The 56,759-nt window shown below is 70.2% G+C and carries 51 protein-coding genes (2 of these 51 only partly in view); 23 read left to right on the top strand and 28 right to left on the bottom strand.

The features are described from left to right. A protein-coding gene (locus IDM40_RS10270) for an ROK family glucokinase (protein WP_193121713.1) crosses the window boundary here: on the bottom strand, positions 1–575 show its 5' portion. It extends 373 nt beyond the left edge of the window; only the first 575 of its 948 coding nucleotides appear in the window; its start codon is at positions 573–575; its stop codon lies off the left edge, out of view. A 139-nt stretch (positions 576–714) separates the two neighbouring features. Beyond that, positions 715–1,173: a hypothetical protein gene (locus IDM40_RS10265; protein WP_193121712.1), complete on the bottom strand. Its 459-nt coding sequence runs from the start codon at positions 1,171–1,173 to the stop codon at positions 715–717. Between the two features lie 475 nt (positions 1,174–1,648). On the opposite strand from IDM40_RS10265, the gene IDM40_RS10260 reads away from it, so the two are divergent. Continuing rightward, positions 1,649–3,451 carry an AMP-dependent synthetase/ligase gene (locus IDM40_RS10260; RefSeq protein WP_193121711.1) on the top strand — a complete coding sequence of 601 codons (1,803 nt, stop codon included), beginning with the start codon at positions 1,649–1,651 and terminating at the stop codon, positions 3,449–3,451. A 507-nt stretch (positions 3,452–3,958) separates the two neighbouring features. Here IDM40_RS10260 and qcrB read toward each other — a convergent pair. Genes qcrB through ctaE form a run of 4 tightly spaced genes read right to left on the bottom strand, consistent with a single transcriptional unit; the run spans position 3,959 to position 8,334 of the window. Then, on the bottom strand, positions 3,959–5,626 hold the full coding sequence (qcrB, locus tag IDM40_RS10255) for a cytochrome bc1 complex cytochrome b subunit (protein WP_193121710.1): 1,668 nt from the start codon (positions 5,624–5,626) through the stop codon (positions 3,959–3,961). Next, positions 5,626–6,780: a cytochrome bc1 complex Rieske iron-sulfur subunit gene (qcrA, locus tag IDM40_RS10250; RefSeq protein WP_193121709.1), complete on the bottom strand. Its 1,155-nt coding sequence runs from the start codon at positions 6,778–6,780 to the stop codon at positions 5,626–5,628. Before qcrA ends, qcrB begins: the two co-directional genes overlap by 1 nt. After that, positions 6,773–7,690 (bottom strand): cytochrome bc1 complex diheme cytochrome c subunit, encoded by a 918-nt coding sequence (qcrC, locus tag IDM40_RS10245; protein WP_456320158.1) that lies wholly within the window; start codon positions 7,688–7,690, stop codon positions 6,773–6,775. The genes qcrA and qcrC overlap by 8 nt, the downstream gene beginning before the upstream one ends. 17 nt (positions 7,691–7,707) lie before the next feature. Continuing rightward, the gene (gene ctaE / locus IDM40_RS10240) at positions 7,708–8,334 is read right to left on the bottom strand and encodes an aa3-type cytochrome oxidase subunit III (RefSeq protein ID WP_193121708.1); all 627 of its coding nucleotides are present in this window, start codon (positions 8,332–8,334) and stop codon (positions 7,708–7,710) included. A 480-nt stretch (positions 8,335–8,814) separates the two neighbouring features. Between ctaE and IDM40_RS10235 the strand changes: the two genes are divergently transcribed. Further along, on the top strand, positions 8,815–9,255 hold the full coding sequence (locus IDM40_RS10235) for a hypothetical protein (RefSeq protein ID WP_193121707.1): 441 nt from the start codon (positions 8,815–8,817) through the stop codon (positions 9,253–9,255). 226 nt (positions 9,256–9,481) lie between these two features. Then, positions 9,482–10,573, top strand: a complete 1,092-nt coding sequence (gene trpD / locus IDM40_RS10230) for an anthranilate phosphoribosyltransferase (protein WP_193121706.1) — start codon at positions 9,482–9,484, stop codon at positions 10,571–10,573. Between the two features lie 76 nt (positions 10,574–10,649). Here the strand turns inward: trpD and IDM40_RS10225 are convergent, their stop codons facing one another. From IDM40_RS10225 to IDM40_RS10215, 3 genes are read right to left on the bottom strand one after another with little or no spacing between them, the layout of a single operon-like run. After that, entirely contained in the window at positions 10,650–10,925 is a 276-nt protein-coding gene (locus IDM40_RS10225; RefSeq protein WP_193121705.1) for an Lrp/AsnC family transcriptional regulator, read from the bottom strand. 59 nt (positions 10,926–10,984) lie between these two features. Further along, the gene (locus tag IDM40_RS10220; RefSeq protein WP_193121704.1) at positions 10,985–11,749 is read right to left on the bottom strand and encodes a rhomboid family intramembrane serine protease; all 765 of its coding nucleotides are present in this window, start codon (positions 11,747–11,749) and stop codon (positions 10,985–10,987) included. Next, complete coding sequence (locus tag IDM40_RS10215; protein ID WP_193121703.1) at positions 11,727–13,451, bottom strand: DEDD exonuclease domain-containing protein; 1,725 nt, start codon at positions 13,449–13,451, stop codon at positions 11,727–11,729. Before IDM40_RS10215 ends, IDM40_RS10220 begins: the two co-directional genes overlap by 23 nt. Before the next feature lie 105 nt (positions 13,452–13,556). Between IDM40_RS10215 and IDM40_RS10210 the strand changes: the two genes are divergently transcribed. From IDM40_RS10210 to IDM40_RS10200, 3 genes are all read left to right on the top strand, one after another. Further along, the gene (locus tag IDM40_RS10210; RefSeq protein ID WP_193121702.1) at positions 13,557–13,721 is read left to right on the top strand and encodes a hypothetical protein; all 165 of its coding nucleotides are present in this window, start codon (positions 13,557–13,559) and stop codon (positions 13,719–13,721) included. Further along, positions 13,718–15,082: an NYN domain-containing protein gene (locus tag IDM40_RS10205; protein ID WP_193121701.1), complete on the top strand. Its 1,365-nt coding sequence runs from the start codon at positions 13,718–13,720 to the stop codon at positions 15,080–15,082. The genes IDM40_RS10210 and IDM40_RS10205 overlap by 4 nt, the downstream gene beginning before the upstream one ends. Before the next feature lie 402 nt (positions 15,083–15,484). Next, entirely contained in the window at positions 15,485–16,423 is a 939-nt protein-coding gene (locus tag IDM40_RS10200) for a C40 family peptidase (RefSeq protein WP_193121700.1), read from the top strand. 126 nt (positions 16,424–16,549) lie between these two features. Here the strand turns inward: IDM40_RS10200 and IDM40_RS10195 are convergent, their stop codons facing one another. Together IDM40_RS10195 and IDM40_RS10190 are read right to left on the bottom strand one after the other, a co-directional pair. Next, a complete protein-coding gene (locus IDM40_RS10195; RefSeq protein ID WP_193121699.1) occupies positions 16,550–17,782 on the bottom strand; it encodes a DUF418 domain-containing protein in 1,233 nt (410 codons plus the stop codon). Next, positions 17,779–18,417 (bottom strand): TetR/AcrR family transcriptional regulator, encoded by a 639-nt coding sequence (locus IDM40_RS10190; protein ID WP_193121698.1) that lies wholly within the window; start codon positions 18,415–18,417, stop codon positions 17,779–17,781. Before IDM40_RS10190 ends, IDM40_RS10195 begins: the two co-directional genes overlap by 4 nt. Positions 18,418–18,790: 373 nt before the next feature. Between IDM40_RS10190 and IDM40_RS10185 the strand changes: the two genes are divergently transcribed. Beyond that, on the top strand, positions 18,791–19,819 hold the full coding sequence (locus tag IDM40_RS10185; protein ID WP_407939954.1) for an NlpC/P60 family protein: 1,029 nt from the start codon (positions 18,791–18,793) through the stop codon (positions 19,817–19,819). Positions 19,820–19,911: 92 nt separating this feature from the next. Further along, the gene (locus IDM40_RS10180; RefSeq protein WP_193121697.1) at positions 19,912–21,036 is read left to right on the top strand and encodes a glycosyltransferase family 4 protein; all 1,125 of its coding nucleotides are present in this window, start codon (positions 19,912–19,914) and stop codon (positions 21,034–21,036) included. A gap of 72 nt (positions 21,037–21,108) precedes the next feature. Here the strand turns inward: IDM40_RS10180 and IDM40_RS10175 are convergent, their stop codons facing one another. The 4 genes from IDM40_RS10175 to ctaC all read right to left on the bottom strand — a co-directional run bounded on the left by IDM40_RS10175 (position 21,109) and on the right by ctaC (position 25,476). Then, positions 21,109–22,395, bottom strand: coding sequence for a L,D-transpeptidase (locus IDM40_RS10175; RefSeq protein WP_193121696.1), 1,287 nt, complete (start codon positions 22,393–22,395; stop codon positions 21,109–21,111). A gap of 153 nt (positions 22,396–22,548) precedes the next feature. After that, the gene (locus IDM40_RS10170) at positions 22,549–22,974 is read right to left on the bottom strand and encodes a cytochrome c oxidase subunit 4 (protein ID WP_193121695.1); all 426 of its coding nucleotides are present in this window, start codon (positions 22,972–22,974) and stop codon (positions 22,549–22,551) included. 9 nt (positions 22,975–22,983) lie between these two features. After that, complete coding sequence (gene ctaD / locus IDM40_RS10165; protein WP_193121694.1) at positions 22,984–24,663, bottom strand: aa3-type cytochrome oxidase subunit I; 1,680 nt, start codon at positions 24,661–24,663, stop codon at positions 22,984–22,986. Then, the gene (ctaC, locus tag IDM40_RS10160; RefSeq protein WP_456320159.1) at positions 24,664–25,476 is read right to left on the bottom strand and encodes an aa3-type cytochrome oxidase subunit II; all 813 of its coding nucleotides are present in this window, start codon (positions 25,474–25,476) and stop codon (positions 24,664–24,666) included. Between the two features lie 481 nt (positions 25,477–25,957). Between ctaC and IDM40_RS10155 the strand changes: the two genes are divergently transcribed. Next, a complete protein-coding gene (locus IDM40_RS10155; RefSeq protein WP_193121692.1) occupies positions 25,958–26,206 on the top strand; it encodes a sulfurtransferase TusA family protein in 249 nt (82 codons plus the stop codon). 208 nt (positions 26,207–26,414) lie between these two features. On the opposite strand, the gene rpsD is transcribed toward IDM40_RS10155, so the two are convergent. The 7 genes from rpsD to IDM40_RS10120 form a co-directional block, all read right to left on the bottom strand. Beyond that, a complete protein-coding gene (rpsD, locus tag IDM40_RS10150; protein WP_193121691.1) occupies positions 26,415–27,026 on the bottom strand; it encodes a 30S ribosomal protein S4 in 612 nt (203 codons plus the stop codon). Between the two features lie 395 nt (positions 27,027–27,421). Next, complete coding sequence (locus tag IDM40_RS10145; protein WP_193121690.1) at positions 27,422–28,393, bottom strand: carbohydrate kinase family protein; 972 nt, start codon at positions 28,391–28,393, stop codon at positions 27,422–27,424. Between the two features lie 215 nt (positions 28,394–28,608). Further along, positions 28,609–28,956: a HesB/IscA family protein gene (locus IDM40_RS10140; protein WP_017614329.1), complete on the bottom strand. Its 348-nt coding sequence runs from the start codon at positions 28,954–28,956 to the stop codon at positions 28,609–28,611. Positions 28,957–29,255: 299 nt separating this feature from the next. Further along, a complete protein-coding gene (gene pspAB / locus IDM40_RS10135; protein WP_193121689.1) occupies positions 29,256–29,849 on the bottom strand; it encodes a PspA-associated protein PspAB in 594 nt (197 codons plus the stop codon). Between the two features lie 33 nt (positions 29,850–29,882). After that, positions 29,883–30,809 carry a zinc metalloprotease HtpX gene (gene htpX, locus IDM40_RS10130; RefSeq protein ID WP_193121688.1) on the bottom strand — a complete coding sequence of 309 codons (927 nt, stop codon included), beginning with the start codon at positions 30,807–30,809 and terminating at the stop codon, positions 29,883–29,885. Positions 30,810–31,051: 242 nt separating this feature from the next. After that, positions 31,052–31,330 (bottom strand): PspA-associated protein PspAA, encoded by a 279-nt coding sequence (pspAA, locus tag IDM40_RS10125; RefSeq protein ID WP_193121687.1) that lies wholly within the window; start codon positions 31,328–31,330, stop codon positions 31,052–31,054. After that, on the bottom strand, positions 31,327–32,088 hold the full coding sequence (locus tag IDM40_RS10120; protein WP_193121686.1) for a PspA/IM30 family protein: 762 nt from the start codon (positions 32,086–32,088) through the stop codon (positions 31,327–31,329). The genes pspAA and IDM40_RS10120 overlap by 4 nt, the downstream gene beginning before the upstream one ends. A 117-nt stretch (positions 32,089–32,205) precedes the next feature. Here IDM40_RS10120 and IDM40_RS10115 point away from each other — a divergent pair, with 117 nt between their 5' ends. From IDM40_RS10115 to IDM40_RS10105, 3 genes are all read left to right on the top strand, one after another. Further along, positions 32,206–32,850, top strand: a complete 645-nt coding sequence (locus tag IDM40_RS10115; RefSeq protein ID WP_193121685.1) for a DUF3043 domain-containing protein — start codon at positions 32,206–32,208, stop codon at positions 32,848–32,850. A 152-nt stretch (positions 32,851–33,002) separates the two neighbouring features. Next, positions 33,003–34,007: an aldo/keto reductase family protein gene (locus IDM40_RS10110; protein ID WP_193121684.1), complete on the top strand. Its 1,005-nt coding sequence runs from the start codon at positions 33,003–33,005 to the stop codon at positions 34,005–34,007. A 366-nt stretch (positions 34,008–34,373) separates the two neighbouring features. Further along, positions 34,374–34,571 (top strand): hypothetical protein, encoded by a 198-nt coding sequence (locus IDM40_RS10105; RefSeq protein ID WP_193121683.1) that lies wholly within the window; start codon positions 34,374–34,376, stop codon positions 34,569–34,571. 54 nt (positions 34,572–34,625) lie between these two features. On the opposite strand, the gene IDM40_RS10100 is transcribed toward IDM40_RS10105, so the two are convergent. After that, a complete protein-coding gene (locus IDM40_RS10100; RefSeq protein WP_193121682.1) occupies positions 34,626–34,829 on the bottom strand; it encodes a hypothetical protein in 204 nt (67 codons plus the stop codon). Positions 34,830–35,034: 205 nt separating this feature from the next. On the opposite strand from IDM40_RS10100, the gene IDM40_RS10095 reads away from it, so the two are divergent. The 9 genes from IDM40_RS10095 (at position 35,035) to IDM40_RS10055 (ending at position 45,821) form a co-directional block, all read left to right on the top strand. Continuing rightward, the gene (locus tag IDM40_RS10095; protein ID WP_193121765.1) at positions 35,035–36,024 is read left to right on the top strand and encodes a bifunctional adenosylcobinamide kinase/adenosylcobinamide-phosphate guanylyltransferase; all 990 of its coding nucleotides are present in this window, start codon (positions 35,035–35,037) and stop codon (positions 36,022–36,024) included. Continuing rightward, a complete protein-coding gene (locus IDM40_RS10090; RefSeq protein WP_193121681.1) occupies positions 36,021–36,827 on the top strand; it encodes an adenosylcobinamide-GDP ribazoletransferase in 807 nt (268 codons plus the stop codon). Before IDM40_RS10095 ends, IDM40_RS10090 begins: the two co-directional genes overlap by 4 nt. Positions 36,828–37,136: 309 nt before the next feature. Beyond that, positions 37,137–38,651, top strand: coding sequence for a leucyl aminopeptidase (locus IDM40_RS10085; RefSeq protein ID WP_193121680.1), 1,515 nt, complete (start codon positions 37,137–37,139; stop codon positions 38,649–38,651). Positions 38,652–38,783: 132 nt separating this feature from the next. Then, on the top strand, positions 38,784–40,160 hold the full coding sequence (gene lpdA, locus IDM40_RS10080) for a dihydrolipoyl dehydrogenase (RefSeq protein ID WP_193121679.1): 1,377 nt from the start codon (positions 38,784–38,786) through the stop codon (positions 40,158–40,160). A 103-nt stretch (positions 40,161–40,263) separates the two neighbouring features. Continuing rightward, on the top strand, positions 40,264–41,967 hold the full coding sequence (gene sucB / locus IDM40_RS10075) for a 2-oxoglutarate dehydrogenase, E2 component, dihydrolipoamide succinyltransferase (protein ID WP_193121678.1): 1,704 nt from the start codon (positions 40,264–40,266) through the stop codon (positions 41,965–41,967). Positions 41,968–42,145: 178 nt separating this feature from the next. Continuing rightward, on the top strand, positions 42,146–42,706 hold the full coding sequence (locus IDM40_RS10070) for an NADPH-dependent FMN reductase (RefSeq protein ID WP_193121677.1): 561 nt from the start codon (positions 42,146–42,148) through the stop codon (positions 42,704–42,706). Positions 42,707–43,144: 438 nt separating this feature from the next. Beyond that, complete coding sequence (gene lipB / locus IDM40_RS10065; RefSeq protein ID WP_193121676.1) at positions 43,145–43,849, top strand: lipoyl(octanoyl) transferase LipB; 705 nt, start codon at positions 43,145–43,147, stop codon at positions 43,847–43,849. Positions 43,850–43,941: 92 nt separating this feature from the next. Next, positions 43,942–44,889, top strand: a complete 948-nt coding sequence (gene lipA / locus IDM40_RS10060) for a lipoyl synthase (RefSeq protein ID WP_193121675.1) — start codon at positions 43,942–43,944, stop codon at positions 44,887–44,889. Between the two features lie 206 nt (positions 44,890–45,095). After that, positions 45,096–45,821, top strand: a complete 726-nt coding sequence (locus IDM40_RS10055) for a DUF4191 domain-containing protein (protein ID WP_193121674.1) — start codon at positions 45,096–45,098, stop codon at positions 45,819–45,821. Between the two features lie 274 nt (positions 45,822–46,095). On the opposite strand, the gene IDM40_RS10050 is transcribed toward IDM40_RS10055, so the two are convergent. The 3 genes from IDM40_RS10050 to IDM40_RS10040 all read right to left on the bottom strand — a co-directional run bounded on the left by IDM40_RS10050 (position 46,096) and on the right by IDM40_RS10040 (position 49,837). Continuing rightward, entirely contained in the window at positions 46,096–47,502 is a 1,407-nt protein-coding gene (locus IDM40_RS10050) for an LCP family protein (protein ID WP_193121673.1), read from the bottom strand. Positions 47,503–47,688: 186 nt separating this feature from the next. Beyond that, a complete protein-coding gene (locus tag IDM40_RS10045) occupies positions 47,689–49,125 on the bottom strand; it encodes an LCP family protein (protein WP_193121672.1) in 1,437 nt (478 codons plus the stop codon). A gap of 202 nt (positions 49,126–49,327) precedes the next feature. Continuing rightward, positions 49,328–49,837, bottom strand: coding sequence for an RDD family protein (locus tag IDM40_RS10040; RefSeq protein WP_193121671.1), 510 nt, complete (start codon positions 49,835–49,837; stop codon positions 49,328–49,330). A 330-nt stretch (positions 49,838–50,167) separates the two neighbouring features. On the opposite strand from IDM40_RS10040, the gene glnA reads away from it, so the two are divergent. Further along, on the top strand, positions 50,168–51,592 hold the full coding sequence (gene glnA, locus IDM40_RS10035) for a type I glutamate--ammonia ligase (RefSeq protein WP_193121670.1): 1,425 nt from the start codon (positions 50,168–50,170) through the stop codon (positions 51,590–51,592). Positions 51,593–51,680: 88 nt separating this feature from the next. On the opposite strand, the gene IDM40_RS10030 is transcribed toward glnA, so the two are convergent. After that, positions 51,681–52,169 (bottom strand): glutathione peroxidase, encoded by a 489-nt coding sequence (locus tag IDM40_RS10030; protein ID WP_193121669.1) that lies wholly within the window; start codon positions 52,167–52,169, stop codon positions 51,681–51,683. A gap of 151 nt (positions 52,170–52,320) precedes the next feature. Here IDM40_RS10030 and IDM40_RS10025 point away from each other — a divergent pair, with 151 nt between their 5' ends. Next, a complete protein-coding gene (locus IDM40_RS10025) occupies positions 52,321–55,419 on the top strand; it encodes a bifunctional [glutamine synthetase] adenylyltransferase/[glutamine synthetase]-adenylyl-L-tyrosine phosphorylase (protein WP_193121668.1) in 3,099 nt (1,032 codons plus the stop codon). A gap of 49 nt (positions 55,420–55,468) precedes the next feature. On the opposite strand, the gene IDM40_RS10020 is transcribed toward IDM40_RS10025, so the two are convergent. After that, positions 55,469–56,759, bottom strand: the 3' portion of a protein-coding gene (locus IDM40_RS10020; protein ID WP_193121667.1) for an alpha-amylase. Its footprint extends 212 nt past the window's final position; 1,291 of the gene's 1,503 nt are visible here — the last part of the coding sequence; its start codon lies off the right edge, out of view; the stop codon is at positions 55,469–55,471.

Here is a 56,759-nt window from a genome sequence, read left to right as displayed (position 1 = left end):
CGGCCCTCGGCGACCAGGGCGCGGCCGCTGGCGTACTGCTCCCAACAGCCGTGGCTTCCGCAGGCGCAACGGCGGCCGTGCGGGACCATCCGGTAGTGCCCGATCTCGGCGGCGACACCGAAGCGGCCGCGGTGGAGCCGGCCGCCCAGGACCAGGCCGCCGCCGATGCCGGTCCCGAGGGTCACGCACACGATGTGGTCGCTGTCCCTCCCGGCACCGAAGCGGGCCTCGGCCCAGGCGGCGGCGTTGGCGTCGTTCTCGATGACCACGGGGAGGCCGACACGTTCCTGCACCCGGTCGCGCAGGGGGTGATCACGCAGTCCGATGTTGACCGCGACCTGGACGGTGGCCCGGTCCTCGTCGACGAACCCGGCCACGCCCACACCGACGGCGCCGATCTCGTCCTCCTCACGCCGCTCGCGCAGTTCGCCGACGGCGCGGGCCACGACGTCGGCGAGGGCGCGGGGGTCGTCGGAGGGGGTCGGGTGCTTGACCCGGTCGAGGATCTGCCCTTGGGGGTCGACGACACCGGCGGCAACCTTGGTTCCGCCGATGTCTACGCCGATGGTCAGCATGGGGGCAGCTCCTTCGCACTTACGCCTGATCTCTGACATAAGTGGGCATCTTGACGTCAGAGGCCTTGCAAATGGTGTAAACCATTCGATTAAACCAGGCCGAGCCGCCCCCGGCATCCCCTGTTGGCGTCGCTCCGGTTCAGGGCCGGGCGCCGTCGCCCTTCCCGCCGGCCGTGCCGTCGCCACCGCGGGCCGCCCGCTCCTCCGCCTCGCGGGCGGCACGGCCCTCCTCGCGGGCCTGCTCGAGGGAGCGCTCGAGCACACCCCACGTCCGGCCGACGGCGTCGGCGAGGCTGAGTCCGGCGCGGCCCAGGTGGCCGGCGACCTCCGGCGCGGCCTTGCGCACGATCTCGAAGACCTCCTCGGAGGCCGGCCTGGGCTGGGGCGCCTCGAGGCGGATCGCCTCGCCCCACACGTCCTCCTGCTCCTTGGGCCGCGAGACCACCGAGTCCACGCTCCGCTTGACCCCGGCGGAGAAGATCCTGCGCTGGACGTCGTCGACGAGGCCCAGCACGCTGCCGATGGGGTCGGGCTCGGAAGGCCGGTCCCCCTCGCGGTCGCGTCGCTGCCCGGTGTCGCGGTCGTCGTTGTCCGTCATGTCCCTCTCCTGTCGTGACACGTCCTCGGACTCACGTTAGCCGCGGTCCGCCGCCGCGGACAGGCACCCGGGGGCGGCCTCCGGGAGGAATCAGGGATGAGCCGGAGGACGCCGGGCGTTGTACTCCACACGAGGAGCAACCGGAGGCGAGAACCCGGCGAACAGGCGGAAAACACCTGCTCAGAACGGGAAGCACCGAATGTGCGCAGGGGGCACACCAGGCGATATTCTCACGTGCGTGCGAGGCGTAACCCGGATCACGACGGGCGGCCGCGCGCCGAACGAACGGCGGCGCCGGCGTCTGCCGCGAACGGGCACCCGATCTCGGAGACAGGGTCCCGACCGCGCGTCACCCCAGGGTGTCCGGGTCACTGTTGGATACCGAACGGCTACCTGTTCTACTCACGAGTAGCATTCATTGTTACGGTCGTCACGTCCCCACTATCCAGAATCCGTTCACGTCCAGGAGCACCACGTGCGCGAATACAGCTCTCCAGCGGTCGTCGAGATCCCCGACGACGCGCGGCTGACCGACACGCTCTACGCCCGCGCGGCCGCCGAGCCCAAGGCCACGGCGGCCCGCAAGCAGGAGTCCGGCGGCCAGTGGCGTGACATCAGCGTCGAGGAGATGCAGGGCGACATCGTCGCCCACGCCAAGGCTCTGATCAACGCCGGTGTGGACAAGGGCGACCGCGTCGCCCTGCTGTCCCGCACCCGCTACGAGTGGACGGTCGTCGACTACGCGATCTGGTCGGTCGGTGGCGTCACCGTACCGATCTACGAGACCTCCTCCCCCGAACAGATCGAGTGGATCCTCTCCAACTCGGGCGCCAAGGCCGTCTTCGTCGAGAACGACGAGCACGCCAAGCGCATCGAGTCGGTCCGCTCCAAGGCCCCCGAACTGCAGCAGATCTGGCGTATTGACGACGCCGAGTTCGACGAGCTGCGCGAGAGCGGCTCCGAGGTCTCCGACGAGACCCTCGAGGAGCGCCGCTCCGCCGTCACGGCCGACGACCTGGCCACCCTCATCTACACGTCCGGGACCACCGGCCGCCCCAAGGGCTGCCAGCTCACCCACCGGAACTTCCTCTTTATCGCCCGCGCCGCGCTGGACGGCCCGGCCAAGCAGGTGCTCAAGGGCCGCGAGGACCCCTCCACCCTGCTGTTCCTGCCCCTGGCGCACGTCTTCGCCCGCTTCGTGCAGGTCATGACGATCGAGGCCAAGGCCACCCTGGGCCACTTCCCCTCGACCGGGCCGGACCTCATCGACCAGTTCTCGGTCTTCAAGCCGACCTTCCTGCTGGCCGTCCCCCGCGTCTTCGAGAAGGTCTTCACCAAGGCCGAGCAGAAGGCGACCGCCGAGGGCAAGGGCAAGATCTTCAACGCGGCCGCCGAGACCGCGATCGCCTACAGCCAGGCGCTCGACGCCGGTCAGGTCCCGCTCTCCCTGCGTCTGAAGCACAAGCTCTTCAGCAAGCTGGTCTACGGCAAGATCACCGACCGCCTCGGCGGCGAGGCCGAGTACGCGGTCTCCGGCGGTTCCGCCCTCGGTGCGCGCCTGGGCCACTTCTTCCGCGGCATCGGCTTCACCATCATCGAGGGGTACGGCCTCACCGAGACCACCGCCCCGACCTCGGTCAACAGCCCCGAGTTCAACAAGATCGGGACCGTGGGCCAGCCCCTGCCGGGCACCTCGATCAAGATCGCCGAGGACGGGGAGATCCTCCTCAAGGGCGACCACATCATGACCGGCTACTGGGAGAACGAGAAGGCCACCAAGGAGGCCTTCACCGAGGACGGGTACTACCACACCGGTGACCTCGGCGCCCTGGACGACGACGGTTTCCTCTCGGTCACCGGCCGCAAGAAGGAGATCATCGTGACCGCCGGCGGCAAGAACGTCGCCCCGGCCGTCCTCGAGGACCGCATCCGCGCCAGCGCGCTGGTCTCCCAGTGCATGGTCGTCGGCGACAACCGCAAGTTCATCGCCGCCCTCGTCACGATCGACCCCGAGTCCTTCGAGCAGTGGAAGGAGCAGAAGGGCAAGACGGGCGAGATCGCCGAGATGACCGAGGACCCGGACCTCACCGCCGCGATCCAGGAGGCCGTGGACAACGCCAACCAGGCCGTGTCCAAGGCCGAGAGCATCCGCAAGTTCCGGATCCTGCCCTCCGACTTCACCGAGGAGAGCGGCGAGATGACCGCGTCCCTCAAGGTCAAGCGCCACGTGGTGAGCAAGGAGTGGAGCAAGGAGATCGAGGAGATCTACAACGGCTGATCCCGCTCCGCGCCGGCCCGCGGTCGGCGTGCGCTGCACGGTGTGAAGGAGCCGTCCGCCCCTCGGGGCGGGCGGCTCCTTCGTCGTGTACGGCGGTGCCCTGTGCGCGCCCCGCGGCATGCGCCTCACAGGGCGGCAGGCATGGTTCGCAGAACGTGTGCAGCTCACCCGGGCGGTTGTGCGCCCGGACCGCCGGACGTCCCCCGCGGGAAACAGTGGCTTCCGGCCCTGAGAGCCCGACAGAAGCGTCGGCCCGCCCCGGCCGCACACGCCGGCCGCCCCGCGTCCCCCACACGCTGCACGGGTCCCTCAGGCCACGGCCCGGCCGGTCGGCGGCCCGGATGTACCCCGTCCGTGACGGACGGCCCGTGCACCCCGCCCGCCCCTCGCCGGCGTTCCGCCCCGAGCCCCGAAGGCCCCCGGACACACGACGGACCCGGCCGTGACACGGCCGGGTCCGTCGTCGGTGGGGCGATCCGTCCCGTGGGAGGACCGCCGCCTCACGCGTCAGCGTTCGACGTCTCCACCCTCCTCGGAGGCGTGCTCCTGGGAGTGGTGCAGGTGGTGGCCGCTGTGCGGCTCCAGGCCCTGCACGGACACGTTGTCCTTCGTGTACCAGTGCGCGAGCTTCCTGCGGAGCTTGCCCATGCCCTTGCGGGCGTCGGGGTTCTCCACGCCGGTGGCGTCCACGTCCTCGTCCGTCAGCGCGGTCGAGGAAGGATCGCGCTTGCTGCTGAGAACCTCGACCGTCTCGTCGGAGCTCTCCTTGTGCACCTCGATGAACTCACCGCTGGGCAGCTGCTGGATGGTGCCGCTCTCGTAACCGTGCTCCAGGGTCTCCCGGTCACGGTGCTGGAGGCCCAGGCAGATGCGCTTGGTGATGATGAACCCGAGGATCGGACCCGCGATCGCCAGGACCCTGAAGATGTAGGTCGTCAGGTACAGGTCGATCGAGAAGGTCTCCGACAGCACGTCGTTGGAGCCTGCCATCCACAGCACGCCGTAGAAGACGATGCCGGCGACGCCCAGACCGGTGCGGACCGGGGCGTTGCGGGGACGGTCGGCGACGTTGTGGGCCTTCTTGTCACCGGTGATCCACTGCTCGATGAACGGCCACAGAGCCAGAGCACCGAAGATCAGACCCGGGATGACCAGACCGGGCACGAGGACCGCGGTCATGATCGGGTACCCGGCACCGATCGGGATCGTGAAGTCGAGCCAGTTCGGGAAGATTCGCAGCGAACCCTCCATGAAGCCCATGTACCAGTCCGGCTGGAGGCCGGAGGTGATGGACGTCGGCGCGAACGGCCCGAACAGGTGGATCGGGTTGATCTGCACGAAGGCGCTCAGACCGGCGATCACGGCGAAGGTGAAGAAGAAGAACCCACCCGCCTTGACCGCGAAGGCCGGGAACATCGGTGTCCCGACCACGGTTTTATCGGTTCTGCCCACCCCTGGATATTGGGTGTGCTTCTGGTGCCACAGGATCATGAAGTGCGCGACGATCAGACCCAGCAACAGGGCCGGGATGAGCAACACGTGCAGCACGTACAACCTGGTGATGATGTCTTCGCCGGGGAACTCCCCGCCGAAGAGGAACATCGAGATGTAGGTACCGACGAGCGGGATCGCCAGCATCACACCTTGCAAGATCCTCACGCCCATGCCCGAGGGCAGGTCGTCCGGCAGGGAGTAACCGAAGAGGCCCTCCACCATCGCGAGGGCGAAGATCGCCACACCGATGAGCCAGTTGATCTCGCGCGGCTTGCGGAACGCACCGGTGAAGAACACGCGGAGCATGTGGATCACCAGGGCGGCCACGAAGATGAGCGCGGCCCAGTGGTGGATCTGGCGCATCAGGAAGCCGCCGCGCACATCGAAGTCGATGTGCAGTGTCGAGGCGAACGCCTCCGACATCGGAACGCCCTGCAGACGCTCGTAGGAGCCGTCGTAGACGATCTCCACCATGCTGGGCTTGAACCACAGTGTCAGGAAGACACCGCTGACCAGCAGGATGATGAACGAGTAGAGCGCGATCTCACCCAGCATGAACGACCAGTGGTTCGGGAAGACCTTGCGAAGGTTCTTCTCACCGGTCTTGGCCAGGTGGAAGCGGTCGTCGATGTAGTTACCGACGCCGCGCAGTGCCTTGGGTGCCTGAGTCGTCTTGCTCATCAGTTACCGCCACCCCTCTGGTACTCCCAGAACGTCGGACCGGGCGGCTCAGCGAAGTCACCGGTCGAGATGAGGTAGCCCTCATCGTCCACACTGATCGGCAGCTGCGGCAGACCGCGGTGCGCAGGGCCGAAGACGACCTTGGCCGCGTCCGTGGCGTCGAAGGTCGACTGGTGGCACGGGCACAGGATGCGGTGCGTCGTGCGCTCGTACAGCGCCGCCGGGCAGCCGACGTGGGTGCAGATCTTCGAGTAGGCGACGATCCCGTTGTACGTCCAGTTCATGTGGGTCTCGTCGGAGCCCTCCGAGACCGGCTCGTTCATGCCTTCCTTCCAGTCGCCGTCCGGGACCTTGATCAGAAGGATGACGGACTTCGCCTGGTCGTCGAGGCTGATGCCGTGCGGGTAGCGGTCGTCGTCGATCGCGGGCAGGGCGGAGATCATCCCGTTCGGGTCGTTCTCCAGGTCCTCGGCCCGCAGGGCACGGTGGGTGCCCTCGACGTACATGCGACGGCCGTTCTCCCACGGGGTGTGGTGGAGCGTGTCCCGGGGCAGCGGACCCAGGTCGCGCAGGAGCACGACGGGGGCGATGCCCAGCGGGATCATCGACGCGATGAGCGTACGGCGCATGAGCGGGCGCTTGGTGAACCCGCTCTCGTCGGCGCTCTTCATGAAGAACTCGCTGAAGGAGCCCTTCTCCTCGTCACTGGAGGGCAGCTCGTCGTAGGGCGAGTGCACCTCGTAGTGCGGCATCACGTTGCGGGCCCACACGGTCATACCCGCGCCGATACCGAACATGGCCAGGGTGAGCGTGCCACCCAGCAGCATGTTCGAGTACTGCGAGATCTGCGGGTCCGCGATCGCCGGCTCGTCCGCCGCGTTCGGCGGGAAGACGAAGTACGCGGCGAGGAACGCGATGCCGGCCAGAGTGGCGAGGATGAACCACGCCGACGCCATCTTCTCCCCGCGGCGCTGCTGCTCCTCGGGGCGGATGTGCGTCTCGAAGGGCTCGTAGGGCCCTGCGTGTTCGCTCTCGTTCTCTGCGGAGGCCTCGGAGACGACGCGCTCATCGGCGGAGGCCGACGGGGTGCCGACCACGCGCTCGGGCTTTTCGTCCCCGGCTCCGTTGTTGTCGTTGTTGTTGTTCTCAGTCATGGGCACGCTGCTTCGCGGTGATCCAGATCGCGCAGGCGACGATCAGGGAGAGACCCACGGTCCACCCGATGAAACCCTCCGCGACCTGGCCGACGCGGTCGAGGGCGAAGATGCCTCCCGCGTCCGGTTCGGCCTGGAGGGTCTTCACATACGAGATCAGCTCCTGCTTCTCGTCCGGGTCGATGACGCCGTCGCTGAACATCGGCATGGCGCCGGGACCGCTGACCATGGCCTCGTAGATCTCGCGCGGGGACGCGTCGTGGATCTCGGGGGCCCAGCGGCCGTCGGTCAGGGCGCCGCCCCCACCGGACCAGCTGTGGCAGTGCGCGCAGTTGGTCAGGTAGAGCTTCATGCCCATGTCGGTGTCGTCGGCGCCCTCGATGTAGGCGTCGTACTCGGTCTCCCAGGTCTCGAGGGCGGCTTCGTACTCGCCCTCGTCCTCGAAGTCGTCGCGCTCCGGCTCGCTCGCGGGCACCTCGTAGGGCACGTCCGCACCGGCCTCGTTGTCCCTGATCTCCGCGTCGTAGTACGCGATCAGGTTGGCGAGCTCCTCCTCGGACATGACCATCGGCTTGCGCGGCATCTGGTTGTCCGGGTCCATGGACGGCATGCGTCCGGTGCTGACCTGGAAGTTGACCGCAGCGGACCCGACCTCACGCAGGTCGGGTCCGGTCGGGCTGCCGGAGCCGTCCAGACCGTGGCAGCTCGCACACGTCTGGTCGAAGATGGCCCGGCCCTCGGCGATGTCGACGTCGTCCGGGGCCGGGGCCTCAGCGCTGAGGGTCTGCGCCCTGGCCTCTTCGGCAGTGGGGGCCAGTGCGGCGTACCCCACTCCGAACAGGGCTAGCGCGAGGATGACGACGACATACCCCGCCAGGGGATGCCGCCGCCGCGCGGTAATCCATTTCACGGTTTCCCCGTTTCGGGTTACTGGATGAAGTAGATGGTGAAGAACAAAGCGACCCAGACGACGTCGACGAAGTGCCAGTAGTAGGACACGACGATCGCACTGGTCGCCTGCTGGTGAGTGAAGCGCTTCGCGGCGTACGTGCGTCCCAGCATGATGAGGAACGCGATCAACCCACCGATGACGTGGAGTCCGTGGAAGCCCGTGGTCAGGAAGAACATCGAACCGTAGGGACTCGACTGAAGAGTCAGCCCCTCGTGAGCGATGAGCTCGTAGTACTCATAGGCCTGTCCGAGGATGAAGAACAGGCCCATGAAGAACGTGATGTAGAACCACATACGCAGCTTCCGGACGTCTCCGCGCTCCGCGGCCCAGACGCCGAACTGCGCGGTGAAGCTGGAAGCCACCAGGACCACGGTGATGGTCGTCGCCCACGGAATGTTGAGGTGGGCGTCCGGCCAGGCCCCGAGGCTGGGGTCCCCGGTGATCACCGATCGGATGGTGAAGTACATCGCGAACAGCGCAGCGAAGAACATGAGCTCGTTGGCAAGCCACACGATGGTGCCAACGCTCACCAGGTCAGGACGCTTTGCCGCACCATGCGCTGGTGTCGGTGCTGTTTTTGGGTTCGCGGTTGCTGTCGCCACGGGAGCATTATTACGGCATCTCGCGCAGGGCCGTACTCGACCCCCCGTAAGGCGACGGATCAGCACCGGTATCGATCGCCCAGAAGCCCCGAGTCGCCCGCGCGTCCGTGACTCCGGCGTTACTGTAGCGGCCGGACCGGCCGGGACGCTTCTACGACACGCTGTAGGCGTCACACCGGCCCGATCCTGGGCCTCCCGGGCTTTCCGGTACCCCCGAACACGAGCGGCGAACCGCCCTCGGCCAACGCGCGGGCAACAAAAAGATCACTGTTGCGCAACGTGCCTCCCGGGCGTGGTGAGACGGGCCACTCCGATGCCCCAGGTGGGCCGGTGTCGAAGGTCTCAGCGTTCCGAGCGCCCCCGGGCCTGCTCTGTGCACCACCGGCACGAGGCAATACAGTCGGAGGGGACAGCCAATGAACCCCTCGGCCGCGACCCCCTGGCGGCGGCCGTGGACCGACGTGATGGGACGGTTGCGCGATGGTGGGCAGTGGTACCGACTCCGGCACCAGGATGCGCGTGCTGATCTACAGCGACAACGCCGAGACCCGCGAGCAGGTGCGCCTGGCCGTGGGCCGCCGACCCGCCGCCGACGTTCCCAAGGTGGAGTTCGTCGAGTGCGCGACCGCCCCCGCGGTGATCGGCAAGCTGGACTCCAAGGACCCACTCGACCGCATCGACGTGGCCGTCTTCGACGGTGAGGCCGCCTCCCCCGTCGGCGGCATGGGACTGTGCCGCCAGGTCAAGGACGAGATCTTCCGCTGCCCGCCGGTCCTGCTGCTGGTGGGCCGCCGCGACGACGGCTGGCTGGGCACCTGGTCGCGTGCCGAGGCCGTCGTCAGCCACCCCATCGACCCCGTCGCCCTGGCGGAGTCGCTGGCCGAGCTCATGCGCTCGCGCACTGAGCTCGTCGACGGGTGAGGCACATGGATCACCAGCACGGTTCGACCGCACGGGACGACGGCCAGGGACAGCTGCGCCGCCGTCTCGTCCTGGGCGGGGCACTCAACCACGGTGCCGACATCGGGCGATGGCGCGGCCCGGCGCCTCTCCGAACCTGAAAGCGCGGGACCGGCCCGCCCCTCGAGGCCTGCCCGGACCCGCCGACGAGCCCAGTCATCCGTGCCACAGCCCGTGGAGTCACACCATGAACGTCCCCGCCTCAGCGACCCCTGCCGACGAACCCTCCGCCGTCACCGAGCGGACCTGGTCCAACCTGATCACCGCCCTGCTCGGCGGTACCGACCTGGCCGCGGCCGACACCGAGTGGGCCATGAACGAGATCATGTCGGGGTCGGCGACCGACGCCCAGATCGCCGGGTTCGCGATCGCCCTGCGTTCCAAGGGTGAGAGCGTCTCGGAGGTCACCGGCCTGGCCGAGGGCATGCTCGACCACGCGGTGGGGCTCCGGGTTCCCGGGCCGACCCTGGACATCGTCGGGACCGGCGGCGACCGGGCGCACACGGTGAACGTGTCGACCATGGCCGCGATCGTCTCCGCGGCCGCGGGGGCGCGTGTGGTCAAGCACGGCAACCGGGCGGCCTCGTCCTCGTGCGGGACCGCCGACGTGCTCGAGCGCCTGGGTGTGGTGCTGGACCTGCCCCCGGAGCTGACGGCGCGTGTGGCCGAGCAGGCCGGCATCACGTTCGCCTTCGCGCCGATGTTCCACCCGTCCCTGCGGTTCGCCGCCAAGCCGCGGCGCGAGCTCGCCGTGCCGACGGTCTTCAACTTCCTGGGCCCGCTGACCAACCCGGCCCGGCCCACGGCGTCGGCGATCGGCGTCTTCGACGAGCGCATGTGCGAGACCATCGCCGGTGTGTTCGCCCGGCGCGGGTCGGACGCGCTGGTCTTCCGCGGCGACGACGGCATCGACGAGCTGACGATCTCCACGACGTCCACGGTGTGGGTGGTGCGCGACGGGCAGGCACGGCGCGAGGTCCTGGACCCGGCGGACCTGGGGATCCCCCGCTCCCCGCAGGAGGCCCTGCGCGGCGGTGACGTGGAGTTCAACGCGCGTGCGGTGCGCGAGACGGTCGAGGGCCGCACGGGCCCGGTGCGCGACGCGGTGCTGCTCAACGCGGGCGCGGCGCTGGCCGCCGTCGAGGGCGTGGACGGGTCGCTGACCGAGGCTGTGCGCGCCGGTCACGAGCGGGCCGCGCAGGCCGTCGACAGCGGCGCTGCCCTGCGCACGCTGGAGACCTGGGTGGAGACCAGCCAGGCGCACGCCAAGGAGGCCTGAGGGCGCCTGCACCCCGAACGCAGGAGGGGCGGACCGCGGCGATGCCGGGTCCGCCCCTCTCACGTGTGCCGGGCGTTCACCACCCCAGCGCGAAGGCCGACTCCAGGTCGTGCTTGGAGTAGGTCTGGAACGAGATGTGGGTGTCGGAGGAGATCACCCCGGGGACCTTGTTGACGTGGCCGGGGATGACCTCGGCGAGGCCCTCGTGGGCGCGCACGCGCACCATGGCGATGAGGTCGACGCCGCCGGTGACGGAGTAGACCTCGCTGACCCCCTCGATCTCCGCGATCGCCTCGGCGACCTCGGGGATGCGGTGGACGTCGGCCTTGATCATGACGATCGCGGTGATCACTGTGCCTCCAGGGGCTGCTCGGGGCGCGGGTCGTGTCCCCGGCCGCCGCGTGGCGCTGTTCAGTAGACGTCGGAGAGCCGAGTCCCGGAGCGCCAGCGCAGCCGGTAGACCACCAGTCCGAGCACGACCCCGGCGATGAATCCGTACACGTGTGCCGCGTAGGCCACGCCGGAGTCCTCGCCGGGCGCGTCGGAACCGGTGACGTAGAGAAGATACTGAAGGACGAAGTAACTGCCCACCAGGGCCCATCCGGGCAGGCGCATGGGGATGACCACGAACACCAGGGTGGTGACCCGGCTGCGGAACTGCACGACGAGGTAGGCGCCGAGCACGCCGGAGATCGCCCCGGAGGCGCCGACCATGGGCACCTGCCCGCCCAGGTCGCTCAGGGTCTGGCCCAGGGCCGCGGCCAGGCCGGTGGCCAGGTACAGCGCCAGGAAGCGCAGGCGCCCGATCCGGTCCTCCACGACGGGCCCGAAGACGAACAGGTAGACCATGTTGCCGAGCAGGTGGGCCGCTCCCCCGTGCACGAACATGGAGCTGAACAGGGAGAACCAGACCGTCTTGCCCTCGATCGGCGGGCAGTGCTCCGAGACGGGTTCGGCCAGGGCGACGCTGCCGGTGAGTTCGGCGGGGACGGCACCCCAGCGCATGAAGTAGTCCTGGATCTCGCAGACCCGCTCGAACTGGTCGGCCGAGTACCAGACGGCGGTGGCGGCCTGGGGCGAGGCGAGGTAGACGAGGACGTTGGCCGCGATCAGTGCGTAGGCGACCACGGGGGCGCGGCGGACCGGGTAGTCGTCATTGAGCGGAAGCGCGGCCATGCGCCCAGTGTGTCATCTCGGCATGGGCCTCCGCGCTCCGCAACGGGCATGTCCATTCGCCCTCCAGACGCACCAGGCGCGTGGCGGGGTCGGTGAGCCAGGCCAGGACGAGTTCGCCCTCGGCGGCGGTGGCGCGGGGCACCGGCCCTGGGCCCGGGTCGACGTGTTCGGCGGTGGCCTCGAGGGAGGCCAGGAAGGCGTCGGGGTCGGCCCCCGGTCGTAGGACGGCGCTGGCGGCCAGGCGGCCGTGGCGCACGACGCTGGTCTCCCACCCCAGGGCGCCGGGGCGTGTGGCGACCACGTGGGGCAGGGAGGCGAGGGCGGTGAGGCGTTGGGAGCGTCCGGCCCCGCGCAGGAACGCGGTGAGGCGGTCGCGCATCTCGGCGGCCTCCTCGTAGCGCAACTGGTCGGAGAGTTCGCGGATCCGGGTGGTGTGGGTGTCCACGACCGCGGCCGGGTCGCCGGTCATGGCCTCGCGTGCGGCCTCGGAGTGCGCGGTGTAGTCGGCGCGGCTCTCGGTGCCGTCGCAGGGGGCTCCGCAGCGGCCGAGCTGGGCGAGCACGCAGGGGTCCACGGTGCGCCGGGGCGGGTCGAAGGTGTGCGTGCACTGGCGCAGCGGGAAGGCGGACAGCAGCGCCTCGCGGGCCCGGTGGGCCTCCTTCAGGGAGGTGTAGGGGCCCAGGTAGGGGGCGCCGTCGTCCTTGATGGCGCGCACCACGGACAGGCGCGGGAAGGCCTCGCTGGTGAGCTTGATCCAGTGGGCGCGTTCGGGGTGGCGCGAACGCCGGTTGTAGGGCGGCTTGCGTTCGGCGATCAGGCGCAGTTCGCGGACCGAGGCCTCGAGCTCGGTGGCGCACACGATGGGGGTCACACCCTCGACGACGCCGGCCATCTCGCGGATGCGTTGCCGGTTCTCGGCGGCGGTGAAGTAGGTGCGCACGCGGTGGCGCAGGTTCTTGCTCTTGCCGACGTAGAGGCTGGCCCCGTTGGCGTCGGTGAACACGTACACCCCGGGCGCCTCGGGCACCCCCTCGGCGAGGTGGCGTTTGGCCATCTGCTGCTTGGTGGGCGGTTTGGAGACCGCGCGGAGTTCCTCGAGGCTGTGCACGCCCATGGGCCCGACGCGTTCGATGAGCCCGTGCAGGACGTCGACGGTGGCGCGCGCGTCGTCGAGGGCGCGGTGGTTGGGGGTGACGGGCGTCCCGAAGAACGTGGCGAGGGTGCCCAGCTTGTGGTTGCGGGTCTCGCCCTTGCCCAGGACCGCACGGGCCAGGCGCAGGGTGTCCACGACGGGCGGGGCCGGCCAGGGGTGCCCGTGGCGTTCGCAGGCGGCTTTGAGGAACCCGGTGTCGAACGGGGCGTTGTGGGCGACCACGGCGGTGTTCGGGTCGCGGTCCAGGTACTCCAGGAGGCCGGGCAGGACCTCCTCCATGGGCGGGGCGGTGGCCACCATGGACTGGGTGATGCCGGTGAGCAGCGTGATCGTGGCGGGGATGACCACCCCGGGGTTCACGAGGGTGGTGAACTCGTCGAGCACCTCGCCGCCGCGCACCCGGACGGCGCCGACCTCCGTGATGCGCGCGTTCGCGGCGCTGGTCCCGGTCGTCTCGAGGTCGAGCACGACGAACGTGGTCTCGGCCAGCGGGGTGCCGAGGTCGTCGATGCTGGTCTGGACGCCCGCGGGCGGCTGCGGCTGTGACACGCGGCCAGGGTAGTCGGGACCGGTGACCGAACCCTTCCGGGATGGAACGCCCCGCGCCCGACATGGAAGGATGTGGGGACGACCCCGCACGAGAAGGAGACGAACGTGGCGATCGCCAATCCCGGCGGCGACGAGCGGCGGCCCCGCACCGGATCCGGCAGTCCGACGCGGTCCGGGGCGACCCGGACGGTGCGTCCGGAGGACCGTTCGGAGGGCTCCGTGCACCAGGCGCTGTCCGGGACGGCCGAGCGCGATGCGGGTCGGGCATGAGCACCGGCCCGGACGACGGCACAGGGACAGGCGGCGAAGGGTTGCCCTCCCCGGACGGGGGCGGAGAGCAGTTGGAGCGTCCCCTGCCCGAACAGGTGCGTTCCCGGGTCGTGGAGTACGGGTCGGACGTGCTGGGCGGAATGCGCGCCTCCGAGCTCCCTCCGGTGCTGCGCCGGGTCGCCCGGTTCGAGCCGCGCCGCCGTGCGCGCCTGGCGGGCCCGCAGATCGCAGCGCAGCTCGAGACCGACACCGGCTTCCGGTCCCGGGTGGCCTCCCGTGTGGAACAGGTCTGGCCGGAACTCGTCGAGGGCCTGCGCTCGGGTGTCGTTCCGCCGGCGGCCGACCCGGTCGCGGTGGCGGCCTGTGCGTACCTGGTGCGTCCCAAGGGGTGGGCGGCCATCGTGGATGAGATCCACGGCGAGCTCGAACGCCGGGCGGGTGCGCACGAGGCCGATGCGGCCGCCGAGGCGGCGGAGTCCGCGCGCACCCAGTTGGAGCAGGCCAAGCGCGATCACCGGAACGAGGCCGAACGCCTGCGTTCGCGGTTGAAGGAGCAGCGGTCGGAGATCGCCGACCTGCGGCGCCGCATCCACCATGAGCGCGGGCGCGCCAAGGAGGCCACCCAGCGGGCGGAGCGTGCGCTGGAGGAGACCGCGGACCGGGAGAGCGAGTCGGCCTCGCGCGTGAGCTCCCTCGAGGCCGAGAACCGGCGCCTGCGCACCCGCGTGGCGGCGGCGGAGACGCAGGTGGAGAACGCCCGGCGTGCAGCGCGCACCGGACGCAACGCCGACGAGGCGCGCCTGCGGGTGCTGTTGGACGTCCTGGTGGAGGCCTCGCACGGCCTGCGGCGGGAGCTGGCCCTGCCCGCCTCGGTGGACAGCCCGGCCGACCTGGTCTCCGAGGGCGGCAGCGGGCGCACGTCGCTGGCAGGGCTGCCCGACGACGACCCGGGGTTGCTGGAGCACCTGTTGACGGTGCCGCGCGTGCACCTGCTCGTGGACGGCTACAACGTCACCAAGACCGGTTACGGCACACTCCCCCTGGCCGACCAGCGCACCCGGCTGCTGTCTTCGCTGGAAGGGCTGGCGAGCCGGACCAAGGCCGAGATCACGTGTGTGTTCGACGGCGCGGACGTGGACACGCCTCCGGTGGTGTCGGGCCCGCGGCGGGTGCGGCTGCTGTTCAGCGCCGCGGGTGAGACCGCCGACGAGCTCATCGTGCGCCTGGTGGGGGCCGAACCCCCGGGCCGCCCGATCGCGGTGGTCACCTCCGACCAGGAGATCGTGTCGGCGGTGCGGCGGGCCGGGGCTCGTGCGGTGCCCTCGGCGGTGTTCCTGCGCGGACTCGACACCACGAGCTGAACCGTGGCGCTCCCGTGTCCGCGGTGTAACACGCGCCACCGTTGCGGACACGGGATCGGCCGCCACCGGGGCTGGCCTGGAAGGATCGTCCACCCGAACCGGGCGATAACCGGCGCCCTCCGGGATCGGATCGTCTCCCGTGGTTGAGCCCTGACGGACGGTCCGCTAGGTTCTTCCCGAACGTGAGTGCTCTACCGGGTAGTGGATCACACCTGTGTCCGCCCCGAGCCCGGTGGAGGCCCCGCTGCGCTCACGCGTCCTTGCCCGGTTTCCGGTGAGGGACCCCTCTGTCTCGCCCCCCGTACAAGCATGCGGACTTTTCAACCTCAAGGAGCGTGGACCGCCATGAAGAACCCCGGTGGTCGGCGTCAAGCTCGCCGAATCGCATCGACAGGCATCGGAATGGTGGCCGCTGGTGCCATCCTCGTCCCCGGTACCGCCTACGCGGACCCCAGCCAGGACGAGGTCGAGGACCGTATCGAAGAGCTCAACGAGGAGGCCTCCACCCTCGTCGAGGAGTACAACCAGGCCAAGGAGGACCACGAGACCGCCGAGGCCCAGTACGAGGAGATCGAGAGCCAGGTCGGCGACGAGCAGGAGCGCTACGACGAGCTGCAGGAGAAGGTCCAGCAGTTCGCGAACGCGACCTACCAGACCGGTGACCTGGACTCCACGGCCAACGTGCTGACCTCCGAGGGCCCCGAGGCCCTGCTGGACCAGAACGCGGACCTCAACTACCTGTCCGAGGCCCAGATCCAGCAGCTGGACGACTTCAGCGACTCGTCGGAGCGGCTGTTCTCCCTCAAGGAGGAGTCCGAGCAGGCTCTCGAGGACGCCGAGGAGAAGCTGGACGAGGCCGAAGAGGCCAAGGACGAGGTCGAGGACAAGATCGAGGAGCAGGAGGAACTGCTCGCCCAGTTCCCAGACTCCGACCCCTCGTCCGAGGGCGCCGACGACTCCGGCGGTTCCTACACCGGCGGCGCGAGCGGCGACGCGGGCGCGGCCCTGGACTTCGCCTACGGGCAGGTCGGCCTGCCCTACATCTACGGCGGCACCGGCCCCGACGGTTACGACTGCTCCGGCCTGGTGCAGGCCGCCTGGCGTTCGGCCGGCGTGGACCTGCCCCGCACCACCTACGCACAGGCCGAGGTGGGCCAGCGCATCACCGACATGAGCGCGCTGCAGCCCGGCGACATCATGTTCTTCTCCGGCATGGGCCACAACGGCCTCTACGCCGGCGACGACCAGATGGTGCACGCGCCCCGCACGGGCCGCAACATCGAGGTCGTCGGCCTGGCCGCCTACTGGGGCAGCCAGTTCGAGTTCGCGGTGCGCCTGTAACCACCGCGCAGGGCGGTGAAGGCCGCCCCCACGGACACCGCACGGGCGGTGGTCACCGGGTTTCTCCGGGGGCCACCGCCCGTGGTGTGTACGGTCTCCGGCGGCGGGCGCGGGCCGCGGCCGGGATCAGCGGGCGCGCGCCAGGACCTTCTTCTGCAGGGCCTCGAGCGGGCCGTGCCGGAACCGGCGCAGCCAGAGCACCGACCCGGCCGCCAGCAGCACCGAGACCGCGGCCCACAGCGCGAGGGACCACCAGGGGCCGGCCCAGGCCATGCGTTCGGTGAGCCCGAGGCCGAACCCGTAGGAGACCAGCATGAGCAGGACGTTCTGTGCGACGTAGCCGGTCATGGCCATCCGCCCCAGTGCCGAGAGCCCGGTCGCGGTGGGGCCGGCGCCGCCGAACCGGTCGAGCAGGGCACCGACCAGCCCGATGACACCGAGCGCGACCAGGGGCGCGGCCATGTAGCGGTCGGCCAGGGCCCACTCCTCCCCGCCGAGCGCGGCGGCCAGGCTCAGGGGCACACCGGCGCCCAGGCCCCAGCGCAGGAGGCGGCTGCGCAACCGCCGTCCGGTGGTGTCGTCGCCGAAGGCGCCCGCGCGGAAGAGGCGCACGCCGAGCAGGAACATGAAGACCATGAGGGCGAAGGTTCCGATGGGCTCTGCGCGCAGGATCAGCGCGTGCTCGAGGCGGAACACGACCTGTTCGAGGTAGGTTCCGCTCGCGTAGAGCTCGGCCACATCGGCCGGCACCCCGTGCTCTGCGTCGTGTGAGGGCAGCATGACCGTCACCGCGGTGGCCAGGGACATCAGCGCCATGTGCACGGCGAGCGAGGCCCACATGACCCAGGCCTGCACCCGTTCGGAGCGGACGAGCAGCCAGGCCACGAGCAGGGCCACCACCGCGTAACCCATGAGCACGTCGAAGGCGAAGACGAGGGTGAAGTGGACCGTGCCCTCGACGAACAGGAACAGGGCGCGCCACTTGTAGGTCCCGGGCCACCGCCGCCCGTGGTCGCGGGCCGAGCGGTACTGCAGGGCCAGACCCACACCGAACATGAGCGTGAGCAGGGACAGGAAGGTGCCGTTGGCCGCGGTGCGGAAGAGCCCTTCGAACAGCGAGGAGGCGGACGGGTCCTCGAGGAAGCGCCCCATCGGCACGGATCCGGAACCCCCGAAGAGCGCCGCGGTCTCTCCCCCGGGTGCGGTGAACAGCCACACGTTGGTGGCGAGGGTCCCGACGATCGCGACGCCCCGCAGCAGGTCGAGCAGGGGCATCCGGGTGCGCCGGTTCTCCCGGGCAGGTCCGCTCGCGTCGCGGCCCTGAACGGGTGCGGCACCGTCGTGGTGTTGCGCGGTCATTGTTCTCCCCCGGGTCGGGTGTCGGTGGGTCCGGTGCCGCCGGCCGGGCCCAGGAGCCGGTCGATGTGGGTGCTCAGGGCAGCGCGGATGCGGTCGGCGCCGAAGTGGTCGGAGCCGACGAGGTGGTGCATGGTCAGGCCGTCGACGAGGGCCACGAGGGCGACGGCCTCCTCGGTGGGGTCGTACGCGGCCGGGAACGTGCCGGCCTCACGCGCCCGGGTGAAGGCCTGCGCGAACCCGTCGACGAGGTGGTGCGTGGTCTCGCGGTGCAGGCCGGCCAGGTCGGGGTCGGTGATGGTGGCGGGCAGGAACTCCAGCCACACGGTGAGCTCGGTGCGGCGTTCCTCGTCCAGGGGCAGGAGTGTCTCGGTCAGACGCAGGATCAGGTCGTCGAAGGGCGGGCGGAGCTCCACCTCGTCGAGGCGTTCGGCGCCGCGGCCGTAGAGGTACTCCACGCCGAAACGCAGGAGCTCCTTCTTGCTGCGGAAGTACCGCTGGACCATGCCGACCGAGGCGCCGGCCTCGTCGGCCACGTCGGCCATCGTGGTGCGGGCCAGGCCCTTGCGGGCGACGGCGCGCAGGAGGGCGCGGGCGATGCGGTCGCGGCGTTCGTCGTGGTCTGCTGTTCGTGGCACATAAAAATATTACGAGCATATTTTTATGGCGGCAACCCGGTGGCCGGACCCGGCCCCGCGCACCGCAGTGGCACGCCGGGAGCACTTTCCGGCTCTGCGGGCGGGTTTCGGACACCCGTGCGAACGAGGGGGAACGTCACGAAACGGTTGAGCGGCGGTAGAAGGATGCACTAGTCTTCGACGCCGAGCGTGGTCGTTCCTCTTCGCCGCCGCCCCGGCGGCGACGGTCACGCCCGGGCGGGACCCCCACCCCCGGCACCCGAGCGCCCGGAGGCGCCCCACGCCCCGGCCCGGTGCGGTCCTCCCCGACTCGCCCGGTGCAGTCCCTCGCGTTCGCGGTCCCTGCTGCGCGGGGGGAGAAAGGTATCCCGACGTGTCTGCTTCCCACAGCGGCCGAAACCGCCGCACCGCGGTGATCGCCTCCCTCACCGCCGGAGCGTTCCTGCTCCCCCACGGCGTCGCCCACGCCGACCCGACCGCCGACGACGTGCGCGAGGAGATCGAGCAGCTCCAGGAGGAGTTCTCCTCCCTCAACGCCGACTTCAACGACGCGCAGGAGACGCACGACGCCGCCGAGGAGCGCCTGGAGGAGATCCGGGACGACATGGAGGCGGCCGAGGAGCAGATCGAGGAGCTCGCCTCGGGCGTGCGCGAACTGGCCAACCTGACCTACTCCGGCGTGGACTACACCTCGCCCACGCAGCTCATCGGGGCCGAGGGGCCCGAGAGCGCCATGAACCACCAGGCCGACCTGACGTACCTGGCCTCGCAGAACGACGAGAGCCTCGAGCGCTACACCGAGGAGCTCGAGCACCTGGAGGCCCTGGAGTCGGAGGCCTCCGAGACCGAGGAGCGGGCGGCTTCCGCGCTCGAGGAGGCCGAGGAGGCCACGGAGTCCGCCGAGGAGGCCATCGAGGAGCAGGAAGCGCTCCTGGAGGAGCTCACCGAGGAGGAGCGGGCCGAGGCCACCGAGTCGGTCGGTGACAACAGCGGCGGCGGGAACGGCGGCGGAGGCGGCGGAGGCAGCTACGACGGCTCTGCCTCCGGCAACGCCCGTACAGCGCTGGACTTCGCCTACGCCCAGATCGGCAAGCCCTACGTGTGGGGCGGCACCGGCCCCGACGGCTTCGACTGCTCCGGCCTGACCCAGGCGGCCTGGAACGCCGCCGGTGTGTCGCTGCCCCGCACCACCTACGACCAGGTCAACGCCGGCACCCAGGTCTCCTGGGAGAACAAGCAGCCGGGCGACCTGCTGTTCTTCTACGGCGCCGAGCCCAGCCACGTGGGCCTGTACGCGGGCGACGGCGAGATGGTGCACGCCTCGACCTCCGGTACGCCCGTCGGCACCGTGACGCTCAACGACTACTACCGGGACAGCTTCACCGCGGCCGTGCGCCCCTGACCTCTACGGAACGCCCGCCGGGCCCCGCGTCCACACGGGCGCGGGGCCCGGCGCTTCCTGCCGGCGGACCGCGTGGCCGTAGACTCGCCGGCGTGCCGCGAACGCTGATCATCACCAACGACTTCCCGCCCCGGCCCGGGGGCATCGAAGCCTTCGTCCACGAACTGGCACTGCGCCGGCCCCCGGGTTCGGTACTCGTCTACACCTCCTCCCCTGCCCCGGCGGACGCGGCGCGGGACCCCGAGTTCGACCTGCGCCAACCGTTCCCGATCGTGCGCGACGCCGCCCGCACCCTGCTGCCCACGCCGCGGGTGGCGAAGCGGGCCCGCGCCATCGCCCGCATGGAGGAGTGCGACTCGGTGCTCTACGGGGCGGCCACCCCGTTGGGGCTCCTGGCCCCGGGCATGCCGGTCCGGCGCCAGGTGGCCCTGACCCACGGACACGAGGCGTGGTGGGCCTCGGTACCCGGTGCGCGGGAGAGCCTGCGGCGGATCGGCGACACCGTCGACACCGTCACCTACCTGGGCGACCACACGCGCGGGCGGCTCGCACGCGCCCTCTCGGCGCCCGCGGCGCACCGCATGCGCCACCTGCCCCCGGGTGTGGACACCGAGCGCTTCCGCCCGGGTTCGGGGGGCGGGGCGGTCCGCGAGCGGTACGGGCTCGGCGACCGCCCGGTGGTGGTGTGCGTGTCCCGCCTGGTGCGCCGCAAGGGACAGGACACCCTGATCCGCGCGTGGCCCCGGGTCCTGGCCGACGTTCCGGACGCGGCCCTGCTCGTGGTCGGCGACGGACCGGAGGCCGGACGGCTCCGCGAGGCCGCACGGGGACTGGACTCTGTGCACTTCACCGGGCCGGTCGCGGCCGAGGACCTGCCCGCGCACTACGACGCCGGGACCGTCTTCGCGATGCCCTGCCGTTCGCGCCGCGCCGGCCTGGAGGTCGAGGGCCTGGGCATCGTCTACCTGGAGGCCTCGGCCACGGGACTGCCCGTCGTGGCCGGCGACTCCGGGGGCGCCCCCGACGCGGTACTGGAGGGAGAGACCGGGACCGTCGTGGACGGAACTCTGCCCGGACCCACCGCGCGCGCCCTCGTCCGTCTGCTCCGCGACCCCGCTGCCGCCGCACGCATGGGCGAGCGGGGCCGCGCGTGGGTCAGCCGGGAGTGGACCTGGGAGCGCTCGTCCGAGCGCCTCACGGAGCTCCTGGAGGCCTGACCGCCACACGGGCCCCTCCTGGGCCCGCGGACCCCGGCACGCAGGCGGACCACCCGGACCCCGCCGGGCCGGTCAGGTCTCGTCGGCGTGCACGTCCCCGGGTGTGCCCGAGCCGTCGGTGGTCTGCGGCTCCCCGGTGACACTGTTGTCCAGCCACTCCTCCCAGGAGCGCTGGTAGAAGCCCCAACCGTTGTCCCACTCGAGTTCCCGGCCGGTGCCGGTGGTCTCGAGGACGTCGCCCATCAGGGACTCGTCGTGGAACCAGCGTGCGTCGGCCTCGGACATGTTGGTGCACCCGTTGGAGGTGTTCGCGCTGCCGATCTGGCCGTTCCACGGGGCGGCGTGGGTGAACTCCCCGCTGTTCGAGGTGCGCACGGCGTGGTCGACGTCCATGCGGTAATGGCCCGGGGAGCCTTCGGGGATCCCCACGGTCGCCGAGTCCATGACCAGCGAGGTGTACTTCTCCATCGTCAGGTGGATCCCCGACGTGGTGGTGTCGAACTCCTTCTCCCCCGCGCCGTTGCTGACGGGGATCGTGCGCTCGTGGTCCCCGTCGACCTCGACGACCATCTCGTGGTCGGGCACGTGCATCGTGGAGATCTGCTCCCGGCCGACCTCGAACTCGATGCTGTGGTCGCGCACCGCGTGGACGCCCTCCTCGGAGGCCACTCCGGCCAGCCGCAGGTCGACCTCCACGTCCTGGTAGGGCTCCCAGTACTCCTTCGGGCGGAAGACGGCGGTGTCGTCACCGACCCAGTTCCAGGCGCCCTCGACCGGCTCCTCGGAGGTGACCTCCATGGAGTTCTCGACCTGCTCCTTGCGCTCCACGTCCCGATCGAAGTTGATCACGACCGGCATGCCCACGCCCACGACGTCGCCGCTGACGGGGAAGTTGCTGACCAGCTCGAGCCGGTCCTCCTCGGCCACCGCGGCGGTGGCGAACTCGGAGACGACCTCGGTCTCGGTCCCCGCGTCGTTCTCGGCAGTGGCGTGCACGGTCACCGAGGCACCGGGGACCAGGTTCCGGTCGCTGATCCAGGTCGCGCCGTCCTCACCCAGCTGACCCGAGGCCGTGCCCGCGTCACCCGCGGCCTCCTCGCCGAGGTCGTCGGTCGGGGTCTGTTCGATGCGCACGTCGGTGATGGTGCCGTCCTCGGCCTCGACCATGACCGGGGTGTCGGGGGCCACGTCTGCGCTGTCCGGAGCGGGGGTGACGGTCACGCGCGCCGATCCGGGCCCTCCGTCCTCGACCTCACTGCCCCCGAGAGAGCAGGAGGACAGCACGAGGACCGCGCCCGCCGCCACCGCTGCCGTCCGCTGCGTCCCGGCCCCGTAGATCTGCCCCTTCACGGCCACCACCCCCGTCGTTCCAGCACGGTGTCACCGAAAGAAACGCCCCGGCGCCCGGCAGGCCGCTGAGTGCGGACCTGGCCGGCCACCGGGGCGGTGACGTGCACACCATACCGCTCGTGACCACTTGACTCCAAGGCGTGGTCAGACGGTGGGCGGGCTCTAGTGCTGGAACTCCTTGCGGTAGTACTCGAACACCCAGCCGATCGCGGTGAGGATGATGGCGAAGCCGCCGATGATGACCATCCACCAGCCGATCGCCACACCCACGGCCGTGAAGGCCACGGAGAGGGCGACCCACAGCGGCCACACGCTGTGCGGGCTGAAGAAGCCGTACTCGCCGGAGTTCTCCGCGATCTCGCCGTCGAGGCGTTCCTCCGCGGGCAACCCGTGGAAGTGCTCGCTGCGTCGGGCCGCCTGGAGCAGCCAGTACCCGATCATCCAGCCGAAGCCGATGGAGATGACCAGGGCAGTGGTACCGGTCCATTCGATGGCGCCGGTGTCCTGGTAGGACCAGTAGACGTACAGGGCAGCCGCAAGACCGAAGAAGGTCGAGATGCCCATGAACAGATAGGCCTGTGTCTTCACTTGACCGCCCTACTTCTTCTCTGCGCCCGCGGCGACGGCGCCGGGTGCGGCGGCGTGCGGGTGGTTGAGGTCGAAGGCCGGACGCTCGGAGCGGATCCGCGGCAGCGACGTGAAGTTGTGTCGCGGCGGCGGGCACGAGGTCGCCCACTCCAGGGAGCAGCCGTAACCCCACGGGTCGTCCACAGTGACCATGGGCGCCTTCTTGGCCGTGACGTACACGTTCCAGAAGAAGATGAGCGTCGAGGCGGCCAGGACGAAGGAGGAGATCGACGAGATCTGGTTCAGCGTGGTGAACCCGTCGTTGGGCAGGTAGTCGGCGTAACGGCGCGGGAAGCCGGCCGCACCCAGCCAGTGCTGGACCAGGAAAGTGCCGTGGAAGCCCAGGAAGAGCAGCCAGAAGTGGAACTTGCCCAGCTTCTCGTCGAGCATCTTTCCGGTGAACTTGGGCCACCAGTAGTAGAACCCGGCGAACATCGCGAAGACGACCGTGCCGAACACGACGTAGTGGAAGTGCGCCACCACGAAGTAGGAGTCGGTGACGTGGAAGTCGATCGGCGGGGAGGCCAGGAGAACACCGGTCAGACCACCGAAGAGGAAGGTCACCATGAACCCGAGCGTGAACAGCATCGGTGTCTCGAAGGACAACTGTCCGCGCCACATGGTGCCGATCCAGTTGAAGAACTTCACGCCCGTCGGAACCGCGATGAGGAACGTCATGAACGAGAAGAACGGCAACAGTACGGCGCCTGTCGGGAACATGTGGTGCGCCCACACGGTGACCGAGAGGCCGGCGATCGCGATCGTGGCGGCCACCAGCGACTTGTAACCGAAGATCGGCTTGCGGCTGAAGACCGGCAGGATCTCCGTCGCGATACCGAAGAACGGCAGCGCGATGATGTAGACCTCCGGGTGGCCGAAGAACCAGAACAGGTGCTGCCACAGAATGGCACCGCCGTGTTCGGGGTTGAAGACCTGCGTTCCGATCATGCGGTCTGCGCCCAGAGCGATCAGGGCGGCGGTCAGCACCGGGAACGCGATGAGGACCAGAACACTGGTCAGCAGGGTGTTCCAGGTGAAGATCGACATGCGGAACATCGTCATACCGGGCGCGCGCATGCACAGGCCGGTGGTGATGAAGTTGACCGCACCGAGAATGGTGCCCAGACCCGAGACGATGAGGCCCAGGATCCACAGGTCACCGCCGAGCCCCGGCGAACGCACCGCGTCCGACAGCGGGGTGTAGGCGAACCACCCGAAGCTGGCAGCACCGCCGGGGGTCAGGAACCCGCCGATGGCGATCAGGCTGCCGAACAGGAACAGGTAGTAGCTGAACAGGTTCATGCGCGGGAACGCCACGTCGGGCGCGCCGATGTGCAGCGGCATGATGACGTTCGAGAACCCGATGAACAGCGGGGTCGCGAACATCAGCAGCATGATCGTGCCGTGCATGGTGAACAGCTGGTTGAACTGCTCGTTGGACATGAACTGCATGCCCGGTGAGAACAGCTCGAGGCGCATCAGGAGCGCGAGGACACCGCCGAACAGGAAGAACGCGAACGACGTGATCAGGTACATGTACCCGATCGTCTTGTGGTCGGTCGACGTCATCCAGTTGACGATGATCGACCCCTTGCGCGTCGGCGTCTGCGCGGCGCCGCTGTGGGGTTGAGTTTCCGTCGTCGTGGTCATTTAGCTGTCAGTCTCCTCGGCGTCCGCGGCGTCGACCACGGGGAGGTCCTCGGTGTCCTCGTCCGCGGCCTCCTGCTCGCGCTGCTGGGCCCACTGGGCGTATTCGTCCTCGGAGAGCACCTCGACGTTGAAGAGCATGCGGGTGTGGTCCACACCGCAGAGCTCGGCGCACCGGCCGACGTATTCGCCTTCGGTGCCGTCGTTGAGGTTCGCCTGGAAGGCGTTTTCGCGCCCGGGGACGACGTCCAGCTTGAACCCGAACGCCGGGATCCAGAACGAGTGGATGACGTCGGGCGAGTGGAGGTCGAAGTGGACTGTCGAGTTCTCGGGAAGAACGAGCGTCGTCTGGGTCTCGGGGTCTGCGGTGCCGTCCGGGTTCGGGATACCGACCTCGGAGTGCAGCACCTCGCCGCCGTTCTCCCGGGTGTCGTCCAGGTAGTTGAACTGCCAGGCCCATTGGAAGGCCACGACCTCGACGTGGACGTCAGCAGGTTCCTCGGTGTCCATCAGGTACGCCTGATCGCGTGCCGTGAAGAAGAACAGGACCGAGATGATGACGATCGGCAGGACTGTGTAGAGCGCCTCGATGGGCATGTTGTACCGCACCTGCGGCGGCAACTGCTCCGAGCGCTTGCGGTGGAAGATGACCGACCAGATGATCAGTCCCCACACGAGGATGCCGACCGCGAAAGCCGCCACCCATGAGCCCTGCCAGAGCGCGAGAACACGCTCGGCCTGCTCGGTGATCGGCTCCGGCATGCCCAAACGAGTGAGATCGTTCGACGCGCAGCCGGTCGCGGCCAGCCCCAGCACGGCGAGCGCGGCGCCGCGTGGTGCCCATCGGCGCAGTGTTGAGCGCCGATTTTTCTGGCGGGTCGGACTCACGGATTGCCTTCCCAGCGGTGAAGCCTGCGGATGTCTCCGCAGGCGGCCTAAGTATCCAAAGCTTTTCAGGGGCAAACATTATCGCGAACCGCCCAGCGTGCCGTTCAGGGGCTGACCTGGTCAGCGTGTTGCCGAACGGCCCCTGCACGGCAGGCGGGACAGCTCGCGGAGCCGGACCCGTTCGCCCGCGGAGACGAGGCTCCCGGCTGGCTACGAGCGCGGCCCGGCGTTGCCCCGGGCCCCGCCTCCACCGGCCCGCTGACCACCGTGTGAGGGTGGCCCGCACGCCCGCGGAGCGAGACTCAAGAGGAGCGTATCGCTGGGTTTACGACACCCTTAACCGGGTGTGCCTTACCGACCGGAGCGGGTCAAGATTGGGACACAGGACGACTACAGCCGGAGGTTTCCCGTGTCTGAGAACCCGCCCCCGACGGCGCTCGTGACGGTCGAGGCGAGGGGCCACAAATGCCCGATCCCCATCATCTGGCTCGCCCAGCGGCTGCACGAAGTGCCCATCGGTGCGGTCATCGCGGTCACTGCGGACGATCCCGCCGCGAGCCCGGACATCCCGGCCTGGTGCCGGATGAAGATGCACGAGTTCATCGCGGAAGTGCCCGCGTATCCGGGTAGCGCGTTTCACATCCGCAGGATGTACTGACCGCGTCCGTGCCGTTCAGGGGGTGGAACGGATATGCCGGTTCCGTTGCGATAACGATTCGCGGGTGCCCGGCCTGCACGCCCTGGGAGGGCGGCGTGCCCCTACCGGGTACCCAAAGGTCGAGCCGCGCGGACACCGGGTGTCCGCGCGGCTCTGTTCCGCCCGGGACCGGCCCCGGGGTGGGGCCGGCTCCGGGGAGGAACGGGGTCTATCGAGCGTAGTACTCGACGACGAGCTGCTCGTCGAAGGGCACCGGGATCTGCTCGCGCTTGGGGCGGTCGGTGACCGCGACGCGCAGGTCCTGGTGGCTCACGGCGAGGAAGCCGGCGATCTTGTCGTCGGCGTGGACGCCCTCGGCGGCCTCGACGAAGGGCACCATGTTGCGGGACTTCTCCCGAACACCGATGATCTGGCCCGGCTTGACCTGGTACGACGGGATGTCGACCTTCTTGCCGTCCACGGTGATGTGGCCGTGGTTGACGAACTGGCGCGCCGCGTAGACGGAAGCGGCCAGGCCCGAACGCAGGACGACGGTCGCCAGACGCATCTCCAGGTCGGCGAGCATCTCCTCACCGGTGCGGCCGGAGCGCTTCTTGGCGTTGTCGTAGACCCGGGCGAGCTGCTTCTCGGTCAGGTCGTAGTACCAGCGCACCTTCTGCTTCTCGGCCTGACGGACGGCGTAGTCGCTGCTGTTGCGACGGACGCGGCGGCCGTGCTCACCCGGCGGGTAAGGGCGCTTCTCGAAGTAGCTGACCGCCTTACGGGTCAGCGGGGTACCGGCGCGCCGGGACAACCGCACCTTCGGTCCGGTGTAGCGCATGCGTAGTCCTTTCAGAATTCCATGGGAGTCCCAGGTAAGGCTGGCCTAGATCTGGGAGGTGCTCGCGTCACCCTCCGACCGCACGCTGCCTGTGGCGGGTGCGGTCGCGCTCCCCACCGCCGCGCGTGACCCTGCGCGTACGGTGTGGGCTCGGTCTGCCGGCACGCGTTTCAGCGCACCGGGGGCACGGAGGCTCCCCGCGCTTGGTCGGCGGAGCCGAGTCGTGCGGGCAGCAACCCGGTCCGGGAAGGACCGGGTCGTGCGAGTCACAGCTTCCTACTCTAGAGGGTCCCGGGCGGTGCCCAGGACCCTCGTGAGGGAGTCCCTCGTTACAGCGGGGGTGCGTCCCTCGTTACAGCGGGGGTGCGTCCCTCGTCATCGCATGCGGGGGCGGATCACAGGTGGGGGCGGACCTCGTCGGCGGCTTCCTTGCCGTAGGAGGCCTCGATGCGTGCGAGGAGGCTCTGGGGGGTGAGGGTGTACTCCTGGGGCCCGTCGGCCTCCAGGCAGTGCACGGCGGTGGCGTTGCCGACCTGCGCGGCGCGCTCCAGGGGCAGGCCCCAGGAGTGGGCGGCCAGGAAGCCGGCGCGGAAGGAGTCACCCATGCCCGTGGGGTCGACCAGCTTGTCGACGGAGGCCGCCGGCACGTGGATGCTGGGCTCGCCCTTGCGGTCCAGACGGGCGCCCTTGGAACCGAGCGTCGTGATGCGGATGCCGACGCGGTCGAGGATCTGCTCGTCGCTCCAGCCGGTCTTCTGCTCGGCCAGCGCCTTCTCGTACTCGTTGGTGAACAGGATGGCGGCGCCCTCGATCAGGCTGCGCACCTCGGGGCCCTCCATGCGTGCCAGCTGCTGGGAGGGGTCCGCGGCGAAGGGGATGGAGCGGGAACGGCACTCCTCGCTGTGGCGCACCATCGCCGCCGGGTCGTCCGCACCGATGAGTAGCAGGTCGATCCCGCCCAGGCGGTCGTTGATCGGCTTGATCTCGATGTTGCGGGCCTCGGCCATGGCACCGGCGTAGAACGAGGCGATCTGGTTCTGGTCGCGGTCCGTGGTGCACACGAACCGTGCGGTGTGGCGCAGCTCCGAGATGAGGACGGAGGAGGTGTCGACACCGTGCCGGTCCAGCCAGGCGCGGTACTCCTCGAAGTCGGCGCCGGCGGCACCCACCAGGACGGGGCTCAGTCCGAAGGTGCCCAGACCGAAGCAGATGTTGGGGGCCACGCCGCCCCGGCGTACGTCGAGTTCGTCGACGAGGAACGACAGGGACAACTGCTGGATCTGCTCGGGGATGATCTGCTCGGCGAACCGACCGTCGAAGGACATGAGGTGGTCGGTGGCGATGGATCCGGCAACCGCGATTCTCACGGGGCGAGAGCTCCTTGCTCGGGGACGGGTCGTTCGGGGCGACCTGTGTGACGGGTGGGCTATTCAGGCCCCCCGAAAGGACTGCATCAGCGTACCCATGGCCACCGCGCTCCCGTCTATGGCGTCCGGCACCACAAAAGGGAGGGCGGACCGCTCGGTCCGCCCTCCCAGGGGTGTTCCGCCTGGCCGGAGCGGCCGGACGGATTCCCTACGTTTTAGTTGAAGGAGTCGCCGCAGGCGCAGGAGCCGGTGGCGTTGGGGTTGTCGATGGTGAACCCCTGCTTCTCGATGGTGTCGACGAAGTCGATCGTGGCACCGATGAGGTACGGGGAGCTCATCCGGTCGGTGACCACCTCGACGCCGCCGAAGTCGGCGACGACGTCACCGTCGAGCTCACGCTCGTCGAAGTAGAGCTGGTAGCGCAGCCCCGAGCAACCACCGGGCTGAACGGCGACGCGCAGGCGCAGGTCGTCGCGGCCCTCCTGGTCGAGCAGCGCCTTGACCTTGCCGGCCGCCTCATCGGTGAGGATGATGCCCTCGGTGGTCTCGCTCTGAACCGTCATCTGTAAAGCTCCTCATAACAAAGGGTGCGGCCGCCTGGCTGCCCCGGTCGCGACGGGGCCCGACCGGGCTCAGCCGGTCCTGTCCTCTTCAACGGTTGTCAACGCCGGAAAGTTGCCCGGCATTCCGCCGTGCGGCCGCCATGTCGTCCCCGTCCTTCCCTCTGCGGGCCGGCCGCAGTGGAAGATGGTCGGGGAACAATGTGCTCGTAAGCCCCAGGGTAATCTTCCCCGGCCCCCGATGCCATCTTCCGGACGCCCCTGCGGACGGCCGTGGCAGGCAGGACCGGGGTCCGCGCAGGTCAGAGCCCGGGGGCTCCGTAGACGGGGAACCAGCGCGAACGGTCCTTCTCCATCGGGAGGTCGTTGCCGATGGCCGCCTCGACCTGCAGTTCGAGAGCGTTGTCGCGGCGCTGTCCCCCGGCCGGGGCGAACGGGTAGAAGGTTCCGCGCTTGTACAGGTAGACCAGGCCGAGCGAGCGCCCGCGGGTGTCGTTGAACCCCACGAGCGAGCACAGCAGGGACGGCCCGTAGCCGTTGACCTCGAGCGTGGAGTTGACCGCGTGCAGGTCGGTGACCAGGCCGCTGATGTCGGGATCGGGGTCGTCGCCCTCGGGTGCGTGGGCGGTGCGCACCACGATCCACGTGTAGCCGTAGTCGTCGGTGACCTGGCGCACCGGGGGTCCGTCACCGGCATCCAGCAGAGCGGTGACGTCGCTCTCCACGCTCTGGAAGTCCGCGCCCTCTGCGGCACGGAAGGCCACCGACCCGGTTCCGGTCGGGGTGAAACCGGCCGCCGCGCGCAGGGTGATGGCGGCCGTCGGCAGGCCGAACAGGGCGTCGAGGTCGGGCTTGGCGGGCTTGGACCGCCCCAGCAGGGCGCGCCAGAAACTCATGGGTGGACTCCGGTTCCGGGTCTCGGGGGCGGATCAGTGTCCCTGGCCGAGCTGCCGCGAGATGTCGGCCAGCCGGCTCACCCGCTGCTGGACCGGCGGGTGGGTGGCGACGAGCTGGCTGAAGCTGAAGCCCTTCTGCGACAGGGCCGGGGCGAAGAAGAAGGCGTTGAACGGCTCGGCCTGGCGCAGGTCGCGGGTGGGGATGCGTGCCATGTCGCCGGTGATCTTGGTCAGGGCGCTGCTGAGCATGGACGGTCGGCCGGTGAGGTAGGCGGCGGCGCGGTCGGCGGCGAGCTCACGGTAGCGCGACAACGCCCGGGTGAGGAGGAAGCTCAGCACCCAGGCGGCTGCGCTGACCACGACCACGAGCAGGGCCACGACCGCGGGCGCCGGGCCGTTGTTGTTGCTGCGGCCGCCGGCCATGCCGCTGAACATGGCGAAGCGGAGCCCGGCCTGGGTGAGGAAGCCGGCGACGATGCCGAGGAACCCGGCCACCGTCATGACCATGACGTCGCGGTGGGCGATGTGGGACAGTTCGTGCGCGACGACGGCCTCGAGCTCGGGGCCCTCCAGGCGCCGCATGAGGCCGGTGGTCACGCAGATCACCGCGGTCTTCTCGCTGTGGCCGGTCGCGAAGGCGTTGGGCACGTCGGTGTCGGCGATGCCCACGCGGGGCTTGGACATGTCGGCCATGGCGCACAGCCGGTCGACGACGGCGTGCAGCTCGGGCGCCTGCTGGGGTGAGACCTCCTTGGCGCCCATGGCGAACATGGCGATCTTGTCGGAGGAGAAGAAGGAGAAGGCCGCGAAGGCGGCCACGAGGATGAGCACCAGCCAGATGTTGAGGCCCGCCGCGACCAGTCCGACCACGAACAGGACGTAGACGACGAACAGCAGAGCCATCGTCAGGACCATCCGGGCGGTGAGGCCGCGGTCAGGTCTGAATTTGGATCCCGCCATGTGTGTGGACTCCTCCCCCGCGACGGCTGCTCCGGAAGTGTAGTTCTCCGAGGTGAGAAGCGGGTTAAAGCGCCCGGGTGCGTGTCCCGGCGTGAGGGGTCGCACAGTCGTCGGCGCGGGGATCCCGGGTACGCCGCGGCCGCCGTGACGCTGTCGTCACGGCGGCCGTTGGCGCTCGTCTGGGGCCGGGGCCTGCGGACGGTCGGGCGGGAGCCCTGCCGGCCGGTCACCCGGAGCCGGGGTCAGCCGGGGATGAGCCCGTCGTCCTGGAGCATCTCCCGGACCTCCTCCATGCTCGCGTCGGCGTGCGGGAGGATGTACTCGGAGGGCTTCAGGGCGTCGGGGGAGAGCGGCTCACCGTCCTGGCGGACCCGCTCGAGGAGGTCGTGCAGGGCCTTGCGGAAGGTCGCCTCGTCGCCGGACTCGATGGCCCGCTCCAACGCGTCGTCGTAGGAGTTGAGCAGGTCCAGGTCGGCCTCGGTGAGGTCCACCTGCCCCTCACCCATGATGCGGACGATCACGAGCCCTCCTTCTGGCCGTTCCCGCCCTCGATCTGCGGGGTGGAACCGCCGTCGCCCTGGCCGAGCTCGGCCTTCATGCGCTCGAGGTCGGACTCCACGCCGGTGGTGCTGGCCATGCGGTCCAGCTCGGACTGGATGTCGTCCTTGGAACCGGAACCGGTGACGTCGTCGAGCGCACCGGAGGCCAGCAGCTCGTCGACGGCCCCGGCACGGGCCTGCATCTCGCTGGTCTTGTCCTCCGCGCGCTGCACCGCCATGCCGACATCGCCCATCTCCTCGGAGATGCCGGAGAAGGCCTCGCTGATCTGCGTCTGGGCCTGGGCGGCGGTGTAGGTGGCCTTGATGGTCTCCTTGCGGGTGCGGAAGGAGTCCACCTTGGCCTGCAGACGCTGAGCGGCGGTGGTGAGCTTCTGCTCCTCCTGCTGGAGGTTGGCGTGCTGCTCGCGCAGTCCCTCGATCTGGCTGGTGAGGCCGGAGCGGCGGGTCAGGGCCTCGCGGGCGAGGTCCTCCCGGCCCTGGGTGAGGGCGGTACGGCCCTGGTTCTCCAGCTTGCCGGACTGCTGTTCGAGCTGCTGGATCTGGAGCTCGACCCGCTTGCGGGAGGTCGCGACGTCGGCCACCCCACGGCGGACCTTCTGCAAGAGTTCGAGCTGCTTCTGGTAAGAGTAGTCGAGTGTTTCCCTGGGGTCCTCGACCGAGTCCATGGCCTTGTTGGCCTTGGACTTGAAGATCATCGAAAGTCGCTGAAACACGCTCATCGGCGTGGCCGTCCCCTTCTCGGTCCGTACATCGGCTGTTCCCAGCGGGCGCTTTGCCCAACCCTACGCGGTCTGGCCCGCGGTCGCCATAAAGCTGTGACCGGCTACCCTGAAGGTGTGTTCCGACGTCGCTCCGCTTCCGCAGACACGGATTCGGCCGCTGCCGAATCCGCCAGCCCTGAGGCCACTGAGGCCACCCAACCTAAGGGATATACCCCCAAGAAGGGTGTCCCCACCCCAAAGCGCAAGGAATCCGAACAGGACCTGCGCCGGCCGCTGAACGCCCCGCAGACGCGTAAGGAGGCGTACCGGGCCTACCGGGACCGTCTCGACCGTCAACGAGGGCGCGAGGCCCGGCGTTCCGGCGCTCCGAAGGGGCAGGAGAGGTACTACAGGCAGCAGGACTACGGTGATGCCCGGGCGTTCGCCCGAAACTACGTCGACTCCCGGCGCAGCGTCAGCGAGTTCTTCCTGCCGTTCTCGATCGTGATCATCGCGTTGTTGTTCGTGAACAACCCGCTCTTCCAGATCGGTGTGGCCTACATCCTCTGGCCGCTCATGATGATGTCGATCATCTTCGAGGGCATCATGATCGGCCGCACGGTCAAGCGCCGTGCAGCCGAGTACTTCCCCGACGACCCCACCCTGAAGGGCATCAGCTGGTACGTGGCCATGCGCCAGCTCCAGTTCCGACGCCTGCGCCTGCCCAAGCCCGAGGTCAAGGTCGGCGACGACCCGACCCCGCGCAACGCAGCGCGCTGATCCATCCCCATCAGTCCAGTAAGTCCGCAGTTCACGTGAGACGGGGCCGGTGCACGCATCGGCCCCTCACTCATGTCCGGGCCCGGATGCAGGGGCGTGCGGGCCGGTCCGGGGACCTCGGCGGGCGGCACCGGCGGCGTTAGGCTCCGGTCATGGAATTCCGTTATCTGGGCAACAGCGGCCTGATGGTCAGCGAGATCTCGTACGGCAACTGGATCACGCACGGTTCGCAGGTCGAGGAGGACACCGCCAAGCAGTGCGTGCGGGCTGCCCTCGACGCCGGCGTCACCACCTTCGACACCGCCGACGTCTACGCCGGCGGCCGGGCCGAGGAGGTCCTGGGGCGCGCGCTGAAGGGTGAGCGCCGGGACGGGCTCGAGATCTTCTCCAAGGTCTTCATGCCCATGGGCGAGGGCAAGAACGACAAGGGGCTCTCCCGCAAGCACGTCGTGCGCGGTGTGGAGGACTCCCTGCGCCGTATCGGCACCGATTACCTGGACCTCTACCAGGCGCACCGGTTCGACCACACGACCCCGCTCGAGGAGACGATGCGGGCCTTCGACGACCTGGTGCGCCAGGGCAAGGTCCTCTACGTCGGCGTCTCCGAGTGGCGGGCCGACCAGATCGAGCGGGCGCTGAAGATCGCCGACGAGATGGGCTTCGACCGGCTCGTCTCGAACCAGCCGCAGTACAACATGGTCTGGCGGGTCATCGAGAGCGAGGTCGTGCCGACCAGCGAGCGCGAGGGCCTGGGGCAGATCGTGTGGTCGCCGTTGGCCGGTGGTGTGCTGACCGGCAAGTACAAGCCGGGGCAGGAGTTGCCGAGCGGGACTCGGGCCACCGACCCCAAGAGCGAGAAGTTCGTGGCGGACAAGGTCTCCGACCGGGCTCTGCTCGAGCGGGTCCAGGCATTGGAGCCGCTGGCGGCCGAGGCCGGACTGGACCTGGCGCAGCTCGCGCTCGCGTGGGTGCTGCAGAACGGCAACGTCTCCAGCGCGATCATCGGCGCCTCGCGGCCCGAGCAGGTGCACAAGAACGTGCAGGCGGCCGGGGTGAAGCTCGACGACGGGCTGATGGCGCGCATCGACGAGGTGCTCGGCGAGAGCATCGTGCGCGATCCGGCGCTGACCAGGAGCCCGGACGACATCCGCGCCTGAACCCCTCCCCCACGGGGGTGGATGGCCACAAGCGGCCCCGGCACCGAGGGCGCCGGGGCCGCCGCGTGCCGGTGGGTAGGATCCGCTTCAACCCCCAGCACGAAGGACGGGCGAACCGGTGTCGCATCCCCCGCCGCAGCGGCCTGACGAGCTCCAGGACACCCTCGGGACACCCGCGCCCACGGACCCGCGCAGAGTGGGCCGTTACCGCCTGCGCGGACGCCTGGGCGCGGGCGGAATGGGCGTCGTGCACGCCGCGACCGACCCGCGCGGCCGTCCCGTCGCGCTCAAGAGGGTGCACCGCGAGTACGCGGCCGCATTGAGGCGCCGGACGGTTACACGACCGGGAGCGGTTCCACCGGCCCCGTGAACGAGAGCACCCAGGAGATCACCCTGACCTTCGAGAACGCGCCGGCCCGCGGCCTACTGGCCTTCGGGGACATCGACTACGAGCCGCATGTGGAGGGCGCCCACCCGGTCAGCGCGTGTTACGACGCCGAGGCCGGCGACTTCTCCTTGGACTTCGACACGTGCCTGCCCGAGATCGCCGAACAGGACGACTGAGCGCCGTGCCCGGGGACCGGACACGGCGCTCGCGGGGGCACGACTGCAGGGGGACTACTCCGCCGACTCCAGCGACATCGCGTAGACCTCGCGGTCCTCGTCCATGAGGGCGACGCGCCCCACGCCGCCGTCGGCCAGCTCGTGCCAGTTCTCGCCGAGCCAGCTCTCGGCGTCTCCTCGGGAGGTGAACGACTCCGAGGGCAGGTCCTGCCCCAGTTCGTCGCCGTCGGGCCCGAAGTAGCGCCAGGTCCACGCCATGTTGACCACCCTTCGTCGGGGACACCGCGGCCTCGGCAGCCGCGGTCGGTGCCGAGCTTAACCAAAGCGGGGATCGGGATGCGGTTTACTGCATCGGGTGCGTATCCGTTTTCCGGGGACGGCGGGGCACGCGGGCTGGCCGGCACCGCAGTGCACCTGCTCCTCCTGCAACAAAGCCCAGGCCGACCGCCGTCTGCCGTTGCGCGTGACCGTGGACGACCGTTTCCGGGTCCGCGAGGGCGGCGCGGTGGGCCCCGTACCGCCGACCTACACCGTCACCTCGACCGCGGACGGAACCCTCGTGGAGGGCCCCGACGGCGGCAGACTCCTGATCGCACGCACCTCGCCGGGCCCGCTCCCCGCGGTACCCCCGGTCGAGGACCCCTCGGGCCGGTCCGGTTACGCCTCCGCCCCGCCCCAGCAGGTCGACATGGTCGTCGTGGACGCCGCGCAGCGCCCGGAGACCATCGGTGAGCTGCGCCGCGCCGGGATCATAGGTGTGACGACGGCCGTGGTCGCGGTCGGCGGGGACCACTGGGTGCGTTCACCCGAGGAGTTCGCGCGCCGGGCCCGCCTGTGGGGCGCCCTGGTCCCGAGCGACGGCAGCGTCATGTCCTGCCCGCCCTCAGTGTGGCCGGAACCGCGCCCGCAGGGCCCGCACCGCACGCTGGTGACCGGCGGCGCCCGGTCGGGCAAGTCCACCGAGGCCGAGGTGCGCCTGCTGGCCGAGCCCCGGGTCGTGTACGCGGCCACGGGCCCTTCCCCCGACCCCGCGCAGGACCCGGAGTGGGCCGGACGCGTGCAGCAGCACGTTGAACGCCGTCCGTGGTGGTGGCACACCGAGGAGACCTCCGACCTGGCCGAGCTTCTCCGGCGCGCCCGCGGCGCCGTGCTCGTCGACTGCCTGGGCACCTGGTTGGCCGCGGCGATGGACCGGCACGGGATGTGGGCCGACGAGGTCCCCGCCGAGGCGGAGGAGGCCCTGGAGGCCGAACTGCGTGCGCTGCTCGAGGCTTGGCGCGGCACCCGGGCCTACGTGGTCGCGGTGACCAACGAGGTCGGCTCGGGGGTCGTGCCCGCGACCCGGGCGGGCCGCCTGTTCCGCGACCACCTGGGCCGGCTCAACCAGTGGGTGGGCTCCGAGTCCGAGGACGTGGTGCTGGCCGCTGCGGGACGGGTGGTGGAGCTCCGATGAACCCGGCAGTGGGGCGCCTGGCCGACGTGGTCGACGGCGCACGCATGGCGGCGGGCACGTTCACGGCGGTGCCGGTGCGGGCCGGGCGCCTGGACCGGTCGGTGGCCGGCTGGGCGATGGCCTGGGCACCGTGGCTCGGCGCACTCGTCGGTCTGGCCTGCGGGGTCATCGCCGTGGCCGGGGCGCGGCTGGGGCTGGACCCGGCCCTGGCGGCGCTGCTGGGAGTGGGCCTGGGTGCACTGGTCACCCGGGGACTGCACCTGGACGGGCTCGCCGACGTGGCCGACGGCCTGGGCAGCGGGCGCCGGCCCGACGGTGCTCTGGAGGTCATGCGCCGTTCCGACATCGGTCCGTTCGGGGTGGTGACACTCGTCGTGGCGGTTGGGGCCCAGACCCTCGCGCTGGGACAGCTGGTGGCGGCCTCCCCCGCTCTGGCCCTGACGGGTGCGGCACTGGCCGGGGCTGTGGGGCGCGCTGCGGTGACCGGAGCATGCCTGCCCGCGGTTCCGTCGGCCCGTGAGGAAGGGCTGGGCGCGTTCGTGGCCGGCAGCGTGCGGCTGCCGGGCCTGGCCCTGGCGTCGGGTGCCCTGCTCCTGTTCTGGCTGCTCGGCTGGTTCCTGGGGTTCCCCTGGGCGCTGGGCGGAGCGGTCGCGGCGGTCGCCGGCCTCGCGGTGGCGGCGGTTCTGCTGCGGCACTGCGTGCGGCGTCTCGGCGGCATCACCGGCGACGTCCTGGGGGCGCTGGCGGAGGCCGCAGGCACGGCCGCGCTGGTGGTCCTGGCCGCGTTCGCCGGGCGGGTGTGAACCCGGGTATCGACCCCGACCAGGGCTTTCGTGGAACCGGGCCGATGTTCCCGCCTGTGCCGTGTCGGCATCATCACTTTTTTTCACACCGCGTTTCACGGCCGACCGCTCGGGGCAACGCAGTTCGGCCCGTGCAATGCCGTGCGCGACCCCCCACCGGCGGTGAGAGTGGCCCTCGGCGCACGCGGGCGCACGAGCCACCGGGGGGACGGGCCGGTCCGCGCAGCGCCCCCGAGCTCCGTGTCAGCGCCTCGGGGAGCCGGGGCGCCACGTCGCCGCCGGGCGCGCGGGGCGACTAGCATCGTTGGCGTGAGCACGACGTTGTCAGTAATTACGGAGTCCCCCAGCACGCTCGACGCCGACGCCATCGTCGTCGGTTACCACTCCGGAGGCGATGCTCCGGAGCCCGCGTCGGGCGCTCATGACGTCGATGCCGCCTTCTCCGGCGGCCTCGCCTCGACCCTGTCGCTCCTGGGAGCGGGCGGCGCGCCTGAGGAGGTGCACACCATTGCTTCCCTCGGAGCCGTCTCGGCCCCGGTCGTCGTCGCGGTCGGTCTCGGCCCGGCGCCCTCCGACGGCCCCGTCGACCCCGATGTCCTGTCCCGTTCCGCGGGCGCCGCGCTGCGCGCCCTGGCCGCCCGCCCCGAGGGCGCCGGCCGTGTCGCGCTGGCCCTGCCCGCCGAGAACGCGGAGCAGGCCGGTGCCGTCGCCCTGGGCGCACAGCTCGGCCTGTACACCTTCGACCGTTACCGCACGAGCGACCTGGCCCGCCGGAAGGCGGAGCAGCCCGCGACGCTGAGCCTGGTCTCGGCCGCCGCCGGTGCCGAGTCCGCCGCCGAGCGCGCGGCGGTCCTGTCCGAGGCGGTCAACTACAGCCGCGACCTGGTCAACACCGCCCCCGCCGACCTGGTCCCCGAGGACCTCGCCTCGGCCGCGCAGGCCATCGCCCAGGAGTCCGACCTGCAGATCGAGGTCCTGGACGAGCAGGCGCTCACCGAGGGCGGCTACGGCGGCATCACCGGTGTGGGCCAGGGTTCGGCCAACCCGCCGCGCCTGGTCCGGCTGGCGCACAGCCACCCGGAGGCGACCAGGACGCTCGCGTTCGTCGGCAAGGGCATCACCTTCGACTCCGGCGGCCTGTCCCTGAAGCCCGCGGGTTCGATGGACTGGATGAAGTCCGACATGGCCGGCGCCGCCTCCGTGCTCGCCGCCATGCGCGCCATCGCCACCCTGGGCCTGAAGGTCAACGCCGTCGGCTACCTGGCCGTGGCCGAGAACATGCCCAGCGGAACCGCTTCCCGCCCCTCCGACGTGCTGAACATGTACGGCGGCAAGACCGTCGAGGTGCTCAACACCGACGCCGAGGGCCGCCTGGTCATGGCCGACGCGCTGGTGCGCGCCCAGGAGGACGGGCCGGACCTGGTCGTGGACATCGCCACGCTGACCGGCGCCCAGCTGGTCGCGCTCGGCACCCGCGTCTTCGCGGTCATGGGCAACGACGACGAGGCGCGAGACAGCATCGTCGCGGCCTCCGGCGCCGAGGGCGAGGCCTCTTGGGCCATGCCCCTGCCCGGGGAGCTGCGTGCCGGGCTGGACTCTTCCGTCGCAGACATCGCCAACGTCTCCGCGGAGCGCTGGGGCGGCATGCTGACCGCCGGCGTCTTCCTCAAGGAGTTCATCGACGAGGGGGTCTCCTGGGCCCACCTCGACATCGCCGGGCCGTCGTTCAACCACGGCGGACCGCACGGGCACACCCCCAAGGGCGGAACGGGCGCGGGGACGCGAACCCTGGTCCGTATCGCCGAGGAGTACGCCCGCAAGTGACCGCGTCAAGGCGGCGCCTCTGAGCCGGGGCGCCGCCGGCCCGCGGCGGCCGCGTGCGCACCGCCCTCCGGTGCGCGGCACGGTCCCACCACCACCTGAATCACCAGCCACCACAACAAGGAGTTCGTTCCCGTGAGTGAGAGCGGCGGTACCTTCGACCTCGTCGTCCTTGGCGGCGGCAGCGGCGGCTACGCGGCGGCACTGCGCGCCGCAGAGCTGGACCAGAGCGTCGTCCTGATCGAGAAAGACAAGCTCGGCGGCACCTGCCTGCACCGCGGCTGCATCCCCACCAAGGCCCTCCTCCACTCGGCCGAGGTCGCCGACTCCGCCAAGGAGAGCGAGACCTTCGGCGTCAAGGCCACCTTCGAGGGCATCGACATGGGGGCCGTCCACAAGTACAAGGACAAGGTCGTCGACGGCCTGTACAAGGGCCTGTCCGGTCTGATCAAGTCCCGCAAGATCACCGTCGTCGAGGGTGAGGGCAAGCTCACCGGCAAGGACGAGGTGACCGTCGACGGCAAGGTCTTCAAGGGCAAGAACGTCCTGCTGGCCACCGGTTCCAAGCCCAAGACCCTGGGCCTGGAGATCGACGGCGAGAAGGTCCTGACCAGCGACCAGGCCCTGACGATGGACCGCGTCCCCGAGTCCGCCATCGTCCTGGGCGGCGGCGTCATCGGTGTCGAGTTCGCCAGCGTGTGGCGCTCCTACGGCGCCGACGTCACCATCGTCGAGGCCCTCAAGCACCTGGTCCCCGTCGAGGAGGAGTCCAGCTCCAAGCTCCTGGAGCGCGCCTTCCGCAAGCGCAAGATCAAGTCGGAGCTGGGCAAGCCGTTCGAGTCGGTCAAGACCACCGACGCCGGTGTGGTCGTCACCCTCGAGGGCGGCAAGACCCTCGAGGCCGAGGTCCTGCTGGTCGCCATCGGCCGCGGCCCGGTCTCCGAGGGCCTGGGCTACGAGGAGCAGGGCGTCACGCTCGACCGCGGGTTCGTCCAGGTCGACGAGAACCTGCACACGGGTGTCGGCAACATCTACGCGGTCGGCGACCTGATCCCCACCCTGCAGCTGGCCCACGTCGGTTTCGCCGAGGGCATCTTCGTGGCCGAGCACATCACCGGGCAGAACCCGCCCGCGATCGACTACGACGGTGTGCCCCGCGTCACGTACTGTGAGCCCGAGGTGGCTTCCGTGGGTCTGACCTCGGAGGTTGCCAAGGAGCGCGGCCACGACATCGTGGAGATGAACTACAACCTGGCGGGCAACGGCAAGAGCCAGATCCTGCAGACGCAGGGTGCGGTGAAGGTCATCGCCGAGAAGGACGGTCCGGTTCTGGGCGTCCACATGGTCGGCTCCCGCATGGGCGAGCTGGTCGCCGAGGGGCAGCTCATCTACAACTGGGAGGCTCTGCCCTCCGAGGTCGCGCAGCTGATCCACCCGCACCCGAGCCAGTCGGAGGCGCTGGGCGAGGCCCACCTCGCTCTCGCGGGCAAGCCGCTGCACGTCCACGACTGACCGCACCACCGGGGGCGGGCCCCGCTCGGGCCCGCCCCCGCACATCCGCGCTGCCCATTCGAGTCGTTGGGCAGAGACCGCGCCCAGATCCAACGAGGAACCCATGCCGACTTCCGTTTCCATGCCCGCCCTGGGTGAGAGCGTCACCGAGGGGACCGTCACCCAGTGGCTGAAGAACGTGGGCGACACCGTCGAGGTGGACGAGCCGCTCCTCGAGGTCTCCACCGACAAGGTGGACACCGAGATCCCGTCCCCGGTCGCCGGCGTCCTGTCCAAGATCCTCGTCGACGAGGACGAGACCGTCGACATCGGCGCCGAGATCGCCGTCATCGGCGGCGAGGGCGAAGAGGCCGACGCCCCGGCCGAGCCCGCCGCCGAGAGTGCACCGGAGCCGGAGCCCGAGCAGGCCTCCGAGCCCGAGCCGGAGCCCGAGCCCGCGCCCGCCTCGAGTTCGTCCGAGGGCCCCACGACCTCCGTGACGATGCCCGCCCTGGGTGAGAGCGTCACCGAGGGGACCGTCACCCAGTGGCTCAAGAGCGTCGGCGACACCGTCGAGGTGGACGAGCCGCTCCTCGAGGTCTCCACCGACAAGGTGGACACCGAGATCCCGTCCCCGGTCGCCGGCGTCCTGTCCAAGATCCTCGTCGACGAGGACGAGACCGTCGACATCGGCGCCGAGATCGCCGTCATCGGCGGCGAGGGCGACCAGCCGCCCATGGACTCCGAGGCCCCGGCCCCGGCCCGCACCGAGCCGACCCCGGAGCCCAAGACGGAAGAGCCGAAGGAGGAGCCGAAGGAGCCCGCCCCGGCCCCGGCCTCCGAGGAGAAGAAGGACGGCAGCGGTCCGTCGGTGGACGTGGAGACGCTCTCGGGCACCGGGCAGTCCTCGGGCACCGACGCGGTCGGCGAGGCCTACGTGACGCCGCTGGTGCGCAAGCTGGCCACCGAGCACGGTGTGGACCTCAACCGGGTCGAGGGCACCGGCGTGGGCGGCCGCGTGCGCAAGCAGGACGTGCTGCGCGCCGCCGAGGAGCAGAAGTCGGCCGCGGCCCCGGCCGCTTCGTCGGCCCCGCGCAAGGTCGCCGCGGACACGTCGCTGCGCGGCAAGACCGAGAAGCTGTCGCGCCTGCGCCAGTCCATCGCCGACCGCATGGTCGAGTCGCAGCGCATCGCCGCGACCACCACGCAGGTCGTCGAGGTCGACGTCAGCAAGATCGCGAACCTGCGCAAGCGGGTGACCGAGCGCGACGGTTCGGCCCCGGACTTCTTCGCGTTCTTCGCGCTGGCCACGGTCGAGGCGCTGCGTGTGCACCCGAAGCTCAACGCGGTGGTCGACGGTGACAAGCAGCAGGTGACCTACCACGACGTGGAGAACCTGGCCGTGTCCGTGGACACCGAGCGCGGTCTGCTCGCCCCGGTGGTCAAGGACGCCGGCTCCCAGAACCTCACGGGTCTGGCCCGCACCGTCACCGACCTGAGCGAGCGCGCCCACACCGGTGCGCTGGGCCCGGACGAGCTGACCGGCGGCACGTTCACCATCGCCGAGTCGGGTGCGACCGGCGCGCTGTTCGACACCCCGATCATCAACCAGCCGCAGGTGGCGGCCCTGGGCACGGGTGCCGTCGTCAAGCGTCCGGTGGTCGTCGAGGACGCCATGGCCGGCGAGGTCATCGCGGTCCGGTCGATGGTCTACCTGTCGCTGGGCCACGACCAGCGCCTGATCGACAGCGCCGACGGCGGCCGTTTCCTCCAGGCGGTCAAGGAGCGCCTGGAGGAGGGCGCCTTCGAGAGCGAGCTGGGCCTGTAGGTCCGCTCCGCTCCGTCGCGTGCGCGCGGGGCCGGGTGCCGTTCGCGGTGCCCGGCCCCGCTTCGTCATGTGGGTACCACGACGGTGAGGGCGGTCACGCCCGCCCCGAATTGACCTGAACTTAAGTTGAGGTCTTAGCGTGGGCACGTTGCCCACGGCAGGACAAGGACCTGATTTCATGAACGACCTACGGATCGCGGTGATCCTGGGCGCCAACCGCAACGGCCGGACCGGACCGGCGGTGGCACGCTGGTTCCTGGAACGCGCGACCGAGCATGAGGACGTCGAACTGGACGTGGTCGACGTCGCCGAGCTCGGCCACGGCGACGGCCACGGCACCCCTCTGGCCGATTTCGGTGCCCGGGTCGCGGCCGCGGACGGTTTTGTGGTCCTCACCCCCGAGTACAACCACGGCTACCCCGGCCCGCTCAAGGCCGCGATCGATTCCGCCCGCCAGGAGTGGTTCGCCAAGCCGGTCGCCTTCGTCTCCTACGGCGGGATCTCCGGTGGCCTGCGCGCTGTGGAGCAGCTGCGCACGGTCTTCTCCGAGCTGCACGTGACCACGGTCAGGGACACGGTGAGCTTCCACGACGCCCAGGCACTGTTCGACCCGGACGGGATCCCTGTGGGGTCCATGAAGGGCGCGGAGCAGGCGGTGGACACGCTCATGCGGCAGCTGCTCTGGTGGGCGGTCTCGCTGAGGGAGGCGCGGGAGAAACGTCCTTATCCGTCGGGCTGAGCCGTACGGTCGGCGAACGGCGGACGGGGCGGCGCCGCGAACGGCACCGCCCCGCTTTTACCCCACCAATCACCATCCCCTGATGATCCCCATCATCAAAGGTCTGCGGGCAGGGCCACGACGGCCGAGCGACAGCCGGTGGCCCCGGGTGACTCCGCGCTGACGCGGAGTTCCATGTCCCACCCTCAATCTAGAAGAGCGGGGGCTCCCGCGCAGGGCTTTGGCAGAAAAAGCCGGGGAAATCTGCGGAGAGTTCGGGGACCCCGGCCCGTGCGGAACGACGAACGGGATTCAGGCCCCGACCGGGGCCCTGTGCGCAGGAGCGACGGCAACACCTCGGCGCCGCGTGCTATTCCGCCGAACGCCCGGATCCGGAGCGTGCGCCATCCGACATCCTGGGACGACCCGCGCGTTCCACCGGGGCGTAAGGTGGGGTGTGTGAGTGATCTCGTTTACGCATGGCTGGGCGACACCCCCGTCCCGTTCCACCAGGGATGGGACCTGCAGCGGCGGCTCCACGAGGGCCGCGTCGCCGACCAGGTGGCCGACACCGTCCTGTTCCTCGAGCACGAACCCGTGTACACGGCAGGAAAGCGCACCGGGAGGTGGGATCGTCCCATCACCGACCCGGGCGCCCCCGTCGTGGACATCGACCGAGGCGGGAAGATCACCTGGCACGGCCCCGGCCAGCTGACGGTGTACCCCATCGTCAAGCTGCCGGATCCCGTGGACGTGATCGCCTACGTCCGGGTTCTGGAGGAGGCGGTGATCCGCACCATCGCGGACCACGGCCTCACCGGACACCGGACCGAGGGCCGGACCGGGGTGTGGCTCGAGCCCGACCCCGACCGCGGCCTGATCGAACGCAAGATCGCCGCGATCGGCTGCCGGATCGCCCGCGGGGTCGGTATGCACGGACTCGCATTGAACTGCGATAATGACATGTCGTGGTTCGACCGGATCGTCCCGTGCGGCATCTCCGACGCCGGGGTCACCTCCCTGACGGCCGAGCTGGGGCGCGACGTCACCGTCGCCGAGGTGCGTCCGCTCCTGGAACGGCATCTGGCCGACGTCCTCGGCGCGGACGGGTACAGCCACACCGACGGCGCCGAGCTGCTCTCCGGCGCCACCGCCCGTGGATGACAACCACACCATGAGCCGTCCCCATCGGGACACCGCCCCCACCCGGGGCACGAGGGTCCCCGTCACGGGGCACAGAAGGGAACGGGTTCACGTTGACGATCGCTCCTGAGGGCCGCAAGCTGCTGCGCGTGGAGGCGCGCAACAGCGAGACCCCCATCGAGAAGAAGCCGCCGTGGATCAAGATCAAGGCGAAGATGGGCCCGGAGTACACCGAGCTGCAGTCCTTGGTCAAGAAGGAGGGGCTGAACACGGTCTGCCAGGAGGCAGGGTGCCCCAACATCTACGAGTGCTGGGAGGACCGCGAGGCCACATTCCTCATCGGCGGCGACCAGTGCACGCGGCGCTGCGACTTCTGCCAGATCGCCACCGGCAAGCCCAGCGCGTTGGACGTCATGGAGCCGACCAAGGTCGCCAACTCGGTCAAGACCATGGGGCTGCGCTACGCCACCGTGACCGGTGTGGCCCGTGACGACCTCGACGACGGCGGTGCCTGGCTCTACGCCGAGACCGTCCGCAAGATCCACGAGCTCAACCCGGACACCGGCGTCGAGCTGCTCATCCCGGACTTCAACGCCGACCCGGAGCAGCTCGGTGAGGTCTTCGGTTCGCGTCCGGAGGTGCTCGCGCACAACATCGAGACGGTGCCGCGGATCTTCCGCCGTATCCGCCCCGGGTTCCGTTACGAGCGTTCCCTGGACGTGATCACGCAGGCGCGCGCCGACGGTCTGGTGACCAAGTCCAACCTGATCCTGGGCATGGGCGAGACCCGTGAGGAGATCAGCGAGGCCATGCGCGACCTCCACGAGGCCGGCTGCGACCTGCTGACCATCACCCAGTACCTGCGCCCGTCCAAGCTGCACCACCCCATCGACCGGTGGGTGAAGCCGCAGGAGTTCGTGGAGCTGGGCGAGGAGGCCGAGGAGATCGGTTTCGCCGGCGTCATGTCCGGGCCCCTGGTCCGCTCGTCCTACCGCGCCGGGCGCCTGTACCAGCAGGCCAAGGCCAAGCGGGAGGCCGAGGAGGCCACGGCCGACGCGTAACGGGTCTTTCACCCGAGTCGTGACCAAGCTGGAACGGTGGCCCGCGGGCCACCGTTCCGCATCCCACGGGACGTCCACATATCCTGGGGGTGAAGGCGCCCACACCGGCGCCGAGGCGCCGCAGTTTGACCGCGAAGAGGAGGCAAGGCGGGGCAGGGACGCACGTTCCCGTCGGCGCGGGCCGACGTTTCCCGCCTGAGAGCACGATGGCCAAGAAGCCCAAGGGTTCCGAGAAGACGACCAACGCGCAGGGCGGCGCCGAGAAGGAGCCGGGCCGCCTCAAGCAGATGGGGATGGTCGCCAAGATCGTCCGCCAGCAGAGCCCGCGGACGATCCCGCTGGCGATCGCCGTCGGGTTGGTGATCCTCGCCGTCTTCGTCGGGATCGGTATCTGGACGGGGTCGTGGATCCTGTGGCCGCTGACCGGTCTGCCCCTGGCGATCCTGGTCGGTTTCATCATGTTCACGCGCGCCGCCCAGCGTGTGCAGTACCAGATGCTGGACGGGCGTATGGGCGCCGGCATGGTGATCCTGCAGAACATGCGCGGCAACTGGGCGGTCGAGCCCGGTGTGACCGCGAACAAGCAGATGGACGTCGTACACCGCGTCGTGGGCCGCCCGGGTGTGGTCCTGGTCGGCGAGGGCGACCCGGGCCGGCTGCGCCAGCTCATCGCCGGGGAGAAGAAGCGTGTGGCCCGCGTCGCGCACGACACCCCCATCTACGACGTGAAGGTCGGCAACGGCGAGGAGCAGGTGCCGGTCTCCAAGCTCCAGAAGACGCTGGTGAAGCTGCCCCGGAACCTGGACAAGGCCGGGACCGCCGAGCTGAACTACCGCCTCAAGGCACTGCCCTCTCAGACGCAGATGCCCAAGGGCCCGATGCCCAAGGGCGCCAAGCTGCCGAAGGGCATGCGGGGCCAGACGGGCGCCTGAGGCGCCTTTCCGCTTCCTCTTCGGGGGCCTGCACGCTCACGGGCGTGCAGGCCCCCGTTTCGTGTGTACAGCGATCTCAGTGCCCACCCGGCCCCTGTGTACGGGTCTCCCCGCGTACGCGGCCTCCGTGCGTGTACGGCCTCCCTGTGCACGCGGCCCCGCACGCGCCCGGCCCCGTGCGTGCGCGGCCCCGTGCGTGCGCGGTCGGTCCCGCACGTACGAGGGCCCCACACCCGGCGCGGGGTGCGGGGCCCTCGGGGACGTGGGCCGGCGCCTACTCGCAGACGACGTCGTCGTCCGCGGCCGTGGTGCCGCCCAGTTCGTCGAGCTCGGAGTCGCCGGTTCCGCCGCCCAGGCCTTCGATCGGGCCCCAGTCGGAGCCCATGACGAGCTCCAGGTCGTCCTCGAGCTCGGGGACCTCCTCGGTCGTGGCGGTGGTCAGGGCGGAGGCCAGCAGTTCGGCCTCGGCGTCCTGGCCGGGTCCGTGGTAGATGGTCGTGGCGTCCGGGACGCGCTCCTCCGGGTTGCCGGTGCCGGTGACCGTGAAGCCCTCTTCGTTGAGCATGGTCTCGACCTCGGTGGCCAGGCCGTCCTGGCCGGTGTTGTTCAGCACCTGCAGGGACACGTCGGAGGGTTCGGCGTCGCCCCCGCCCTCGGAGTCGGATCCCCCGTCGTCGGAGCCGCCGCCTCCGTCGCCGCCGTCACCACCGCCGTCGCCTTCGCCGGGCAGCGCCTCGCCGGAGGCCAGGGCGCTGAGCAGTTCCTGGGCGGCGGGCTCCTGGAAGGCGACCTTGTTCGGGTCGGCCGGGTGGTCGTCGACCGGGACGGTGACCATGTGCATGTTCTCCAGGTCCACCTCCCGCATGGCCACGGCCAGCTCCATCATCACGTCGAGGCTGAGGCCCTCGTCCGTGACGAGGCTGTCGGTGACCGAGTCGAGGAAGTTGCGCAGCGTGCTGGGGCTGGTGAGGATCTCGCCGCTCTGGACCTCGCGCAGGATCGCTCCGATCATGCGCTGCTGGTTCTCGATCCGGCCCAGGTCGCTGCCGAGGTCGGTGCTGTCGCGGGACCGGGCAAGCCCGAGCGCCTCCGAACCGTCCAGACGCTGCTCCCCCGCCTCCAGCTGTAGGTCGGCGTTGGGGTCGTCGACGGGTTCGGGCACACACATCTCGACGCCGCCGACGCTGTCCACGATGTTCTCGAAGCCTGCGAAGTCCACGGCGACCATGTGGTCGATGTGGACCCCCGTCACGCTCTCCACCGCGTTGCCCTGGCAGTCGAGGCCGCCGTAGCGCATGGCGTGGTTGAGCTGGTCCTCGCCGCCCTCGGAGCCCGGGTACTCGTCGTTGGCCTCACAGGCGGGCAGGTCGACGACGAGGTCGCGCGGCAGGTTGACCATGGTCGCGCCGCCGTTGTCGGTGTCGATGCTGGCGATCATCAACACGTCCGGGCGGATGCCGTTCTCCTCGTTGTAACCGGCGTCGTCGCCAGCCCGTTCGTCGGTGCCCAGGACCAGGACGTTGTGGATACCGTCGACACTCGCCGGGCGGTCGCCCCAGGCGTCGGGTTCGATCGCCTCGGTATCGAAGCTGAGCGCGTCACCGACCGTGGCGTAGGTGGCCAGGCTGCCTGCGATCACGACACCCGTGGCACCGACAGCCGCCCACTGACCCAGTGACATACCGCGTCTGAGGGACGAGAACTTTCCTGAAGCCAAGAGGGACACCTGATTCGCTGTGGGGCTTGGGGAGAGGGGCCGCCCGCGAAGGGGACGGGCGCGGGGGCGCCGACGGACGTATGGGGCCGGATGGTACCGGACCCCTTCGCTCCCTGTCAGATCACCATCGGACAGCGTACTGGCACCGTGTCAGCACGCGTGTTCGCCCTCTGCCTCGGCCGTGGCCCCGTCGAGCTCCTCTGCGATGGCCCCGTCGCCGCCGGAGTCGTCGCCGTTGCCGGCGATGCCCTGCCAGTCGGCGCCGATGACCAGTTCGAGGTCCTGGTCCAGCCCCTCGGCCTCCTCGGTCTGGGCCTGGCCGATGTAGTCGGCCAGCAGCTCGGCGGAGGCCTCGTCGCCCGGCGCGTGGTAGACGGTCGTGGCCTCGGGCAGGCGCTCCTCGGGGTTGCCGGTGCCGGCGACGGTGTACCCGGCCTCGGCCAGGACCGCTTCGACCTCGTTGGCCAGACCCTCGATGTCGGTGTTGTTGAGCACGTCGAGGCTGATGTCGGAGGGCTCGGGCGCCTCGTCGGCCTCCTCGGAGCCCTCTCCCCCGCCGGAGCCGCCGTCGGCGCCGGTCATGTCCTCGCCCTCGTTGATGCGGTCGAAGAGCTCGGTGGCGGCCGGCTCCTCCATGATGATGCGGTTCTCGTCGGCCGGGTGGCTGCCGTTGGGCACCGTGACGAACTGGACGCGGTCCAGGTCGACCTCGCGCATCGCCATGGCGATCTCGCTCATGGTGTCGACGGTGAGGTCCTCGTCGGTGGTGATGGAGTCGGTGACCGCGCCGATGAAGCTGGTGACGGTCGCGGGGCTGGTCATGACGTCGCTGTCGAGGACCTCGCGCAGCATCGCGCCCATGAACTCCTGCTGGCGTTCGATGCGTGAGAGGTCACTGCCGTCGCCCTGGCTGTAACGCGAGCGCACGAACCCGAGGGAGTCCTCCCCGTCCAGGGTCTGCTGGCCGGCCTCGAGCTCCAGGTGGGCCTGGGGGTCGTCGATGGGTTCGGGGATGCACATCTCCACCCCGCCGATGGCGTCGACCATGTCGGCGAACCCGACGAAGTCCATCATGAGGAAGTGGTCCAGGTGCACGCCGGTGACCTGCTCGACCGCGTTCCACTGGCATCCGACCCCGCCGAAGGTCATGGCGGAGTTGAACATGCCGCTCTGGGCCTCCATGCCCTCGTACCCCTCCACGGGGTCACAGGCGGGCAGGTCCACGAGCAGGTCGCGGGGCAGGTTCACCAGGGTGGCGGCGCCGCTGTCGATGTTGACGCTGGCGATCATCATCATGTCGGGGCGCTCACCCTCGACCTCGCCGTAGTTGGCGTTCTCCCCCGAGCGCACGTCCGAACCGATGACGAGGATGTTCTTGACCCCGTCCACGTTGTTGGGGCGGTCCCACTCGTCGGTGTCGACCTGGGCGGTGGTGATGTTGCCCCACAGGGAGGCGTACCAGCCGTAGGCACCCAGGCTCGCGATGATCGCGAGCACCGTCACGATGGTCGCGGCCCACTGGCCGGTCGACATACGGACGGCGCCCAGTGCGCCCGAGGACAGGGGGGCGGAGCGTTTTCCAGCCATGAGGAGAGGAACCTTAGAGGTGCGAGGCCTTGGGGAGGGTGGGGCACCGCATCCGTGGGATCGGCGAAGCCCCAGGGAGATGTGATCCACGGATGTTAACAGCAGGCAGGTACCGGCTCGTACGCACACGGAGCAATCGTGACCTGCCCGGAACCGTCAGGTGCGGCCGCGGCAGGGTCCGGATCGCCCGCCCCGGCGGGCCTCAGTAGCGCGTGGCGATGGTTCCTGCGGCGCGGTCGTGCAGGCCGCGGGTGTCGCGGTCGTAGACGACGGCGGGAATGACCAGGCACAACAGCAGTGTGCGCACGGCCATGGAGACGAACCAGGGCCAGGAACGCTCCCCGGTGGCGGTGATGCCCACGCCCACGAGGCGGCGCCCGACGGAGGTGCCGAAGAGTGTGAGCAGAAGGATGTTCATGGCGGCGAAGACCACGAGGGTGGAGATCGTGGTGAAGTTGGTCAGCGCCAGCGCCTCGGGTTCCCCGCCGCCCTCGGCTGCCGCCGAGAGCTCCTGCCCGATGAGGCCGACGTTGAGGGCACCCATCACGATGAGGGTGGCCAAGAGCCAGTCCAGCGCCAGGCCCACGAGGCGGCGCATCACGCCGGGCACGGAACCGGGGCCGTTCTCCGGCAGCCCGAGGCGGCTGCCCCGGTACATGAAGTCGTCGTCGGGGTCGGCAGCAGCGGCGCCCGACCGGCTCTCGTCACTCATGTTCCTCACGGTATCGGCAGGCCGCGGGCGGCTGCGCCGGGGTGCACGAAGGTCCGGCGTCCGGCGCACGGAGGGGGCATGGCCCATGCCACACCACTGACTTCCGAAACGACCCGATTCGCCCTCCTGGAGGGGGAAACCGCACGAACGGGGCATGTGGTCTGCAGGAACAGCGGAGTCCGTAACATGCGAGAAACAATAGAGACATGGCGTGGAAACCGCGCCCTCCTAGCTTCGATGACGAAGCCGGGAGACGGATGCGATCCGATGTCGTCCGCGACGGAGCGGACCCGGCTCCACCGTCTCAGCTATCTGCACGGAGGTTCCGTTTTGTTCAGCAACGTCGACGAGGTTCTCGCCTACATCCAGAAGGAGGACGTCAAGTTTCTCGACGTCCGATTCACGGACCTGTTCGGTGGCGTGAACCACGTGACCCTCCCCGTCGAGAACGTCGACGCGAAGACGTTCACCGAGGGCCAGATGTTCGACGGTTCCTCGATCCGCGGCTTCCAGGCCATCCACGAGTCGGACATGCTCCTGCTCCCCGACCTCAGCACGGGCGTCCTGGACCCGTTCCGCAAGCACAAGACGCTGAACATGACGTTCTTCGTGCACGACCCGATCACGCTGGACTCCTACAGCCGCGACCCGCGCAACGTCGCCCGCAAGGCCGAGGCCTTCCTCAAGGGCTCGGGTGTTGCCGACACCGTGAACTTCGGGGCCGAGGCCGAGTTCTACATCTTCGACGACGTCAAGTTCGAGACCCGCTCGAACACGGGTTACTACGAGATCGACTCGATCGAGGGCGCCTGGAACACCGGTTCCAGCATCGAGGGCGGCAACCGCGGTTACCGTCCCCGCTACAAGGGCGGTTACTTCCCCGTCGAGCCCGTCGACCACTACAGCGACCTGCGTTCGGACATGGTCCGCACCCTCATCGACTCCGGTCTCGAGGTCGAGCTCCAGCACCACGAGGTCGGAACCGCCGGCCAGGCCGAGATCGGCATCAAGTTCGGCACGCTGCTCCACCACGCCGACCAGGTCCAGCAGTACAAGTACATCGTCAAGAACGTCGCGAACGCGGCCGGCAAGACCGCCACGTTCATGCCCAAGCCGCTCTTCGGCGACAACGGCTCCGGCATGCACTGCCACCAGAGCCTGTGGAAGGACGGCGCGCCGCTGTTCTTCGACGAGTCCGGCTACGGCCAGCTCTCCGACACCGCGCGCCACTACATCGGCGGCCTGCTCAAGCACGCCCCGGCGCTGCTGGCCTTCACCAACCCGACGGTGAACTCCTTCCACCGCCTGGTGCCGGGTTACGAGGCCCCGATCAACCTGGTCTACAGCCAGCGCAACCGCTCGGCCTGCATCCGCCTGCCGCTGACCGGTTCGAACCCGAAGGCCAAGCGCATCGAGTTCCGCGTTCCGGACCCGTCGGCCAACCCGTACCTGGCCTTCTCCGCGATGCTCATGGCCGGCATCGACGGCGTGAAGAACAAGATCGAGCCGCCGGAGCCGGTCGACAAGGACCTCTACGAGCTGCCGCCCCAGGAGGCCAAGGCCATCAAGACGGTCCCGGCCTCGCTGGACGACGCCCTGGAGGCCCTGGAGAACGACCACGAGTTCCTGCTCGAGGGCGGTGTCTTCACCAAGGACCTCATCGAGACCTACATCGACTTCAAGCGCACCGAGGAGATCGACTCCCTGCGCCTGCGGCCGCACCCGCGTGAGTTCGAGCTGTACTACGACGTCTAAGAGCCCCGTGAGGCTCTGAGAGAGGCCGTCGACGGTGTTCCCGACACCGTCGACGGCCTCTCTCGTTCCCCCGCCGAGTGTGTGCGTTCTAGGAGGGCAGCACGGCCTCGATCTCCTTGGCGACCTCCTCCGAGCCGGGCTCGGTCTGCGGTGCGAAGCGCGCCGCGACGGTGCCGTCGGGGGCGACGAGGAACTTCTCGAAGTTCCAGCGGACGTCGCCGGTGTGGCCCCCGGCGTCGGCGGCCCCGACGAGCCCGGTGTAGAGCGGGTGGCGGTCGTCGCCGTTGACGTCGACCTTCTCGGTCATCGGGAAGGTCGTGCCGTAGGTGGTCGAGCAGAACGTGGAGATCTCCTCGGCGGTCCCGGGCTCCTGCCCCATGAACTGGTTGCAGGGCACGCCCAGCACGGTGAAGCCGCGGCCCGCGTAACGCTGCTGCAGCTCCTCCAGGGCGGTGTACTGCGGGGTCAGCCCGCACCGGGACGCCACGTTGACGATCAGGACGGCTTCGCCCCGGTGGCGGTCCAGCTGGGCGGGGCCGCCGTTGAGGGCACCGATCTCGACGTCGAGGACGGACATGTCACTCCCTTGGCTGTACGGGTGTCGGTCCCCGCAACGGTATGCCCGGGCGGGGCGCCGGCGTGTTCCGGGCAGCGGTGGGGACGGGGCGCGGGGAAGGCCTGCGGGGCAAGGCTAACGTGGACGTGTGGCGAGGAACGGAAGAACCAACATGACAGCAGGCGCGCTCGCCAGGCGCGGTTTCAGTGACAGCCCCCGGGCCCTGCGCCTGGTGGAGGAGGCCGGGCTCGACGCGCAGGACGACCTCGCCGTCGTCGACGCGCTCGCCGCGGCCCCCGACCCCGACCAGGCGCTCCTGGGCCTCCTGCGTGTGCTCGAGGCCGCCCCCTCCCCCGACGAGGTCCTGGCGGCCCTGCGCGAGGAGCCCGACCTGAGGGCGCGGCTGTGCCACGTCATGGGCACGAGCATCGCCCTGACCGACCACCTCGTGCGCCACCCCGGGGACTGGCGGGAGCTGCGCGGCCCGGACGCGGCGCGCTCCCCCGACCCGGAGGAGGTGCGACGCGGGTTCCTGCACACCGTGGGCGCCGACCCGGACGCGCAGGCGCCGACCGCCGCCGAGTTCGAGGACGGCTCGTCCGACACCCTCAGGCACGCCCTGCGGGTGGCCTACCGGCGCCGGCTCCTGCGCCTGGCCGGGCGCGACCTGACCGGCGCGGCCGGTGTGCAGGAGACCTCCGCGGAGCTGGCCGACCTGGCCGCCGCGATGCTGGACGCCTCCCTGGCCGTGGCCCGCCACCACCACCCCGAGGACGCGGCCCTATGCCGGATCGCGGTCATCGGCATGGGCAAGTGCGGGGGCCGCGAGCTCAACTACGTCAGCGACGTGGACGTGGTCTTCGTGGCCGAGCCGGACGTGGACTCCGAGGGCGCTCCGATCGCCGAGAGCGTGGCGATGGCGGCCGCGACCCGCCTGGCCACCGCGATGATGCGGGTGCCGACCGAGACCGACGCCGAGGGGACCCTGTGGGAGGTCGACCCGGCCCTGCGACCGGAGGGGCGCAACGGTCCCCTGGTGCGTCCGTTGTCGAGCCACCTGGTCTACTACGAGCGCTGGGCCAAGACGTGGGAGTTCCAGGCGCTGCTCAAGGCGCGGCCGATCGCGGGCGACCTGCAGCTGGGCCTGGACTACATGGAGGCCATCACCCCGATGGTGTGGGACGCCTCCGCGCGCAGGGACTTCGTGGAGGACGTACAGGCCATGCGCCGACGCGTGGTCTCGCACATCCCCGTCGGGCAGGACGAACGTGAGTTGAAGCTGGGCCCGGGCGGCCTGCGCGACATCGAGTTCTCCGTGCAGCTGCTCCAGCTCGTGCACGGGCGCGCCGACGACCGGCTGCGTTCGGGCAACACGTTGGAGGCGCTCACCGCCCTGTCGGAGTACGGGTACGTGGGGCGCGAGGACGCGGCGGGCCTGGCCGAGGCGTACCGGTTCCTGCGCCGGGCCGAGCACATCCTGCAGTTGGACCGGTTGCGGCGCACCCACCTGATGCCGGACCCGGGGACGCAGGAGGGGCCCGCGCAGCTGCGGCGCCTGGGCCGGGCGCTGGGGTTCACCGCCAACCCGGTCACCGAGCTGACCGAGGCGCGCAAGCGGGTGTCGGCGAAGGTGCGGCGCCTGCACGAGAAGCTCTTCTACCGTCCGTTGCTCAACGCGGTCGCCCAGCTGCCCGGGGACGAGGCGCGCCTGACACCCGACCAGGCCCGGGCCCGCCTGGAGGCGCTCGGTTTCGCCGACCCGGCGGGGGCGCTGCGCCACCTGGAGTCGTTGACGTCGGGGCTGTCGCGGCGGGCGTCGATCCAGCGCACCCTGCTTCCGGTGATGCTGGGCTGGTTCGCCGATTCCCCCGACCCGGACGCGGGGCTGTTGGGGTTCCGGCAGGTCAGCGATGCCCTGGGCACGACCCCGTGGTACCTGCGACTGTTGCGCGACGACGTGCGGGTGGCCGAGCGCATGGCGTGGCTGCTGGGCACGAGCCGGTACGTGACCGAACTGCTGCTACGGGCCCCCGACGCGGTGGCGATGCTGGACGACGACGATGACCTGCTGCGCCGCAGGCCCGAGGTGCTCACGGCCGAGGCCGACGCGGCCCTGCGGCGCTACGACACGGACGAGGAGTCGGTGTCGGCGGTTCGGGCGCTGCGCCGGCGCGAGTTGCTGCGCACTGCCGCGGCCGACCTGCTCGGGGTGTCGTCGGTGACGGAGGTCGGCGAGGCGCTGACCGACATCGCCGAGGTCACGATCGACGCGGCCCTGCGTGTGGCGCGCGCCCGTGTGGTGGCGGCCGACGGGGGCCAAGAGCTCACCCGGGTGTGTGTGGTGGCGATGGGCCGGTTCGGCGGCCGGGAGCTGACCTACGCCAGCGACGCCGACGTGATGTACGTGCACGATCCGCTCCCGGGGGTGGAGACGGGTCTGGCGACCCAGCAGGCGATGGCGGTCGTACGGGAGCTGGCGCGGCTGCTGGAGGTCCCGGCCGCCGAGCCGCCGTTGAAGATCGACACCGATCTGCGTCCGGAGGGCCGCAGCGGTCCGATGGTGCGGACCCTGGAGTCGTACGCGGCCTACTACGGGCGCTGGTCACAGGTGTGGGAGAGCCAGGCGCTGCTACGGGCGCGGCCGATCGCCGGCGACCGCGACCTGGGCACGGACTTCCTGTCGCTGGTCGATCCGCTCCGTTACCCCGAGGGCGGCCCGGACCAGGCGGCGGTGTTGGAGATCCGCAAGCTCAAGGCCCGGATGGAGGCCGAGCGGCTGCCCCGGGGGGCCGACCCGACCCTGCACACGAAGCTCGGGCGGGGCGGGCTCTCGGACGTGGAGTGGGTCGCCCAGCTGGTACAGCTGCGGCACGCCCACGAGTACCCCGACCTGCGTACGCCCCGGACGTTGGAGGCGCTGGACCTGGCGGTCGCGCACGGACTGATCGCGGCCGACGACGGTGCCGTGCTCGAGCACGCCTGGCGGCTGGCCTCGCGGGTGCGCGGGATGATCATGCTGGTGCGGGGCCGGGGCGGTGACTCGCTCCCCTCCGACCTGCGTGTGCGCGGGGCGCTGGCCGAGGCGATGGGATTCGGTTCCGGCTCCGATGACGAGGAGCCCGGGGAAGAGGACGACGGCAAGGGGCCGGACGCGGGTTCGGAGTACGACGGCGCCGACCCGGAGGGCCCCTCGGAACAGCTCACCGACGAGTACCTGCGGTCGACGCGGCGGGCGCGTGCGGTGATGGAACGCATCTTCTACGACGACTGAGGGTGGCGCCCCCGTGCGTGCGGGGGCGCCACCGTTGCTCTGCCCCGTGTCAGCCGCCGGTGTGCAGCGCCACGGCGCCGTCGGCGGGCACGGTGGCCTGCACCTGTCCGCCGGAGACGGCCACGGTGCCCGGGCCCGCGGCGTTGGGGTACTCGCCGTCGGGCAGGGACGTCTCGGAGTCGAGCTCCCACTCGCTGTCGGTGGCGTTGAAGGCCGCGAAGCCGTCCTCGCCGCGGTCGAAGGCGACCCGGGACTCACCGTCGCGGGTGCGCTCCTCCAGGCCGTTGCCGGCCGTGGCGGTGCGGAACCCGGCCATCCCGGCGACCGCCTCGTCGCGGTGGTCACAGGTCCACCCCGAGGGGTTGTCGCAGTCGGCGTCCTCGGTGAGCCACCCGGCCGGGTTGCCCTCCTCCTCGCCGGTGCTGGGCGGGCCCTCGGCGTCGTTGCCCTCGAAGTCGTAGCCGGACATGACCACGGGCGTGCCGTAGGGGTGGGCGAGCAGGAACGCCGTGGCCAGGTAGTAACGGTCGCCATCCGCGTAGGTGAGGATCGGCTCGTAGCGCTGGCTGTCGTGGTTGTCGACGAAGACCACGGCCTCGTCGGAGGTCAGGCCGCCGTGGTCGGGCATCTCGGTGAGGTCGGCGATGTCGCCGTCGGCGAAGCTGTGCGACAGGTCGCGGTGGTGGTCGAAGTTGGTGATCTGGCCGTGGTCGGTGTAGTCGGTGTACGGGATCGTGTCGTCGCCGATGACCTCGTGGTAGACGTGCGGCTGTCCGCCCCAGCCCGGGACGTCGTCGAGCTGGGAGAAGATCGCGTCCACGTGCTCGACCTGCACGTGTTTGGTGGCGTCGACGCGGAAGCCGGCCACGCCCATGCCGATGAGGCCGTTGAGGTACTGCACGAGGCGTTCCTGGACGTAGTCGGCGCCGGTGTCCAGGTCGGCGAGGCCGAGGAGTTCGCAGTCCTGCACCTGGCCGCGGTCGTCCCAGTCGGTGATCTCCTCGAAGCAGGGTTCGAAGTCGTTCTGGCCGTAGCCGTACTCGCCGTCCCCGAACAGGTCGGGGTGCTCGTACTTGCTCCACTCGGTGCCGTTGCTGCCGGTCCCGGAGTCCGGTCCGGTCATGTGGTTGACGACCGCGTCGACGTAGATGCGCACACCGTTGTCGGCGCAGGTGTCGACCATGTCCTGGAAGTCGTCGGCGGTGCCGCGCCGGGTGTTGTCGAGCTGGTAGGAGACGGGTTGGTAATCCTGCCACCAGGGGTAGTTGCCGCCCTCGTCGTACTCGACGACGACGTGTTCCTGCGGCGGGGAGACCTGGACCCCGGTGAAGCCCTCGGGG

The sequence above is a fragment of the Nocardiopsis coralli genome, assembly GCF_014892575.1.
Classification (GTDB): domain Bacteria; phylum Actinomycetota; class Actinomycetes; order Streptosporangiales; family Streptosporangiaceae; genus Nocardiopsis; species Nocardiopsis coralli.
The sequence above is the reverse complement of the archived record's forward strand: the minus strand, read 5'-3'. Positions and strand labels throughout refer to the sequence as shown.

What these genes read in the sequence shown, in the direction of transcription:
- IDM40_RS10265 (WP_193121712.1), bottom strand. Translation starts at nt 1,173, where the DNA reads ATGACGGACAACGACGACCGCGACACCGGGCAGCGACGCGACCGCGAG.
- qcrB (WP_193121710.1), bottom strand. Translation starts at nt 5,626, where the DNA reads ATGAGCAAGACGACTCAGGCACCCAAGGCACTGCGCGGCGTCGGTAAC.
- qcrA (WP_193121709.1), bottom strand. Translation starts at nt 6,780, where the DNA reads ATGACTGAGAACAACAACAACGACAACAACGGAGCCGGGGACGAAAAG.
- IDM40_RS10235 (WP_193121707.1), top strand. Translation starts at nt 8,815, where the DNA reads ATGGTGGGCAGTGGTACCGACTCCGGCACCAGGATGCGCGTGCTGATC.
- trpD (WP_193121706.1), top strand. Translation starts at nt 9,482, where the DNA reads ATGAACGTCCCCGCCTCAGCGACCCCTGCCGACGAACCCTCCGCCGTC.
- IDM40_RS10220 (WP_193121704.1), bottom strand. Translation starts at nt 11,749, where the DNA reads ATGGCCGCGCTTCCGCTCAATGACGACTACCCGGTCCGCCGCGCCCCC.
- IDM40_RS10205 (WP_193121701.1), top strand. Translation starts at nt 13,718, where the DNA reads ATGAGCACCGGCCCGGACGACGGCACAGGGACAGGCGGCGAAGGGTTG.
- IDM40_RS10200 (WP_193121700.1), top strand. Translation starts at nt 15,485, where the DNA reads ATGGTGGCCGCTGGTGCCATCCTCGTCCCCGGTACCGCCTACGCGGAC.
- IDM40_RS10195 (WP_193121699.1), bottom strand. Translation starts at nt 17,782, where the DNA reads ATGACCGCGCAACACCACGACGGTGCCGCACCCGTTCAGGGCCGCGAC.
- ctaD (WP_193121694.1), bottom strand. Translation starts at nt 24,663, where the DNA reads ATGACCACGACGACGGAAACTCAACCCCACAGCGGCGCCGCGCAGACG.
- rpsD (WP_193121691.1), bottom strand. Translation starts at nt 27,026, where the DNA reads ATGCGCTACACCGGACCGAAGGTGCGGTTGTCCCGGCGCGCCGGTACC.
- IDM40_RS10140 (WP_017614329.1), bottom strand. Translation starts at nt 28,956, where the DNA reads ATGACGGTTCAGAGCGAGACCACCGAGGGCATCATCCTCACCGATGAG.
- pspAB (WP_193121689.1), bottom strand. Translation starts at nt 29,849, where the DNA reads ATGAGTTTCTGGCGCGCCCTGCTGGGGCGGTCCAAGCCCGCCAAGCCC.
- htpX (WP_193121688.1), bottom strand. Translation starts at nt 30,809, where the DNA reads ATGGCGGGATCCAAATTCAGACCTGACCGCGGCCTCACCGCCCGGATG.
- IDM40_RS10120 (WP_193121686.1), bottom strand. Translation starts at nt 32,088, where the DNA reads ATGAGCGTGTTTCAGCGACTTTCGATGATCTTCAAGTCCAAGGCCAAC.
- IDM40_RS10110 (WP_193121684.1), top strand. Translation starts at nt 33,003, where the DNA reads ATGGAATTCCGTTATCTGGGCAACAGCGGCCTGATGGTCAGCGAGATC.
- IDM40_RS10100 (WP_193121682.1), bottom strand. Translation starts at nt 34,829, where the DNA reads ATGGCGTGGACCTGGCGCTACTTCGGGCCCGACGGCGACGAACTGGGG.
- IDM40_RS10090 (WP_193121681.1), top strand. Translation starts at nt 36,021, where the DNA reads ATGAACCCGGCAGTGGGGCGCCTGGCCGACGTGGTCGACGGCGCACGC.
- sucB (WP_193121678.1), top strand. Translation starts at nt 40,264, where the DNA reads ATGCCGACTTCCGTTTCCATGCCCGCCCTGGGTGAGAGCGTCACCGAG.
- IDM40_RS10070 (WP_193121677.1), top strand. Translation starts at nt 42,146, where the DNA reads ATGAACGACCTACGGATCGCGGTGATCCTGGGCGCCAACCGCAACGGC.
- IDM40_RS10055 (WP_193121674.1), top strand. Translation starts at nt 45,096, where the DNA reads ATGGCCAAGAAGCCCAAGGGTTCCGAGAAGACGACCAACGCGCAGGGC.
- IDM40_RS10050 (WP_193121673.1), bottom strand. Translation starts at nt 47,502, where the DNA reads ATGTCACTGGGTCAGTGGGCGGCTGTCGGTGCCACGGGTGTCGTGATC.
- IDM40_RS10045 (WP_193121672.1), bottom strand. Translation starts at nt 49,125, where the DNA reads ATGGCTGGAAAACGCTCCGCCCCCCTGTCCTCGGGCGCACTGGGCGCC.
- IDM40_RS10040 (WP_193121671.1), bottom strand. Translation starts at nt 49,837, where the DNA reads ATGAGTGACGAGAGCCGGTCGGGCGCCGCTGCTGCCGACCCCGACGAC.
- IDM40_RS10030 (WP_193121669.1), bottom strand. Translation starts at nt 52,169, where the DNA reads ATGTCCGTCCTCGACGTCGAGATCGGTGCCCTCAACGGCGGCCCCGCC.
- IDM40_RS10025 (WP_193121668.1), top strand. Translation starts at nt 52,321, where the DNA reads ATGACAGCAGGCGCGCTCGCCAGGCGCGGTTTCAGTGACAGCCCCCGG.